The following is a 57,671-nucleotide window of genomic DNA, read 5'->3' on the forward strand; positions in this document are numbered from 1 at the left end:
CCGGCCGGAGGTACGGCCCGGCCGATCTGTGTGGATCTGCAGCACTTCTTCTATGTCGTGGCAGGCGAAGTGGACGTGACCATCGGCTCCGACTCCACAGTGCCGCTCGGAGCGGGGGCGTTTGTCTATGTACCGCCCGGCCTGTCATTTGCGATGACGTGTCGCCCCACCGCGCCAGCGCGCATCATCGCCGTCAAGAAACGCTATGAGGAAGCCGAAGGCATTGCCGCTCCAACGGCGATCGTCGGCCAGCAGCAATCCATGCCGATGACGAACCATACCGGATTGCAGGGCCGCGGGTTCAAGCACCTGCTGCCGCTGGGCGATCTGAGGTTCGACTTCGAGATGAACCTGATGTTTTTCCAGCCCGGCGTCTGCTTCCCGGCGGTGGAAACGCACATCATGGAGCACGGATTGTTCATGCTGGAGGGGCAAGGCCTCTATTATCTTGGCGGCAGCTGGCACGAAATCTGGGTTGATGATTTCATTTGGATGGGATCGTTCTGTCCCCAGCAATTCTATCCCACCGGGCTCAATCACGCGGTCTATCTGCTCTACAAGAACGTCAACCGCGACGTCGTCCTCTGACGCCGCGCCCGCGCCTCAAGCTCCGGCGACAGCGGTCGCGGGCGGCTCGCCGCGCAACTGCGCCATCAGAATCGTCCGCGAGGCGACAAGATGGGCACGCATTGCGGCTTCTGCCGCATCGGCATCGCGGCGTTCGATCGCGACGATGATTGCTTCGTGTTCGCGACGCACGGCCTCGATTCGCTGCGGGGTTCCTAGGGTCACCGTCGTGCTCTGAAACCTGCAGATCTGCAGCAACGGATAAAGCTCGTTGCAGATGATGTCGATGAGCCAGCGGTTGCGACTGCCGCGCACGATCAGCATGTGCAAATCGTCGCCGACGCTGCGGACACGGAACACGCCGCCCACGCCTTCGCGACGAAAGCTGTCCTCATCCGCGGCGAGACAGGCGCGCAGCTGCCGTGTCTCGTGTAGCGTCATGTTCTCGGCGGCCTGCCGGCTCGCCATGCCCTCGAGCGCTTCGCGCGTCGAGAGCAGCTGCTCCAGATCGTCGAGCGACAATTGCACGACGCGGACGCCGGAGAACGGCGTGCGTTCGAGGAGCTGGCGCCCCTCGAGGGTGCGGATCGCCTCTCTGAGCGGACCCCGGCTGACGCCGAACCGGTCGGACAGGGCCTGCTCCGAAAGCTTCTGCCCCTGCGCCAGCTCACCGGTGAGGATCGCCTGTTCAAGGCGGGCGACGATCTGGTCAACGAGGGCGCCGCTGGCTGGCTGTAACGTCATGATTCTGACCCGGAATTGTCTCCTGCAAAGACTACCAGAATTACAGTCCTGGGCCAACGAATTGTTGCCAATATGAGATATTGTTGACAATCATGTTTATTGTATTCAATATGCTGAGGTAGAAACGTCAACTCTGCAGGGGTGTCCAAGTGAGCATCACGGCTATCGCCGATCGGCCAGCCGAGCCGCTGGCGCATGCGCACGCCGCGGCGATTACCGCGCGCATCGATCGGCTGCCGGAGAACAGGCACATATGGCGCCTCGCAGCCCTGATCTCGTTGGCGGGAATGTTCGAAGTCTACGACCTCTATCAGACCGCCTACGTCCCAACCGGTCTGGTGCGATCAGGCATCTTCTCGGAAGGCGCCAAAGGATTGTTCGGCCTGCCGGACCAGGCCGCGTTTGCGTCTTCAACCTTCCTTGGATTGTTCATCGGCGCGATCGCGTTTGCCTCGGTCGCCGATCGCTTCGGCCGCAAGACGATCTTCCTGTGGGCGCTGGTCGGCTACAGCATCGCGACGCTGGTGATGGCGCTGCAATCGACCGCAAACGGCATCCTCGCGTGCCGCCTGCTCGCCGGAATTGGATTGGGCGTCGAGCTGGTCACCATCGATGCCTACCTCGTCGAAATCGTGCCGAAGCATATGCGCGGCAAGGCGGCGGCGATCATGCACGCGATCGCCTATCTTGCGATCCCGCTGGTTGCGTTCGTTTCCTATTTGCTGATTCCGCTCGATCCCCTTGGCGTTGCGGGCTGGCGCTGGGTTGTCCTGATCGGCGCAGGTGGCGCTGCCTTCGTGTGGTGGTTGCGCGTCAATCTGCCGGAGTCACCGCGGTGGCTTGCGCAGCACGGCAACATCGAGGCCGCCGATCGGATCGTCAGCGAAATCGAACGGCAGCTCGAGCAGGACCTTGGCCATGCGCTGCCGGCGCCTGCGCCTGAAATTGTCGGCGTCCCGCGCCGCGCAAGCTTTGCGGAAATCTGGCAGCCGCCTTATCGGCAGCGCACCATCATGCTGATGGCGTTCAATTTCTTTCAGACGATCGGCTTCTTCGGCTTCACCAACTGGCTGCCGACATTGCTCGCCGCGCAAGGCCACTCGATCACCAAGAGCCTGTTCTACTCCGCCGTGATTGCGGTGGCCTTTCCGCTCTGGGCTGTGCTGTGGGGCTTTACCGTCGCCGAACGCTACGAGCGCAAATGGCAGATCGTCGTCGCTTCAGGCGCCACCGCCGTGCTCGGCCTGATCTTTGCCATGCTGACGGTTCCCTCGCTCCTGATCCTGTGCGGTACGCTGATCGTCGGCGCCAACACACTGATGTCGTATGCCTACCATCCCTACCAGGCCGAGCTCTATCCAACCGAGGTGCGAGCCCGCGCGGTCGGCTTCGTCTATTCATTCAGTCGCCTGTCGACGGTGTTCACGAGCTTCATCATCGCGTTTCTTCTCAGGGACTTCGGTGCACAATGGGTGTTCGTGTTCATCTCGCTCAGCATGTTCGTGGTGATGGGCTCGATTGGCATCTACGGTCCGCTGACACGCGGACGTTCGCTTGAAGACATTGCGCGCTAGCGCAACTCCATTTGTCGCAAGAGGTGATCAGGTACATGACCGAGAGTGTAAAGCTGTCCGACCCGGTGAGCGTCATCGTCCCGACGGGAATGCTGGGCGCCGGCGTCAATCGCACGCAAATCCAGTATGGCCTCCGCCGCGGCGCCAGCGCCATCGCGGTGGACTCCGGATCGACCGATAGCGGGCCGGCCTATCTGGCGCGCGGCATATCGAAGATGAACCGCGAATCCATCAAACGCGACCTGCAGATCCTGATGGCGGAAGCGTATACGGCGAAAATTCCATTGCTGGTCGGAAGCTGCGGCACCAGCGGCACCGACAGCGGCGTCGATTGGACCCGAGACATTGCGCTCGAAGTGGCCGCCGAGCTCGGCATCGCCCCGAAGATCGTCTGTCTCTACAGCGAGCAGAAGGCGGACGATCTCGTCAGGAAGAACGGCAAAGGAGAGATCACGCCGTTGCCGCCGCTGGGCCCGGTCAGCGACGCCGACCTGAAATCCTGCGAACATATCGTCGCATTGATGGGGCCCGAGCCGTACATCGCGGCGTTGGAAGCCGGTGCAGACATCGTGCTCGGCGGACGCACGACCGACACGGCGGTGCTCGCCGCGGTTCCCCTGATGTGCGGCGCCGGCATCGCGCAAGCCTGGCACGCCGCCAAGATCGCCGAATGCGGCGGCCAATGTACGGTCAATCCCGGGCTCGGCGGCGTGCTGATGCGGGTCGGCCGCGACGCGTTCGAGATCGAGCCGCTCGATATCGACAACCAGTGCTCGCCGGAGACCGTGTCCGCGCACCTGTTGTACGAAAACAGCGACCCGTTCACGCTGACCGAGCCCGGCGGCGTGCTTGATGCCCGGGATGCAGACTATCGCTGGGTCGATAACCGCATCACCCGCGTCACCGGCTCGCGCTGGACGCCGAAGCCCTACACCATGAAGCTCGAAGGCGCCCGCGGCGGTGATTTCCAGACGATCATGTTGATCGGCATCGAAGATCCGGAGGTGCTCGCCAATCTCGACGAATTCCACGATCTCATGCTGGAGACCCTGACAGGGCGCATCAGAAAGACCTTTGGTGACGAAGCTGTTCGCTTCGATGTGTCGCTGCGCATCTATGGGTGGAACGGCACGTCCGGCCGGCCGGTGCCGCGGGACACGGTCCCGCCGCGCGATGTCGGCGTGATGTTCGTGGTCACGGCGCCGACGCAGGACCTCGCCAACCGGATGGCGAAGGCGTGCAACCCCTATTTCTTCCACACGCCGCTGCGCCCGGGCATTGAGATGCCGAGCTATGCATTCCCGTTTACGCCAGCCGAAATTCCGCGCGGCCAGGTGTATGAGTTCGTTCTCAACCACGTCGTGCAAACGAGCGACGCCTTCGAGCTCGTGCGCAGCGTGAGCATCGACCCGGCGGATGCGAACAAGGGGGCACTCCATGCCTAAGCTCAGCGACATCTGCCGCCACGTCCGCTCCAAGAATGCCGGGCCATTTTGGGTGACGGTCGACCTTTTCTTCGATGGCGAGGAGAATTTCAGGCGCTATCGCAATACGCCGGCGCTGTCACCGCAGACATTTGCGCGCTTGTTCGGCACCAATCCCGACCTGGTCAAACGCATCCCGGTCGACAATCTGCACGTGATCAAGATTTCCTATCCGCGCCCGCATCCGCAAGGCTGGATGCAGGAACGCGACATGCATGCCGGGCAGCAATTCGCGCGCTTGCTGGACCTTGAGATTGATTGACCGCATCACGTGGCGGCAGCGGCCTGGTAGAGGCGATCGCGCAACCAGGCGTGCCCTGCGTCCTCCTGGTTGCGCGGATGCCAGAGCGCGACGATGCGGGCGGGCGGCAGTTCGAGCGGCGGCGGCGCCAGATCGAGCTCGTGGGCGAAGCGCATCAGGAATCGCCGCGGCAGGGTGCAGATGCAATCGCTGTGCGCGAGGATGACGGGGGCAAGCGCATAAGTCTGGATCGAGACCGCGACACGTCTGCTGCGGCCGAGCGCTGATAGCGCGTCGTCGACCAGGCCCGCAAAGCCGCCGCCATCTGCGGAGATCAGCAGATGATCGCATGCGCAAAACGTGTCGAGATCGAGCGCGTCTGTGCCGCGCGGATGGCCCTTGCGCTGCGCGGTCAGGAAGCTGTCCTCGAACAGCGGACGCTGCATCAGCTCGCCGCTGGTCCCGGCGGGTCCCGTGACCAGGATATCGATCTCGCCACGTTCAAGGCGATCGACGATGTCGGGCGTGGGATGAACGAGAGCGAGCCGCGTGCGGGGCGCCATCGCGGTCAATTGAGCGACGAAACCTGGCGCCAGTGTCACCGCCGGGTTCTCGTGAATGGCAACGACGAAGGTGCGCTGATCCCGCGCCGGGTCGAAAGCGGCCGGCCCCTCCACCATGCGGCGCAACCTGCCGAGCACTTCGGCGAGTTCCGTCTGTAGCTCCAGGGCTCGCGTTGTCGGCACGACGCCCCGTCCCGCCGCTGCCGGCACGAACAGCGGATCGTCGAACACCTGCCGCAACCGGTTCAGCCGGGCCGACAGCGCCGGCTGCCCGATGTTCAGCCGCAATGCCGCACGGGTGACGTTGCGCTCGCGCAGCAGTGCCTCCAGCGCAAGCAACAGGCCGAGGTCGATCTCGGCGAGGTCGGCATCGTCGGCCGACCGGCCCGGACCGCGTTCGACATCCGCCATCGCGGCACCTCCGTTCAAGGCAAGAAGATCGCGGCCGCATGAGCCGCACCGAGAGAGGTTAAGGCCTTCACGCGGGCATGAAAAGCAGCCCGCCGCAAGGCCCTGATATCACCGGCATCGATGAGACGTATCGAGCCCACGGCCCTCCCGGACGCGGCGCCCGGCGCGTACCTCACAGCCCACGGCGGCAGGTCCGGGATGTCGGCAATCTCGCCGGATCCGGCGCCGACCGAAGCGGAGGACGCTCAGTGACGAAGGAGACGAAGGCTTATCGCGTCGGCGATGCCACCATCACCCGGATCGACGAACTGTCGCTCGCGGCCTTTCAGTTCGACATGCTCTATCCGGGCGCGGACCCGGAGGCGCTGCAGCGCCAGCGCGCGCGGCTCGAGGCCGGCTCGTTCGATGCCACGACCGGCACGTTCATCCAGAGCATCCACAGCTGGCTGGTCAAGACACCGCGCCACACCATTCTGATCGATACGGCGACCGGCAACGACAAGAACAGGCCCGACATTCCGCCGCTGCACCGGCTCAACGAGCCCTTCCTCGCGCGGCTGCAAGCTGCGGGCGTCACGCCTGAGGAGGTCGACTATGTGCTCCTCACCCATGTCCATGCTGATCACGTCGGCTGGAACACGCGCCTTATCGACGGCCGCTGGCTGCCGACGTTTCCCAACGCGACCTACATCTTCTCTCGCATCGAGCAGGCTTATGGCGAGAGCCTGGCCAATAGTGAGGAACCAGCGACGAATCCGGCCCTGGGCCCTGCCCTGCGCAAGCCCGCCGACCGCGTCTATGACGATAGCGTACGCCCGGTGATCGATGCCGGCCTGGCACGGCTCGTCACTGTCGACGGCGGCGAGGTCCTGGAGGGAATTTCGTTGATCCCGACGCCAGGCCACAGTGTCGACCACGCCTCCATCCGCCTCGTCTCTCGCGGCGAGCAAGCCCTGTTCGCGGGCGACGTGATGCATCACCCGCTCCAGGTCTACGAGCCCTCGCTCAATTCCTGCTTCTGCGAATTTCCCGACGGAGCACTTCGCTCGCGCAAATTCGTGCTGGAGGACGCGGCCGAGAGCGGCGCAACCGTCTTCACCACCCATTTCGCGCAGTCCTCCACTGGGCGCATCACGCGCAGCGGCGAGCGCTTCGCCTGGCAATTCCTCTGACGGAAGGAGAATGACGATGGACCAGACCATTCCTGCACATGGATACAGGCCCGACCTCGTGGTCGAGGATTTCACCGTCCCGAGCGACACGCCGGGGATTTCGCTTCACCTGCGCAACAAGCGCGCCGGTGCGCAAAAGACTTTCTCCGCCGAGCGGACCATTTTGATGGTCCATGGCGCGACCTATTCGTCGGCCAGTCTGTTCGACGTGCCGCTCGGTGGCCGCTCCTTCATGGATCATCTCGCCGCGCAGGGCTTTGATGTGTTCGCACTCGACGTGCGCGGCTATGGCGGATCGACCCGGCCGGCTGAAATGGACGCGCCGGCGCAGGACTCCGCGCCGCTCGTTCGCACCGATGTCGCGGTGCGCGACCTCGCCAGCGCGGTCGACTATATCCTCGCGCACCGCGGCATCCCGCGCCTCAATCTCGTCGCCATGTCCTGGGGCGGCTCGGTGGCGGGGACCTATACCGCCGCCAACAACGACAAGGTCGCGCGGCTGGCGCTGGTCGCGCCGCTGTGGCTGCTGAACACCCCTGCCCCGATTGATTCTGGTGGCGCACTCGGTGGCTACCGCAGGGTCGCCGTGCTCGATTTCAGGGAGCGCTGGCTCACCGCGGCGCCGGAAGCGGCACGCGCGAGCCTGATCCCGGAAGGCTGGTTCGAGCGCTGGGCGGAAGCCTCGCTCGCAACAGATCCGCTGGGGAACGCTGAGCGCCCCCGCGTGATGCGCGCGGTGAATGGTCCGATCCAGGATATCCGCGATTACTGGGGCGCCGGCAAAGCCTACTATGATCCGAACGACATCCGCGTCCCCGTGCTTCTCGTTCATGCCGAATGGGACCGCGATGTGCCCATGGCCACGATGCAGGATCTGTTCAGTTCGCTCAAACGGGCGCCGTACAAGCGATGGGTGGAAATCGGCGAAGGCACCCATATGGTGCTGCTCGAAAAGAACCGCATGCAGGCCTTTGACGCCATCAGCCAGTTCCTGGCCGAACGCGATCCGTACGGAACCCCACCAGGCTGACCGTCGCGCAGGATTTTGCACAGAGCTGGAACCGCCCGGTTGCGAAGACGGAGGCTCCGATGTTCCGCATCCCTCGCATCGGCGCATGGCAGGGAACGTCGGCAGCTACGCGTCGTTGATCCCTCTCGAAACTGGAGGACAGACATGAAGATCGTTCCAAGCATTGGCGTGATTGCCGCGACCATCGCGGTGACTGCGATGGCGACCCCGAGCTTCGCGCAAGGCCCGGGTCCCTGCACAAGCTCAGGCAACAACGCGGTCGGCGCCGAAGGCCCCGCCATGAGTGGTGGTCAGTTGATGGCCGGCGTTGGAAATTGTCGTCACCGCCACGCAAGGTGGCGCGATAGCTACGGCTACTATCAGGCACCGGCCCGCACCTATTATGATCGCGGCTATTATGACCGCGGCTATTACGACGGCGGATATGACGGGCCTGGCGTCACGATCGGCGTCGGTCCCGGTCGATGGTAACAACAGAACTGAGGCCGCCGCGAAGGCGGCCTCTTTCATTGCGGGAGCCTTTCAGGCTGCGCCAGCCTCGCACCAGCCTGGCACCAGAAAATAGCGCGACGGGACGTCGTCTCCATTTCTGGTCAGCTCATGAACCGCCAAGAGCGCCGGGCCGCGGCCAGGCAATCCCCACAAGTCGCGTCGCAGCATCTGGTGACCGCTAAGAGCCTGGAGGCCGCGAAGCAGGGCCAATCGCTGTTCAAGCTCGGCCGGTATGCCGAAGCCCTGGAATGCTTCGACGCATTCGAAAAGTTCAATCCCGATGTTGCACCTCTGTATCAGACGCGCGGGCTTTGCCTGCAGCGGCTGGGCCGGTTTGCGGAGGCGCAGGTCGACTTCGAGCGGTCGATCGCGCTCAACCCTGGCGAAGCCGAGACGCACAAGAATCTCGGCACGCTGCATGCGAGACTGGGCCGGATGGACCAGGCCTTTGCGAGCTTCGATCGCGCGCTCGCGCTTCGTCCTGACTTTTCCGCGGCGCTCAACGAAAAGGCGCGGGCGCTGTGGAGCCTGCAATTGCTGGATGAGGCCTTCGCGACGTTTCACCGATCGCTGGCGGTCGCCCCCGACAATGCGGATACGATCTGGAATCTCGCGCTGCTGCAGATGCTGACGGGAGATTTCGAGCGGGGCTGGCTTGGACGCGAGGCCCGCTGGAAGGCGCCGTCCTTGGGCCTTGCGGAGCGCGGCTTTTCGCAAGCACGCTGGCTTGGCGACCACCCGCTCGAGGGCAGGACCATCCTGCTTCATGCCGACGAGGCCCTGGGCGATTCCATCCAGCTTGCGCGTTACGCGCCCATGGTGGCCGCGCTCGGGGCTCGGGTGATTCTGGAGGTCAAGTCTGCAGTCCGGCCGCTGCTGGCCGGGATCGGCGGCGTCGCAGATTGTATCGACCGGTCGTCGACGCCGTCGCTGGCGTTCGACCTGCACTGCCCGCTCGGTAGCCTGCCGCTGGCGTTCGGGACGCGCCCCGATACGATTCCGTTCGCGGACGGCTATCTTCCTGTACCGCCGGCAGCGCGTGTGGAGTCGTGGGGGAGCCGGCTCGGCCCCCGCACGCAGCTTCGCGTCGGTCTGGTCTGGTCGGGAGACCCCGGTCACAAGAACGATCACAACAGGTCGATCGCACTGCGCGCGCTTGTGCCGCTGCTGGATTGCGACGTCCAGTTCGTCTCCCTGCAGAAGGGCATTCGCGATGCGGATCGCATCTTCCTCGCCGGGCGTCCCGACATTGTCGACCTGACCGAGCAGCTTACCGATTTCAGCGAGACCGCGGCGCTGGTGTCCTGCCTCGACCTGGTGATCTCGGTCGACACCAGCGTCGTTCACCTCGCCGGCGCGCTTGGCGCACCGGTGTGGACCATGCTGCCCTTCAACCCGGATTGGCGTTGGCTGCTCAATCGCGACGATAGCCCGTGGTATCGGTCGATGCGCCTGTTCAGGCAGAAGAAGCGGGACGACTGGGCCGGCGTGGTGGACAGCGTTCGGCGAGAGCTGGAAGGAAAAATTGCTGCGTGGCAGGCCCGGCAGAGCGGAAGCCATCCTCGCGGCTAAAGCGCGATGAGATTGGGTTGAATCGTCATCGCGCTTTAGCTCTTTGTTTGAGCATAATCTTTTCGGGAAACCGCTTCACACTTTTCCGGATCATGCTCTAACCCTCCACCCGGTAAAGCCGCCACCGCGCCGGCACGCCCTTGAGCTGGTGGCTGCCGTGATCCCTGAGGCGGATCTGGGATTGCGCCGCGAGCAGGTCCTTCACCGCGCTCGAGACCAGCACTTCGCCGGCGCGCGCCTTGGCGGCGATGCGGGTGCCGATGTGGAAGGCAAGACCGACCATCTCGCCGCCGCTGATCGTATATTCGCCGGCGTGCAGGCCGACCCTGATCTCGAGGCCGAGCGTGCGCACGGCTTTCTGAATCGCGGCTGCGCAACTGATGCCAGCGGCCGGCGACTTGAAGGTTGCCAGCACGCCGTCGCCGGTCGTCACGACTTCCTTGCCGCGGCACGTCTTCAGCTCCTTGCGGACGGCGGCATAGTAGAGGCCCATCACCTTGGTCCAGCGCGCATCACCGAGCTTTGCGGCCTTTGCCGTGGAGCCGACGATGTCGACGATCAGAATCGTGGCGAGCGCCTGCTTGAGCTCGGCGCTGCCGTTGGCAGAATTTCTCCTGACGCCAATGGCACCACTGAGCGGTTCATAGTCATGGCTGCGCCGCCGTGCGATGGCGGATCTGGTGTAGTCCTGGGCGCGCTGCGCCGTGCGGCAGCGGATCGTTTTCTCCTGCGGCAAATGCGTCCAGTAAACCTTGCGGCTCTTGCCGGCGCCCTGCACTTCGACGGCGCCCCATTTCAGGAGCACCACCGAGCCGACCCGCCGCACGCACCACGCCTTCGACGTGTACCCCGATACGTTCGACTGATGCAGGCCGACGCGAAGAAACTTGGGCATGACGATGCGGCTGATGCTGAACCGATGTGGCGGACCTGAAGCGTAATTCGACGCCCGCGCCTTGGCAACAGCGCGCGCTCGCGCGGCGCGGCCTACGCCCGCGCGGACGGTTCAAACGCGAACAGCTCGATCGGGTCGCTGAAGCCGCGCACAGCATGCTTGCCGACGCGCTCCAGCTCGAATTCGCGATCGACCAGCTCGGCGAAGTCACGCGACAGCAGCACCTTCTTGCCGATCTGCTTGGTGAGCGCCTCCAGGCGCGAGGCCATGTTGACGGCAGGGCCGATCACGGTGAAGTCGAGCCGGCTTTTCGAGCCGATGTTGCCGTACATGACGTCGCCGACATGGACGCCGATGCCGTAATTCAGCGGCGCGCGGCCCGTGCCGTTGTTGCGCGCGTTAAGGGCAGCCATCGCCTGCCGGGCTTCGGTGACGGCGCGCAGGAGATTGGCGCAGGCGTTGGGCTGGCTTAGCGGAAAGATCGCGAGCAGGCCGTCGCCGATGAATTTCAGGATCTCACCGCCATGGCGGGCGATCGGGTCCGACATCGCGTCGAAATAATCGTTGAGCAGATCGATGACGTCATCGCGCGGCCAGTTATCGGAGATTTTTGTGAAATCCCTGAGGTCGCAGATCATGATCGCGGCGCGCACCGTCGTGCCGGTGCCGCGGCGCGTGGCGCCGGCGAGGATCAGCTCGCCGGCATGGGAGCCCACATAGGTCTCCAGCAGCGTCCGCGCCAGGCGGTTCTTGATGCGGATTTCGCTGACCAGCGCCAGCACCGGCAACAGCTTCTTCAGGCCCGCGATGTGCGCATCCTCGAAGCCGCCGCGGCGGTCTGTAGCAAAGGTGACGAGATGGCGCTTGCCAAGCGTGTGATAGAGCGGCCAGGCGACATAGTCCGTCAGGCCCTTCGAGCGCATCTCGTCGTAGAGTGCGTGCTTGCGGCCGAGCGCCGGATCCCGTTCGAGATTTTCGCGCACTTCAGTTGCGCCATTCTGCATCTCGTTGGCGGGACTGCCGATATATTCGGAGCGCTCCCGCACGTCGAAATCGACTCGTGCGATCTCGGCCTCACGCATGCCGTCGGCCCACATGAAACGCGCCCCCAGCCATTGCGGGTGCTGGATCAGCACGTGAAGCGTCGACCGCTTCAGCGGAATGCCCACTTGCTGGACGCGGATGCACATCTCGGCAAAAATGTTGTCGATGAAGCGCTCGTTGTGCGTCCCGGTAGTCAGCCAGTCGACAACGCCGTCGGCTAACGTGGCAGCGGGAATCTTGTCTGACGCGTTCATATCCTGGCCTTCGGCGGCAGTCTTCATGTCAGCAGATATCGTGTTCCGGATGGACCGCGTCAACCTAGCCAGTTGCACGGATTGTACGCATTCGCACGACCGCGGCCTAGCCGGTGAGCCGAATCGATCCCAGCACGGCAAGTCCCGAAACGAATGTCAGCCTGGACGCCTCGGCCAGCTCGACTTTCAGCGTGCAGCCGCCGGGAACGAGAAATTCCTCGCTACTGACCCGAATGCCGCAATCGCCTGATAGCGCGTACACCAGATGCGTGCCGGCGGGCAACGACCGCTCGCCGGGCTCCTTCAGCGCCACCAGCGCGATCTCCGCCGCACCGCGCCGCGCCATCAGATTGACGACCTCGACCGGACCGGCCTCGAGCTCGGTCACGATCTCCATCTCGCCGGTGAAGCGGACGGTCGTGAACGGCTCGCGCTCGTCGAACTCCTGCCCCTCGGCTTTCAGCACCAGCCCGCGCCCGCCGATCACCATCTGCAGCCGGTCGATGCCTGGCATGTGCGAGAACGGCCCGGGCGCGACGATCGGCGTCGAGGCAAAGCGCCACAGCAGGCTGTCCCAGTTCTTCACCTCCGTGCCGGGCCGATGCGCATCCGCGATATCGGTAAAGATGCCGCCGCCGTTCTTCCAGGGCGCACGGGTGTAGTCTTCCGGTTTCAGCAGCGTGGTTTTCATGTCGTGCAGGCGTCCAGCAGGGGATCACCCACGCATCATTAATCGTCATACGCCTCGGCGTCGAGGCGTATGCCCGAGCTCGCAAGTGGCCACGATCTTCGGATTGCCGGCTCGAACCGTGCTATCGTGCCCCGCGACGGTCCAACCTTCAAAGAGGCAAGCATGTCTGCAACTGACAAGGTTTTCGCCGGCTCGGTCCCCAAGCTCTACGACGAATATCTGGTCCCGCTGATCTTCTCCGTCTATGCCGACGACCTGGCCAGACGCGTCGCCGCGCTGTCGCCCTCGGACCTGCTCGAGATCGCCGCGGGCACCGGCGCGGTGACACGGGCCGTGGCGGCTCTGCTGCCTTCGGATGTCCGCTATGTCGCGACCGACCTCAACGAGCCGATGCTCGCAGTCGCCAGGCAGCGTCAGGGTGACGATCCCCGCATGACCTGGCGTCAGGCCGATGCGCTGACGCTGCCCTTCAACGACGCCGCGTTCGACGTGGTCTTCTGCCAGTTCGGCGCCATGTTCTTTCCGGACCGGAGCAAGGGCTACGCCGAGACGAGGCGGGTGTTGAAGCCTGGCGGCACCTATCTGTTCAACGTGTGGGACCGTATCGCAGACAATGTGTTCGCGGATGAGGCGACCGCCACGCTCGGCAAGGTGTTTCCAGACGATCCGCCGCTATTCATGGCGCGGACGCCGCACGGCTATCACGACAAGGCGGTCATCAAGGCCGATCTCGAGCGGGCAGGCTTCAGGGACATATCGATCGAAACGCTGACGGCGACGAGCCGCGCGCCATCGGCCGAATATGTCGCGATCGCGTATTGCCAGGGAACGCCGCTGCGCGGCGAGATCGAGGCCAGGGATGCGAGCAGGCTCGAGGCCGCGACCGACGCGGTCGCCGAAGCGATCCGGAAACGCCACGGCTCGGGACCGGTCGAAGCAAAGATTCAGGCGCTGGTGATCACGGCCCGGCCGTGATGCCGGAGCAGCTATGCTCCAGCCTTGCCCTTACCAAAAACTCCGCTGCATCGGCATCGGCTGTGCCGGCTGATAATACTGGTACTGGCCGGCGCGGCGGCGCGGATTGGCCGGCTGCGCGTAGGGATCGCGCTGCCCAAAGAAGAAGAAGCCGTTGCCGCCCCAGCCGTCGTCACTGGCCATTTCCACCGGCGGCGCGGTCGGCTTGCGGGTGATGAAGCCGCCTTGCGGATGGTTGCTCAGGACCGCGACGAACTCGGTGCGGTAGTTGGTTTCGGCGCTCAAGGGCTCATCCGAGATGATGATCGAGGAACGCGGCAACGCGGTCGGCGCGATGCGATCCCACACGTCCTGCGGGATCGTGATGCGGTCGAGCGCGTCCTTGGCGTCGTCGCCCTCGTCGATGCTGACGACGCTCCAGCGCAGGCCCGCGCCGCTCCTCGCCATTGCCGTGAAGATGTGCGTGCCGATCGGCTGGTCGGGATTGCGAATGGTGACGGGAACCTCGATGCTGGTATCGAACACCTCACCGCCGCCATCCGGCGCGGGCTTGTGGGTGTTGCGCCGAACATAGAGCTTCTGCGTGGCGCGGCTGATATAGACCGAGACCGGCTCCATTGCGAGCTTGGCATCGGTCGCAGCCTTCACAGCCTCGACCTTCTTGGCCGCGGCGACCTTGGCCGCCTCCTTGGTCGCGGCAACCGCGTCGCGCTTGGGCTGAGCGGCGGCCTTGGCGGCGTCGAGCTGGGTTGCGGCATCAGCGGCCTTGGCCGCCGCCTTCTGCTTCAGCTCGTCGGCCTTTGCCTTGGCCTGGTCGTTCTTGGCATTGGCAACCAGCTTGTCGGCATAGGCGTTCTCGGCGTCGGCGCGCGCCTTCTGCTGCTCGAGCTTGCGCAGCGTGGCCGGCAGCGATTGCGCCTCCTTCGCCGCAGCAGAAGCGGCCTTCTTGGCTTCATCGGCCGCCCTGACGGCCTCCTCCTCCTCCAGGAGGAGTTTGTCCGCACGCGCCGGGGCCGCCGCGATGGCCTCCTTGCTCGGCACGAACAGCGAAGGATGCGAGAAATCGACCGGGGCGGCGTCATTCGGCGAGATGATCACCCGCATGCCGATATTGGTCTTGTCGAACAGGCGTTCGGCGAAATCGAAGGGCATGCGCACGCAGCCGTGCGACGCCGCGTAGCCGGGCAGCGGTCCGCCATGCAGCGCGATGCCGTTCCAGGTGATGCGCTGCATGTTCGGCATCCAGGCATCGTCATACATGGTCGAGTGGTGATCCCTGTCCTTCTCGATGACGGCGAAGACGCCGGCCGGCGTCTCGCGTCCCGTCGTGCCGGTCGAGACCGGCGCACGCAGGATCCAGCCCTCGGAATCGTAGAACGTCACCTGCTGGCTCTTGATCGACACGATCGCCATGATCGGCTCGCCCGCTTCGCGCGGCGCCACCGCCTCAACGGTCTGGCGCGGCTGCTTGGCGGCCAGCGCCTGGCCCGGGGCGACCAGCGCCAGCGCTAGGGCGAACATCACAACTCCGGGAGCCCCCCAACGTCGCGCCGCTCGATTGGATTGCGCCGTCGTCATCAGGTCTTTCATGCCATTCCCCGGTTGCCTGTCCGCACTTGCATCGATGATCCGTCAGATTGCGATCTTCGGATTAAGATTTCGCAGCCACCATCTGTTCCGTTTCCGGCATTATTCGGTCCATTCCAGCGACGAAACTCTCTTATACGAGGGTCCGTGCGGGCGGAAGGGCGGTCCGCGGCCGAGGCTGGCCCGGAGCTGGCGATGGCGGTGACCGCCCCGACGCAATGTCCGCCCTGGGAAGCAGTCTGACCGGATGTGACCAGAATCACAGAAGATCGCGGACTGGCGACTGTGACGGCACCTACAGCGGCAAGCGATCAAGCGAAACCTCATCATGGTGCGCCGCGTTACGGCGCGCCGACGGCCTTGTTCGCGACGAGTGTCTCGATCTCGGCGTCGCTCATGCCGGCCTCGCGCAACACTTCACGCGAATGCTCGCCAAGCCGTGGCGCCATGCGATGGATGCCGGCCGGGCTCTCGGAAAATTTTGTCGCAGGACGCGCCTGGCGGATGCGACCTTCCGTCGGGTGATCGATATCGGCAAACAAGCCGACCGCTTTAAGATGCGGCTGCTCGCCGAGCTCGGTCAGCTTGGCGAAAGCGGTGTGCGGCACGTCGAGCCGCAGCAATAGCTCCTCCCACTCCGCGGTGGTGCGGGTCGGCCCGATCTCGCTCATGCGGTCGTAGACCTTGTCGATGTTCTGCGAGCGCAGCACGGGATCGCGCACGCCGAGCTCCTCGATCAGCTCGGGGCGGCCGACGGCTTCGAAGAAGGCGCACCAATTCTCCCCCGAATAGGGCAGCATCGTCAGCCAGCCGTCCTTGGTCTCCACCGGACGGCGGTTCTTCATGCGCTTGTAGCCGGTCGGGCCGATCGGCGGATCGAAGGCATGCCCGCCCAGCATCTCGATGCTGTTGAAGCCCGCGATCGTCTCCAGCATCGGCACCTCGACCATCTGGCCCTGCCCGGTGCGCTCGCGCCGAAACAGCGCTGCCGAGACCGCACCGACCATCGCCATCGCGCAGATCTTGTCGCCGATCAGGCTCGGGACGAATTGCGGCTCATCGTCCGATCCGATCGACGATGCGAGGCCCGAGGCCGCCTGGATGATTTCATCGAAGGCCGGGCGCGCCGCCCACGGGCCGTCCTGGCCGAAGCCGGTCGCGGCCGCATAGATCAGCCTCGGATTGAGCTTTACGCAGTCGGCGTAACCGAAGCCAAGCCGGGCCATTGCGGCCGGGCGCACATTGGTGACGAGCGCGTCGACCGTCGGGACCAGCTTCGCCAGCACCGCCTTGCCATCAGGATGCTTCAGATCGAGCGCGAGGCTGCGCTTGTTGCGGTTGACCGCCATGAACTGGCCGCTCATGCCGCGATTCCGGAACAGGCCGGCGTAGCGCCAGGTGTCGCCGGTGAGCGGCTCGATCTTGATGACGTCGGCGCCCCAATCGCCGAGCATTTGCGCGGCATAGGGACCGAACAGCACGCTGGTCAGATCGAGGACGCGGATGCCGCTGAGAGGGCCTGATGGTGCCATCGTCGCTTCACCGTGGCTGGAGGAGGTGAGACGATACATGGATTGTCAGGCGTGAGATGTGGCGCGGAATTCAGATGCGTATGCGCAAGCCGCAGCCGTCCCGCCTGACCGGTTCGTCAGCTTCGGCGGCCTAGACGCCCAGCGCCTTGCGATTGAACGTCCGCAGGATGCGCAGCGACAGCGTCCGCACATTCGCGACATTGAGAAGCCACGTGACGGCGACGTAGGCGAGGCCGCCCGCAACGCTCACGATAATCAGCGCCGCGATACCGGTGCCGTGGACCTGAGACCGCGCAAGGAGGATCGCAGCTGCCATTGCCGCGGCGGAAGCGGCGACGCCGGCGAGGCTGACGACGTCGAACGGCACGGGATGGGCGCGGTGCATCAGCACGACGGCGACGACGAAGCCGATCACCTCGGTTGCGAGGGTCGCCAGCGCAGCGCCGTAGATGCCGTAACCCGCAACCATTGTGAACATCAGCGCCACGCTCACCACCAGCGTGAGAAACGACTGTGCCGCCAGCATGAAAGGGCGTTCGGCGAGTTGGAAGCTGAGCTGGACATAGAATTGATTGGCAATGCCGAAGAAGCGGGCGAGCACGAGCGTCGGCAGCAGCGCGGCCACGCCGCCACGAAAATCGACACCGACCAGCGTGCCCGTGACCTGATCGGCGGCAAGCGCAAGCCAGACCGCGACGGGGGCGACGACGACCAGCAACAGCTCGAAGCTTTCGGTCAGCCGCTCCCGCGTCGTGCCCCTCTCCGACAGCGAACGGAACACCATCGGCACGGTGGCCGCGGCAACGCTGGTGGCGATCATGACCATGAACTGGCGCGGCAGGTCGGCGGCGACACCGAAAATGCCGGCGGAATCCTTGCCGAGCAGATAGGCGACGATGAGCCGGTCGCTGGCCGAGTAGACCGCGACGGAAAGTCCGGCCAGCGTCAACGGCAGGCCGTAGCGCGCCAGCTGCATGAACTGGCTGCGCGAAAAGCTTGCGACCCTGGCGCGATCGCTGACGAGATTGAGGATGACGCCGGTCAGCGAGCCGAGGCCAAAGGCGGCGAGCAGGCCCATGCCGCCCCAGCCAAGCCAGATCCCGAGCAGGCCGAATCCGACGCTCGCCACACTGCGTACCATCGAGATCGCCGCGAACCGAAAGGGCCGAAACTTGGCGCGTTCGAACTCCTGGCCGACGTCAAACCCGTTCGACATGATCGCGACGAACATGCTGGCGAGCACCAGCTCGACACTGACATCGCTACGGAACAGGAATACCAGGGGGATCGCCGCGCACATGGCAAGGACGGTCAGCGCAAAGCCAGCCATCGCCGTGCCGCGAAAATCCACTTCCGCCGACATCGCCTGATAGCGCGACACCGACAGCTTGATCCAGGCGAAGAAGATCGCGCCCAGAATGCCGGCCATGCTCATGCCGACGACATAGACGCCATACTCCGCCGGCGTCAGCAGCCGCGTGTAGGCGGTGACCGCGAAAAAACCCATCGCAGCAGACAGGATGTAGCTGACGAGGTAGATGGAGAAATGGCGGTTCAGCATGCGTGCACGGGACCGGCGGCCTTGAAATCGAGCAGCCGTTATTCAGTTGGACCTTGGCTTGTGAACGAAGACTTGGTGAACAAAGGCTGGTGATCGGACTGCGCCGCAGCATCTCCCAAGATAGTCATTTAAGTCTGCAAATCGGCCGCCGAATGGGACGGAGCCACCGCTTTCGCGCGTTAGCGTTAAATTTGCCCTGTGCTTGAACGGGCCGCCGCGATCACCGAAAGGAAACCATGATTTTAAAGACGTCGCCCGACGTTTGGTTAATGTGTGGACGTGGCTAAGATGGACGTTGTCGAACGCATAGGGGCTAACCCGAACGCCCTACCCCATGCCGGGACGGACGCGTCCCTGGTCCCGGCATCTCCCGGGGACGGGGGCGGGCGAATGACGCTCAATTTGTTCTTCGAGGAGCGTGACGACCGCTGGTTTCCGGGCGACCGCCATGTCCGGCCGCTGGTGCGGCGGATGCTGCTCGGAAAATCCTGGATCAGCGGCCAGCGGCGCGTATTCCTCAATCTCTGCGCCGGGCTCGACCTGGTTGGAATTCCTTATCGCGTCAACGACTACAGCTACATCCGCAAGCATCCGGAGGAGCTCGCCTGCATTCTCGGGCGCCCGTTCGTGCTCGACTGGTTCGCGTGGAAGAACCCGCTGCTGCTCGGCGTCGTCATGTACAACCATCCGGTTGACGTGCCCAAGCGTCTCAAGCTTGTTCACGAGAACACGATCCTGGTGCCCTGCGACTGGTATGCGCAGATGTGCCGGCCCTACTGGCCTGACGTCAAGGTGTGGCCGGTCGGCATCGAAACCGATTTGTGGACGCCAACGCCGGCCGCGCAAAAAAGCCTCGACGTGCTGCTCTACGACAAGGTTCGCTGGGAACATGACCGCTACGACAGCGAGCTGATCGAACCGATAAGATCGCATCTCGAAGCGAGCGGTCGCACGGTCGAGGTGATCCGCTACGGCCATTACACGGAAGACGACTACAAGGCCGCGCTGGCGCGCTGCCGCAGCATGGTCTTCCTCTGCGAACACGAGAGCCAGGGCATCGCCTGCCAGCAGGCGCTGTCCAGCGGCGTGCCCGTATTCGCCTGGGATCGCGGCGGCCCGTGGCAGGATCCGGAATATTTTCCGGACAAAGTGAGATACGAAGGCGGCGTGTCCTCCGTGCCCTATTTCGACGCACGCTGCGGCAGCACATTTATCGATGCCGATGGCTTCATCTCCGGCTGGAGCGGCTTCTGGTCGCGGGTGAGCGCGGGCGGCTTCGCGCCTCGCGACTATGTCATGGACAACCTCACGCTCGAAAAGGGCGCGCTGCACTATTACGACATCGCCGAAGCGGTGATGCAGCGCCACGCGCGCTGAGCCAAACATTCGCGACAATTAACCCAACAACAGGAAACCGCGGCGTTGCAAGGCGCCGCTTGGTACGATGGCGCGTTGGTTCCGAAGGACTGCAGCCACGTGATCAAGCTCGACAGACGCGAATTTCTCCTCGGCGGCGCCGCAACGCTCGCGGCGGGCGCATCGGCGTCCGCGGCGCTGCCGGCCTCGAAACTTGCCCGGCGCCATCAGGGCTATGGCGCGGCGGCCACGCTCTGGGATTTGCAGTCAGATCCACGGCTCGGCGAGGCCATCAGCACCTATTGCACGCAGGTGGTGCCGGTGCTCGAGCTGAAATGGCCGGTGCTGCGACCGGACGCGCACACCTTCGCCTTCGAACGCGCCGATGCAATCCTGGATTTCGCGCAGCAGAACGATTTGACCATGCGCGGCCATACCCTCGCCTGGTATCACGACATTCCTGACTGGACCAAGCGGATCAAGGATTCGAAGGGCGTCGAGCGCGCCTATGTCGATCACATCTCGACCGTCGTGTCCTATTACAAGGACAAGTTGACCTCGTGGGACGTCGTCAACGAGCCGATCCCCGACAATCCCAGGGACGTCAAGGACCGGCGCGACACCTTCTGGACGCAGCATCTCGGCGACCGCTGGATTCCGTTGGCGTTCCGCACCGCAGCCGCCGCCGATCCCTACGTCAAGCTCGCGATCAACGAATACGATATCGAGTCGGCGAAGGATTCGTTCATCGCCAAGCGCGCGGCCTACCGCAACCTCATCATGGAGCTGCTGGATCAAGGCGTTCCGCTGCACGCGGTCGGGCTGCAATCGCATCTGCATGCCGAGCTCGAGATTGACACCCACGGGCTTGCCGAATTCGTCACCGAGATCCGCTCATGGGGCCTCGAGGTCTTCGTCACCGAGCTCGACGTCGACGATCAGAAGCTGACCGGAAGTCCTTTGGAGCGCGACGCCATCGTCGCCAAGCGCGTCGACGATCTCCTGACGGCGATCGCGAGCAGCGGCCCCGTGCGCTCGGTCCTGACCTGGGGCATTTCCGATCGCTACAGCTGGATCAACGGCTACGTCAAACGCCCGGACAAGCAGCCGAACCGGCCATTGCCGCTCGACGGCGAGTTCAAGCCCAAGCCGTTCATGGATGTCATCAGCAAGTTCACGAACGACGTGTGAGGACTGGCCGGGTCTCACCTCTCCCCGACGGGGAGAGGTCGGATTGCGGAGCAATCCGGGTGAGGGGCCGCAGTAAGCACTGGGACCGTAACCCCTCACCCGGATCGCATCTACGATGCGATCCGACCTCTCCCTTCGGGAGAGGTGAACACTCACGCCCGATCTAAGCCAGTGTTAGCCATCCGACGGCAGTCCCTGCTCGATCCCGCGAAAGCGCAGCGGCGCCAGGGCGGATGCGCGTTGCCACCAGTCGGCGACGCGGTCGTCGAGCGCGGTCACCCCGCGACCGTGGCCTGGAAAGATCCGGATCTGCTGTACCGCTTCGGCGACGAACCCCTTGCCCCGGCGCGTGATCATGAGGGCGGCGCCTTCACGGTCGCGCTGCGTCAGCGGCACCAGCAGCCGGCCGCGCGGGCGAAGCGATGCAAGCCAGAGCGGATGCGGATGCGAGAAGCCGGCATGCACGATGATGACGTCGGCCGGCTCGCCGATATCGCGACAGCCGTCGCCGTAGATGACCTCGACATTGTGATAGGCGCGCAGGTAATTCGCAGCGCGCGCCGCGAGCCGCGCGTCGCATTCGATTGCACACACCCTGCCCTTCGTCCCCACGATCTCCGACAGGATCGCCGAGAAATAGCCGAGCCCGCAACCGATCTGGATCACGCGATCCTTCGCTCGGATGTCGAGCACATCGATGAAATGGGCCCACAGGCTCGGCAGCCCGGTGTCGAGCTTGCGGCGCGCGTCGATGGCGACGAGCACGTCATCGTAGAGATGAACGGGATCGGCGCTGGGCGTCAGCCGGTAGTTGCGCGCCGCCCCGCTCTTGATGCGCCAGGGGCCCTTCGCCAGAAAATTTTCACGCGGCACCGCCGCGAGCGCCGCAAGCAGGCGCGACGAAGCAATCCGCTCGCGCTTCGCGATCAGCTCGACGAAGCGCGCCCGCGCGGCGGACAGATCGCTCATTTCACCGGATTAGCCTGCGGACGAGCCGGTGTATCGCCGCCGAGCTCATGCACCAGCTGCATGGCCAGCTTCAGGTCGGGCGTCAGGAAGCCCTCGTTGAATTTGCCGACGATCGGCACGAGCAGAAGGCTTGCGTGCTCGCGCTTGCCCGATGCGTGCGACAGCCGCGCGAGGCTCACGGCGGTTCTGAGCTCCCAGGACAACGCGCCCTGCTTGCGCGCCGTCTCCAGCGACAGCTCGAACAGATCTTCCGCCTCCTGCACCGAGGCCGGATTGCCATCCGACAAGGTGATCTCCCCCTGCAGGCGGTACACCTCGGCGAGGTAGGAGTGATCGCCGGTGCGCCTTGCGGTCGCAAGCGCACCGTCCAGCGCGCGCAAGGCGGCATCGCGCATGCCGACCTTGGCATAGGCCTCCGCGAGCAGGCAACGGAACCAGCAGCCGGCGAGCCAGGAATCCATCGCCTCATACTCGTCGAGGCCGAAGCGCATCTGGCTGATGCCTTCGTCGAGGTCGCCGAGCTGGGCCAGCGCCCAGCCGCGCAGAATCGCGGCCTGCTGCTTCCAGTGCAGGAAATTGTGCTCGGTGGCGATGATCATGGCGCGGTTGGCGTGATCGCGCGTCCCTTCGATATCGCGCAGATGCTGGCAGAGATAGGCGCCGAACACGAGCGCGAAGGCGAGCGAAAACGGATGGCGGATCTTCTCCGCGAGCGCAATCGCCTGCTCGCTGTGCTGGCGCGCCGCGTCCGGCTGGCCCAGGAACCAGAGCAGGTAGCCGAGATAGGACAGCGAGACGACGCCGGGATCGGTGCCGTGGCGCTCCATCAGGTCGGAATGCAGATCGGGACTGTAGAGATCGATGCAGCGATGCAGATGATGTTGCGCGGCGGCGAAGCGCCCGCGATAGAGCATGGTCATCGCGATCGAGCGGTGCGCCTCGATCAGGTAGCCGGTCTGCTGCGCCGCGTCCTCGTTCAACCGCTCGCGCTTGGCGAATTTCAGCAGCTCGACGCTGAGATCATGCGCGCGGGTCAGGTCGGCGCGGATGAAATGGCACACCCATAGCCCACGCGTGGCCGCAAAGGCCTTTTCGTCGTCGCCGAGTTGCTGGCCAAGCTCGAGGGCGCGGATGTAATTCTCCTCGACCTCTTGCACGGCGTAGCCCTTGGCGGCGATCAGCGCGTTGCCGAGCGCGATCCGCAGCTCGAGCTCCACCTCGTCGGCGCCCTGCATGCGTGCATTGGCCTGCACGACGCTCAAGCCCCGGCGAAGATGGCCGATGGCCTCGAGATTGGCGCCGCTCTTTGCCGCCTGCTTGCCGGCCTTGAGCCAGAAGCTCGCCGCGCCCTCGCTCTGTCCGGACTCGGTCAGATGGTGGGCCAGCAGCTCCGGCTCGCGATCGGTCTTCTCCGGATACATCTCGGCAAGGACCTGGGCGATGCTGGCATGCAGCTTGCGCCGCTCACTATGCAACAGGCTGGCATGCGCCGCATTCTGGATCATCACGTGCTTGAAGGAGTAAACCGCGTCTGGCGGATGTCCCCGGCGCATGATCAGGCCGGCCTCCTCCAGATGGGTCAGCGCCGCCTCGATCTGCTCCGCCGGCGTGTTGGCGACCGCGTGCAGGGTCTCGTAGGAGAATTCGCGGCCGATGGTGGCGCCGATCTGTGCAATCCGCTTGAACGGCCCCATCCGGTCGAGACGGGCCATCAGCGAGTCCGTCAAGGTCGCCGGGATCGCGAGCTGCCGCCACGGACCCGACAGCACGTAGCGCCCGTGCCGCTCGGTCAGGAGGTTGGATTCGAGAACCGCCTTGGTCAACTCCTCAAGGAACAGCGGCACGCCGTCGGTCTTGACGATAATCTCCTCGACGACCTCCTTGGGAAGCTCTCTGCCCGCAACGCGCTCGACCAGCGTGGTGCGCAGCAGCCGGCTCAGCCGGTTCAGCACCAGCGTTGTGATGTGCGAATGCGCGTTCCAGCTCGGCTGGAATTCGGAGCGCGCCGTGATGATGGCCAGGATCGGCCGGTTCTGCACCTGGTCGACCAGCAAATCGACCACCTCGCGGGACGTCGGATCGATCCAGTGCAGATCCTCAAAGGCCATCACCAGCGGCATCTCGCGCGCGAGCCCCAGGAAGTGATTGACCAGCGCCGCGACGGTCGCGTCCTTGTGTTGCTGCGGCGACAGGTCCAGCGGCGGATAGCGCCCACCAGTCGGGATCGACAGCAGCGCGGCGAACAGCGGTGCCACCTGCTCGATATCGCCGTGGGCTGCGGCGATCGCATTCTCCAGGCTCGCCAGCGACACCGCGGAGGCATCCTCGCGATCGAGACCGAGCGAGAATTTGAGCTGCTCGACGAAGGGATAGAACGCAGTGGAGGTGTAATAAGGCGAGCACTGGAACGCGACATGTCCGTGCCGGTCACCTGCGATCCGCTCAAATATCTCCTGGATGATGCGCGACTTGCCGATCCCGGGCTCGCCGAACTTGACGACGACCTGGCCGTCGCCGTCCTTGACCTGCTGCCAGCGCGCCATCAGCAGCGCGATTTCCTCTTCGCGGTTGACCAGCGGGGTCAGCCGCGTGCCCATGGCGGCGGCGAAGCGGGTCTCCACGCGCGTGGCGCGCACGACGTGCCAGGCCTGGGTTTTTTCCGAGATGCCTTTCAACGTCTGGGCGCCGAGATCGCGGAAATCGAACTTCCCCTTCAGCAGCGACTGCGTCGAGGCGGAGATCACCACGCCGTTGGGAGGCGCCAGCGCCTGCAGACGCGCGGCGAGATTGACAGTCTCGCCGACGGCGGAGTCGCGCTCTTCGGTGCCGTGGCCGACGAGGTCACCGACCACGACGAGGCCGGTCGCGATCCCGATGCGGACGGCGGGCGCGTGGCTGAGCGCGCCGCGCGGCTCGATCGCGCGCGCGGTCGACAGCACCCGCACGATCTCGAGCCCGGCGCGCACCGCGCGCTCGGCGTCGTCCTCATGCGCGGTCGGATAGCCGAAATAGACCAGAATGCCGTCGCCGACGAAGCGGGCGGCAAAGCCTTCATAATGCTTGACGACGCGAACGCAGGTTTCGCGAAAGCTGGCGATCATGTCGCGCACGTCTTCCGGATCGAACTGGGCCGAGAGCACCGTGGAATCCACCATGTCACAGAACATGGTGGTGAGCTGGCGACGCTCGGCGCCAACCTCGGTGCGGGTCTGCGGATGCGCCGGGGCAGCCGGCGCCTCCACCGTCTCCGCCTTGAACAGCGCGGCCATTGCCCGCTGCAACCGTTTGCGATCGCCAAGCGGTAACCCGAGCTCGGCAAGATCCGCCTCGGTCAGGTCGCCCATGACGTCGAGATCGAGGCGGTGCTGCGCGAACAGATCGGTATAGTGACCGAGACCAATGCCTTCGAGCCAACGCTTCAACCCGACTTCAGTCCCCGGCTCATTCTCCAGCATGGTGATCCCGCCGTACACTCCCTGCGCCAAAGGGCTTAAGGTCCCTCAACCACAGATTTTGGGGCCAAAACTTCACCTCAGACTGGACGCGTTCCCAAACTCCAGGGAAGAATAGCCCAATCGGATCAAAAGGGAATGGCATTGTCGGAGATTGCATCCGAGGCGGGAGATAGGCCTGCCGGCGCGGGCGTCGAAACCGAGAACCTTGCCGATATCGGCAGCCTTCTCGCTTTTCACGCGCGCGCGATGCCGGCGGCGCCCGCCCTGCTCGCGCCCGGCCGGCCTCCTCTGACCTACGGCGCGCTCGGCACCTGGATTGCGCATTGCGTCCGCACGCTGCGCGGGCTCGGCATTACACCGGCCGCCCGAATCGCCGTCGCACTGCCGCGCGGGGCCGACAGTGCATTGGCGCTGATCGCGGTGGCATCGACCTGCGCCTGCGTCCCCGTCAATCCCGACTTCACCGCGGACGAGCTGCAACGTTATTTCAGCGAATTGAAGCTCACGGCACTCGTCACACGGGCGGACATGAACTCGCCGAGCCGCGACGTCGCCAGAGCACTTGATATCGCGGTGATCGATTTCGTGCCGGGACCGGAGACGGATCTCGGCGGCTGCAAGTTCGTGGGCCCGACGATCGGGCCAGCCTGTGCCGACGGCACCGCTCGCGCGGAGGACGACGCCTTCATCCTGCTGACATCGGGCACGGCCGCGCGCCCGAAGATGGTGCCGCTGACGCACCGCAATGTGTGTCTCTCCGCGCAGAATGCCGGCCGGGTGCTTTCGCTCGCTCCGCATGATCGCCTGCTCAACGTCCTGCCGCTGTTTCATGCCCACGGCCTGATCTCCGGCCTCCTGACCGCACTCGCGGCGGGCTCCAGCGTGATCGTAACAGGCGGTTTCGACGCACCGTCCTTTTTCGGCTGGATGCGGGACCTGCAACCGACCTGGTACACGGCCGTGCCGACCATTCATCGCGCATTGCTCACCGCCGCGGAAGCGAGCCCCGAGCGCGTCCGGTCGTCGCCGCTGCGGGTGATCCGCTCGGCCTCGTCCTCGCTTGCACCCGCCATCCTGAGCGGGCTGGAGGCGATGTTCGGCGTCCCCGTGCTGGAAACCTACGGCATGACGGAAGCCGCCTCGCAGATTGCCGCCAATCCGTTCGAGCTGCGCAAGATCGGCTCGGTCGGCCGCGCCGCCGGCCCCGAGATCGCGATCATGGACGAGGCCGGCCGCCTGCTTGCGCCCGGCCAGCATGGCGAGATCATGCTGCGCGGGCCCAACATGAGCCGCGGCTATTGTAATGACGAAGCGGCGACGCAGGCCGCGTTCCGCGATGGCTGGTTCAGGACCGGTGACCTCGGCTATCTCGACGCCGACGGCTATCTCTTCATCGTCGGCCGCATCAAGGACGTCATCAACCGCGGCGGCCAGAAGATCTCGCCGCTGGAGGTGGAGGAGGTGCTGCTGGCCCACCCGGCGGTGCTGGAAGCCGGCGTGTTCGCCATTCCCCATGCCACGCTCGGCGAGAACGTCGCCGCCGTCGTGGTGCTCAGGGACGATGCCGAGACGACATCAGACCAGTTGCGCCAATTCGCACGCAAGCGTCTCGCCGCCTACAAGGTGCCGAACCTGATCCGCAATGTGGCCGCGCTGCCGAAGGGCGCCAGCGGCAAGGTCAAGCGCAACGCGCTGGCCGAGCTGATTTCAGCCCCCCTTGACGATGACGAAACGCACCTGCCGCGCAACGAGCTGGAGACCCAGCTCGCCGGAATCTGGGCCAGTCTGCTCGAGCTTCCGCAGGTCGGCATAGACCAGGACGTCTTTGCGCTCGGCGCAGATTCGCTCGCGGTCACGCAGATGCGCTCCCGCCTGCGCGAACGCTTCAACGTCGACTTCTCCTTCGAGGACATCTTCGATTGCGCCACGGTCGGTGCTCTTGCCGCCCGGATCGAGACTACGGCGCACCGCGATGCGACGTTGCCAGCTTGGCGCCAGGAGGCTGCCGAAACAGACGCGCCGCTGTCGTTCCAGCAGCAGCGGATGTACGTGCTCTCAAGGCTCGACCCGACGCGCTACAATTATAACGTGGTCGAGGTCGCGCTGCTGAAGGGCGAGGTCGATATTGCCGCGCTTCAGGTAAGCCTCAACGCGATCTGCACACGTCATGAAGCGCTGCGTTCGATCTTCGTCGAACGCGAGGGCGAGCCTGTGCAGCGCGTGCTTCAGGCATCGCCACAGCTCGAGCGGATCAAGCTCGAGCCTTGCCCTGCTGAGAGGCAGGTTGCGGTCGTCAGGCGCGAGGCGCTCAAGCTTGCGCAGTACGAATTTGATCTTGCCGGCGAGCCGCCGCTGAAGGTCACGCTGCTCTCTTTCAACAAATCCAGCCATGCGCTGGTGGTTAATGTCCATCACCTCGTCACCGATGGTTGGTCGCAACGGCTGTTCTGGGAGGCGCTCGCCGCCGGATATTCTGCCGCGCGCAAGGGAAGTGTGACGGCGTTCGCCTCGCCCAGCTTTCAGTATCGCGACTTCGCGCGCTGGCAGCAGAGCTGGGCGCAGACCCCGGCCGCGAGGGAGCAGCTCGACTATTGGCGGACCCAGCTCGACGGCGTTACCACGCTGCCACTGCGGACCGATCGGCCGCGGCCGGAGCTCTGGAGCGGCCACGGCGCCCGTCATTATTTCGAATTCTCAAAGGCCCTTTCCGCCGACATCCGCTCGCTGAGCCAGGACCAGGGCGTGACGCCTTACATGGCGCTGCTCGCGGTGTTTCAGTGTCTGCTGTTCCGCCACACCGGGCACGAGGATGTCGCGACGGGTTCGCTGATCGCGAACCGCAACCAGATCGAGAGCGAGCGCCTGATCGGGCTGTTTGCCAACACGCTGATCCTGCGCAACGATTTCAGCGGCGACCCGACCTTCGGCGAGCTGCTGCGCCGGGTGCGTCAGGCCACCCTCGATGCTTACCGCAACCAGGACCTTCCGATCGAGGAAGTCCTGCGTGCCTTGCAGATCGCGCGCAGGAGCGACGGCAATCCGCTGTTCCGGATCATGTTCATCCTGCAGAACGCATCGATCGAGAGCGCGCGCTTTCCCGGCCTGTCGACGCGGCGGCTGGAAATCGATCCGCAAGTCGCACGCTTCGACATCACGCTCGAGCTGGTCGAGGCCGAGGGCCGCTTCACCGGCTTCTTCGAATACGCCACCGATCTGTTCGATGCGGCGACGATCGAGGCCATGGCGGATCGCTTCAAGAGCTTGCTCAAGGCGGTCATCACCAATCCCGAGCAGCGCATCTCGCGCCTGCCGCTGCTGACGGCCGCGCAGCGCCGGCGATTGCTAACGAAGGGCCGGCCCGCCAATTTCGCAGCGCGCGGAAATGTCTGCGAACGGTTCGAGCGGCAGGCGAAAAAGGCGCCGAATGCCGTCGCGATTTCAGATGGACATCAGTCCCGGAGCTATCGCGAACTAGCGCATCGCAGCCAGGCGATCGCGCGCTGGCTTGCCAGCGAAGGTGCCGGTGCGGAGACCGTGGTCGCGCTATTGGCGGATCGCGGACCGGACCTGCTCGCAGCGATGATCGCGGTGCAGCGTGCGGGCGCAGCGTTCCTGAACCTCGATCCCGAGCAGCCGCCGGCGAGGCTCGCAACCATCCTCGGCTCGAGCTGCGCAAACGTGCTGCTGACGGGACGCGCGCAGTCCGCCATGGTCGACGCGCTACTCGAACCGCTGGTCGCACGCATCCGGGTCGCCGTAGTCGAAGATATAATCGCAGGAGGATCGAGCGAGCCGGGCCGCCCTGCGCGGCGGGCGGATTCGAGCCTAGCCTATCTCATCTATACGTCCGGCTCCTCCGGCGCACCGAAGGGCGTCATGATCGAACAGCGCGGGCTGTCGAACCATCTCGCCTCGCTCATCGATGAACTCGGCCTTACGGCCACGGACGTGATCGCGCAGACCGCGCCGCAGAGCTTTGTCATCTCGGTCTGGCAGTTCCTCGTCGGTCCCATGGTTGGCGCGCGGGTCCATGTCTGCGGCAATTCGATCGTGCAGGATCCGATGCTGCTGGCGCGGGAGATCGAGCGCGAAGGCATAACGGTGCTGGAGATCGTGCCCTCGCTGCTTCGCGTGATCCTCGAACGGATGGACGAGGCGCCGATGCTGCGCGCTTTTGCGAAGTTGCGACTATTGATCTCGACCGGCGAGCCGCTGCCGGTCGAGCTCTGCCGCGCCTGGTTCGCCCGCTGCCCGAAGGTGTCGCTGATCAATGCCTATGGTGCCTCGGAATGCTCAGACGACGTCTCGCTGCACCGGTTGACTCATGCACCCGATGCTGTGATCACCAATGTTCCGGTCGGCACGCCCCTGCCCAACACCCAGCTTTACGTGCTCGATCCGGATCTGGAGCCGCAGCCGATCGGCGTGGTCGGCGAGCTCTGCATCGGCGGCGCCGGCGTCGGCCGTGGCTATGTCAACGATCCCGCGCAGAGCCGGCTGCGCTTCATCCCCGATCCGTTCGCGCGAGGGAAAGGCGGCCGGCTCTATCGCACCGGCGACCTTGCCAGGCGCCGCGCCGACGGGACGATCGAATGCCTCGGCCGCGCCGACCTTCAGGTCAAGGTCCGTGGTTATCGCATCGAGCTCAAGGAGATCGAGACTGCGCTGGCCGACCACGCAAGCGTGCGGGCCGGCATCGTCGAGCCGCGGCGCGATGCCAATGGCGATGTCAGGCTGATTGCCCACGTCGTTGCCAAAGCCGGCAACAAGATCAGCGCCAGCGAGCTGCGCGATTTTCTCAAAAGCCGGCTGCCTGTTCATGCAATCCCGTCGGCGTTCCTGTTCCTGGATCAGGTCCCGCTCAACGCCCACGGCAAGCTCGATCGCTCCGCCGTGCTGGCGCCTCCGCAACAGGAGAGCGCCGCGACTGAGATGACCGTGCCGGCCCGGCGCTTCACGGAAAAGGTCCTGTCCGACATCTGGATCGATCTGCTGAAGGTCGAGAGCCTTGGTGTCACCGACAATTTCTTCGACCTCGGCGGCCATTCGCTGCTGGCCGGGCAAGCGATGGCGCGCATCGCCCGAGCGCTTGGCGTATCGCTGCCGATCAAGACCATCTTCGAGGCACCGACGATCGCGGAGCTCGCCCGGCGGGTCGACGAGGCCGTGGCCACGGCACCGCAAAAGCCTGCGGCCGGCGTTCCACGCCTGGCCGAAAGCGCTCCTCCCACGCTGTCGATCGCGCAGGACCAGATGATGCGGATCGAGCGGAACCTGCCCGATCTGCCGCTGTTCAACCTGCCCTTCGCGTTCCACCTCGAAGGCCCGGTCGATCCGCTCACCCTGGCGCAAGCCATTGACGACATCGTGCGTCGGCACGAATCCTTGCGGACGGCATTCGGTTGGAATGGCGAGCAACCGGTCAGCCAGGTCATCGCGCCAGCCACGCTCGGTCCGGTCCTGACCGTCGAAACCATCGGTGACGGGCGGCCCCACGACAATCAGCGGCGCAAGGCGCTCGAGTTCAGGAAGATCGAGCTCCTGATCGCGCAGGAGACCTATACCCCCGTTAACACCGCGCGGGCACCGCTGCTGCGGGCGCGCCTGCTGCGCCTTCATGCCGAGGATCACGTCCTGCTGCTGACGCTGCACCATGCCATCGCGGATGGCTGGTCGATCGGCGTGCTGTTCGAGGAATTGTCGGGCCGCTATGCCGCGCTCGCGGGCCATCCGTCGCCGCCCCTGCCGGGGACGCCGCTGGCGTTTTCCGGCGTCGCGCGCTGGCAGCGCTGGTGGTGCGGAACTGCGGCGGCCCGCGGGCAGGCCGCCGACTGGGCCGACAATCTGCGCGGTGCAGCCCCCGTGTTTGACGGCGAAGCGCGCGCGGGCGCGTCGACCGGCCATCATCCGCTCAGCCTAGAGCGTGATCTCGTCGCCGGTCTCACCGTCTATGCGCGCCAGCACAACAGCACGCTGTTCATGTGTCTGCTCACCGGCTTGAAGGCCCTGCTGCTGGCGCGGACCGGGCGCACCGACATTTCGGTCGCCACCGCGATGGCCAACCGCGCCCAGCCGGACACCGACCGCATCATAGGCCCGTTCGAAAACACCGTGATCGTCCGCAGCCGAATCACGCCGGATCTGTCGTTCGCCCAGGCCTTGGCCCGGGTGCGCCAGGGCGTGCTCGACGCGCATGCGCGGCAGGAGCTGCCGTTCAACATCCTGGCCGACCATCTGGAGCAGGAAGGCATCGACCCGGCTTCGCTGCTTCAGGTCTATTTCACGCTGCAAAACCCGCTGCGCCAGCCGCTCGACCTGCCTGATGTCACGGTGCGATCGATCGGCAACGTCGCGCGGGAAGGCCAGCCGGTGCTGCCGGTCGACCAGACCTGGCTATCGCTGATGCTGAAGGAGCGCCCGACCGGGATTACAGGTTCGTGCAATTATAAAGACGATCTGCTCGACGGCGCCACGGTCGGCGCATGGATGGAGGATCTCGTCGCGCTGCTTGAGGCTGCCATCCTCCGGCCAAACACGCCGCTGGAGCGCTTGCTCGCCCGCAGGGCGGCATGACCAGCCGCACAGGACAGGCGGACACGAGTTCACCCGTCAAAGCTGTGAAGACACAAGTTGCATCTTGATTATTCGGCTCCAGCGCGCAAGATTATTCTCGCCTTTTGATTTGGACGATATTTTTAACCGGGGGAGTGTTATTATGGGTTTCATCAAATTTACCAAAGGCACCTCGCTCAGCGACAAGGACCGCAAGGCCCTGCTAAAGCTGCTGACGGGCGAGAAGAAAAAACTTCAGTCCGCCCTGAAGGACGTCGATGCCAGCCTTGCGACGCTGGGTGGCGCGAAGAAGGCCAAGAAGAAGAAGTAAGATTCGGCGGCCGGGACGCCGCGCGGATCTTCGGGTATCATTTTCGATTTGAGCCGCTCGCCTGTCCGGTTGGGGTCTCGCACAGGCCTGCTCCGGCAAACCGGCCAGCGATTGACAAGAATTTGCCTGGGTGGACCGCTAGAGATGGTCCGCCGAGTTGCTTCATGTTCGGTTGATCCTTCAGTCAGGGCCGGATTTGGCCTCCGCCTGACGCTATGGGCCCAATTGATGGCAGACGACGGAATTGAACTGTTTATCGGATTGATCGAGAGCATCGATACGCCCGGCGCAGTGGATGTGTGCCGAGGGTTGCTCTCGGTCGACGAGCAGATACGCGCCGACCGCTTCAAGTTTGAACGGCATCGGCGGCAATATGTCTTCGCGCATGCGATGCTGCGCCTCGCGTTGTCGCATGCGGCCCCTGAGGTCGAACCGACCGACTGGTCGTTTTCGACCGGCCGCTACGGGCGACCCTTTGTCGCGGCGCCCACGACCGCGACGCCGCTGCATTTCAGCCTGTCCCATGCCGATGGCTGCGTCGCCTGCGTCGTCTCGAAGCATGAGACCGTCGGCGTCGATGTCGAGACCGTGTCGCGGCGCGTCGCACCGCTGTCGACCGCGCTTCGCTTCTTTGCGCCGGAAGAGGTGGAGACGCTGCGCACGCTGCCGGAGCCCGCCGCGATCGAGCGCTTCTTCGACTATTGGACGCTGAAGGAAGCCTATCTGAAGGCCAGAGGTTTTGGGCTCAATCTGCCGCTGGATGCGTTCGCGATGCAGGTGTCGCGGGAGGCGATCAAGATCAGCTTCAAGCCCGATATTGCCGACGACCCTGCGGGCTGGTGCTTCTCGCTGTGCTCGCCATCGCCCTCGCATCGCCTTGCGATCGCCGACGGCTCGCGCGCGGCCGGCGGCCTGCGCATAACCCGCAACGCCTGGCCGCTCCAGGACGCGGCGGAATGATGCCGGCGCGGCTGCGCGTCTTTCCGGCGATCTCGCGCAACCGCGATCCCGAAAAATACGTCGGCGAGCTGATGCGGGTGGCTGATTTCGCCGACCGCAACGGCTTCGAAGGTATTCTGCTGTTCGAGGGCAACGACGTGTTCGTCGAGCCCTGGGCGATGGCCCAGCACATCCTCGCCGCGACGACGCGATCCTCGCCGCTCATCGCGGTCAATCCGGTTTACATGCATCCGTTCACGGCGGCGAAGTTCGTCTCGTCCTTTGCGCAGCTCTACGGCCGCAAGGTCTATCTCAACATGATCACGGGGACCGCGATCAGCGATCTGCAGGGGCTGGGCGACGAGCAGTCCCACGCCGACCGCTATGTCCGGCTCGGCGAGTTCGTCACCTTGATGCGCAGGCTGCTCTCGAGCCCCCGCCCGGTGAATGTCGACGGCCGATTCTATTGCGCCAGCAATCTGCAACTGCGGCCGCGCCTGCCCGCCGAGCTGATGCCGGAATTTCTGATCGCGGGGCAATCCGACGCAGCCAGGCGCGTCGCCGAGGAGACTGGCTGCATCAAGATGCAGATGTTGCCGCCCGACCTCGATCGAGGCCTCGGCGCATCAGGCATGAACTTTGGCATCTTCGCGCGCGAGAGCCGCGACGAGGCGCGGCAGGCGGCCAAGGCCCGTTTCCGCGACAATCCTGACGATCGCGAGCTGCTCGCGCTCACGGTCGAAAATTCAGATTCGGTCTGGAAGCGGGGATTGTACGAGGGGCAAAGCGGGGAGCTCGCCGACAATGGCTATTGGCTGCTGCCCTTCCTCACCTTCCAGGCCGACTGTCCCTATCTCGTCGGCAGCTATGCCGAGATCGGCGCCCAGTTGAAGGAGTTTGCGGCGAAGGGGCTGACCACTGTCATGCTCGACATGGTCGCTGACGAGGCCGAGATGCAGCATGTTTGCAAGGCGCTGAAGGCGAGCGGGATGTTTTGACTACTGATCAACACTGCATCCGCATCGTCATTGCGAGCGAAGCGAAGCAATCCGGGACCTTTCCCTAGAGGCAGTCTGGATTGCTTCGCTTCGCTCGCAATGACGGAGAACGACGGTCCATCCAGCGAAAATCACCGCACCTCTTCGAATCCCGCAAGCACCGAGGTCAGGTTGGCGCCAAGGATATCCGAGAGATAGCCGCCCTCCTGCACGAACACGGTCGGCAGGCCCAGCTTCGCGATGGCCTGGCCGATGCGGCGGAAGCCGGGCGTGGTGATGGCAAGCCCCTTCAGCGGATCGTGCTCGGAGGCATCGAGGCCGAGCGCGATCACGAGCGCGCCCGGCGCAAAGGATTCGATCGCCTTGCGCGCGCTCTCCATCGCCTTGAGGTAGCCATCGTCGCCGGTGCCGATCGGCAGGGGAATGTTGAGATTGGCGCCGAGGCCGGCGCCCTCGCCGCGCTCATGCGCATAGCCCCACACATAGGGATAGTAGGCGACCGGATCGGCGTGGATCGAGACCGTGTAGACATCCGGCCGCGCGTAGAAGATGCCCTGCGTGCCGTTACCATGGTGGACGTCGACGTCGAGGATCACGACGCGCTCGTGCTTCAGCCGCAGATGCGCGGCCGCGATCGCGCTGTTGTTGAGGAAGCAGAAGCCGCCGGCCATATCGCGATAGGCGTGATGGCCGGGCGGACGGCAGAGCGCGTAAACGGCGTCTTCGCCGTCCATCACCATCTGCGCCGCGGTGACAGCGACATCCGTCGCCGCGCAGGCCGCGGCCCATGTGCCCGGCCCAATTGGAGCTGCGGTGTCGGCGGTGTGCCAGCCGAGCTTGCCGACGATATGGGTCGGATAGGTGGCGGCGTGGCGCACGGGATGGACGTTGCCGATCATCTCCGGACCGGAATCGCCGAGCGCCGTCCAGGCGTCCCAGGCTTCGCTCAGGAACGACAGATATTCCGGGCTATGAATGCGCGCCCGCGGGCCCTGGCCGAATTCGGTCGGCTCGACCAGCTGATGCTTGCCGTCCTTCAAGCCCTTGAGCAGGCGATCGGCGCGCTCGGGCTGCTCGGTGGTGCGCTTGACGACGCCGCGAACCAGGAAGAATTGCGGATCGTGGCTGCGGTGCAGTTCGGTATGGACGGCTTTCACTCAACACTCCGTGCTCTTCAGCGGCTTTTTGAATCGACGCGCTTTCCTGACGCGAACCGGTATCCACTTCGCTCGAAAACGCTTTGATAGTGCCACAGGGTTTTTTGATCGCTGCGGCGGCCAGATGCAAGCAAGAAGAATGCCGGCCTGTGCCGCACCGCTCTGCGCCAGCAGCAGATCGCCCGCGAAGGTCAGCAGCGCCCGCGCTGAAGACAATATTCCCTGCCCTGCTGATCGGTGCGGAAGGATTCGATGAAGCCGCCCTGGCGCTGGGTGACGAAGACCGTCTTGCCGTCGCTGCCGCCGAAGGCGAGATTGGTCGGCTCCTTCGCTTTCAGCGTGATCTCGCGCTCGACCACACCACTCGGCTTCATCAGCGCGATCGTGCCCTTGAGAATGCGCGCGACGTAAAGGCGGCCGGCGACGTCGGTGCGCAGACCGTCGATGGTGTCGGGCTGGAATGTCTTGACCAGCTTCGCATCGGCGAGCTCGCTGCCCCGGATACTGTAGGACCAGACCTGGCCGTTGCTGGACTCACCGACATAGAGCGTCTTGCCGTCGGGGCTGAGATCGATGCCGTTGGTGGTGCCCATCGAACGCGGCGCCGACATGATCTGTCCCTGCACCACGCCATCGGCGGCTTTGGCAATGCGCCAGATGTGACCTTCGCGGCCCTTCCAGTTCGGATCGCTCGCATAGATCGTGCCGTCGTGTGCGATGGTGATGTCGTTGGGCTGGTTCATCTCGTCGGAGTGAAACCAGACGGCCGGCTCGGTGCCGCCCTTCGGGATCGCAAAGATGTTGTGCTTCTTGTAGTCGGCGATGAACATCGTGCCATTGCGATCGAAGCGGATCGCGTTGCCGACGCTTCCCTCGGGAAGCTCCGTGAAAGCTTCGGACGCCGCAGCGCCCGCGGGCAATCGGCCAATGGTGCCGGGCTTGCCGAAATTGACGACGAAGAGATCGCCATCGAGATCGGCGGCGGGACCCTCGATACCGTGCGTATATTCACCTGAAGGCGTGACCTGCACGCTTTCGAACAGCTTGGTCTCGGCCGCGAAGAGCGGCGTCGCGACGACAAGCAGAATGCTACTGCACAGGCACCAGAAAGTCCTGCCGGATGTAATAGCCATCGTCGTCGCTGCACTCACCATTCAGATAGGGATCGGCCGGCCGGAAGAATCGGCTGAAGCCGGGTTTGTCTACAGCGTTCCTTTGTGTCACGACGACGACCTTGGCAGCCGGTATTTCGCCGCATTCCTTGTTCGCCTTGCTGAAGAACTTGCGCTGCGGCAGGCCGAGCTTGATGCGCATCGGCGTTCCCGGAACCATCTTGGCAACGAGCAGATCCGCTGTCGTCAGCAGGGCCGCGTAACCCGGCTCGGTCTTCGGCAGACTCTCGCCGCCGGGCGGCATCAGCTTCTCCGCGCCGATGCCGCGCAGGCGCGTGCGCAATCTGCCGGAGGCGGGATCGCCCGGATAGATCCAGCCGTCCTGCGACAGCATGAACCTCAGCACGGTCGCATCCTTGTCCGCGTCCGACTGCCCTGCCTTGAGGCCGAAATCGGAGTGGCAGCCGACGCAGTGCTTTTCAACGAGGTTCTTGCGCAGCGTGGTGAGCCGTAGCTTGTTCTGCGGATCCTTGGCGACGAAGGTGGCGAGCTGGTCGATCAACGCCTGGCTTCTGACGTCGCAGGGTAGTGGCGGCGGCGGATCGCCGGCGGCGCGATCGATGCGGATGATGGTCTGGTTCTTGTCCTCGACCAGCCAGATCGCACCGTCCTCCGCGACCGTCATGCCAACTGGCGCGCCTTGCGGCCGCGCGCCATTGACGCGGTGCCAGCCGGCGATCAGTTCGTCGAACGGCGCAGCGGCGACATCGCCGGCGTCGGTCTGAAAATTGTGGGTCGGATCGGCCGCGCAGCTGACGTGGTAGCGCACCGGCGGCGGAGCAGGCTTTGGAAAGCCGCGATCGTCGACGTCGTAGATCAGCACGCGGCTGCCGGTCGGGCGGTAGCCGTGCAGCCCGACCAGCAACTTCCCTTCCAATTCGGGAAACCTGACGCCGTGATAGTACAGCATTGCGAGCGGCGCACCATGTGGCGGCAGCAGCGAGAAGGGCTGCTTGTAGAGCGCGCTCGCCGTACAGAGCGATTTGTAGATGCCGGATTGCAGCACGAGCTTGAACTCGGGACTCGGCGTCGACAAATCGTAACAATAGGGCCAGCCATAATGCCTGCCCTGCTCGATCGCGTTGATCTCCTCGTTCGGCTTGAAGATATCGGGCAGGTCCCGACCATTCTCTCCTTGCAGGAAGGCGTAGCCGGCATCGGGGAAGTTCGGGTGCAGCGCCAGCGCCAGCGAGTTGCGCAAGCCGCGCGCGTAGATCGTGTGAGCAGGATCGGGATCGCCAGGCTTCAAGGCCGGGAAGACGCCGCCTGACGGTGGCGTGAACAGCCAGAGTGCCGCCATGGCGGAAGCGCCTTCAGCCGGTGCGCAAGGCTTCGTGATCGGCGCCGGCGCAATGCAATCATCGCTGTGGGCACCGACATTGACGAACAGCCGCCCGTTCTTGTCGAAGACGAACTGCTTGAGCGGATGCGCGGCCTCCTCGAGCTTCGTCCCGTCAGGCAGCGTGATGCGGCGGCCCGGCATGTGGCGGATGATGGTCTCGACCGTGCTGCGCGGATTATCGGCGAGCGGATCGAAGCGGAAGATCGTCTCGGCGGTCGAGGCGTAGAGCTTCTTGTCCGGCCCGATCACGAGGCCGAACGGATATTCGACCCCGGTCAGCAACTCCTTGAAGCGATGGCCGCTGGCGGCGTGAGGATCGAGCAGCAGCAGCCGGCCGTCGGTGTGGCCCCAGCCGCCCATGTCGGCCACCACGAACAGCTCACGGCCGGGCACCTGGATGATCGACCGCGGAAATTTCAGACGGTCTTCCTCGCTGCCGACGAGGCCAGCGCAGAAGCCAGCCTTCATGTCGATCTGGACTCTTGGGAAGGCGAGATCGCCGCTGCCGCAGGTCTCTGGTCCGACCGCATAGCCGCTTTTCCGCAGCTGATCGGACGCCGCTGGCAAGGCAAGGCCGAGCAAGACCGCGGTGACGGCGGCAGCTGCGCACAAGCCTCGGCGTCCATTCTGCAAAGTGAGATGATTCACAGCGGCCTCCCCCGATTTTCGGCTGAGGGTTGTTCCATGTCGTGCAGGGGCCGTCCAGCCATCACCCGCCTGTGATTAAACCTGTAACGATCTTCGTGGCGACCAACCTCCGTAAATTCCCTTACCGGGTTCAACCCGAATATTTTGGGAATGCTTGGGGTGGTATCGCTTTGCCGTCCCAATCGCTCTCTACAGGAGGCGCTTATGGTCCAGGTCTACTTTCACTGCTCCAACACCGAGGGCACGCTGATCGACCGCTACGGCGCTGCCGTCGCCAATCTGACCGAAGCGCGCGATCGTGCTGCCCAGATCATGCGATCCATGATCGAGACGCCAGGCGCCGAGGACTGGCGCGATTGGGTGATCCATATCAGCGACGACGACGGCGAAGAGATTTTCGATCTCCCCTTCACCGCCATGCTCGGCAAGCCGCATTGAGGTGATGCCATGCTGTTCGCTTCCCTGACCCTGCTCCGCCAGCCCCTCACCTTCGTCGCCACCAAATGGCAGACCCTGATCCGGGTCGCCGGCAATCCCTACCGCCCCGAGCTGCATTACATGCGTGGGCCTGGCCCGAAATGGCGCGCCAAATATCAGGCCAGCCGGGTCAACCGCGGGCTCTAAGCACGGGTTAGCCACTTTCCCCAACTCATGCCTCGACGTTGTCATGGCCGGGCTTGTCCCGGCCATCAGCGTTTTGACGCGGGCGGCCCCGGCGCCATCCCGCGCCGGTTTCGCATCTGCCATGTCGCGCCTCGCAGCTGATGTTTTCGTCGATGGTGATGTGCCATTCTCGGCGAGCTTCGCCAATCGGAAGACGACATCATGCCTCATCAGTTCAGCCTCAACCAAACCTTCCGCAAACCCGCCGTGAGATCCAAGGTCGGCATTGTGGCTTCGCAGTCGCGGCGGGCGGCTGAGGTGGGAGCGCAGGTGCTGGCGGCGGGCGGCGACTGCGTCGACGCGATCGTGGCGACGACCTTCGCATTGAACGTACTGGAGCCCTGGAATAGCGGCATCGGCGGCGGCGGCGCGATGGTGCTCTACCGCGCCAAGGAAAATCGCTATGAGGTGATCGACTACGGCATGTGCGCGCCGCAAAGCCTGCGCGCCTCGGATTATCCCATCGTTGGGGACCGCCTCGCGACCGACCTGTTTCCGTGGCCGCGGGTGAAGGACGATCGCAACGTTCACGGTCCCGCCGCGATCGCCGTGCCGGGTGTCGTCGCCGGCATGGAGGAGGCGCACCGACGCTACGCCAGGATGCCGTGGAAGGACCTGGTTGTTCCGGCAGCCGCACTGGCCGGTGAAGGCCTGCCGGTCGACTGGTGGACGACACTGACGATCGCGAGTGCAGCGGCAGATCTGCGGCGCTATCCGGCAAGCGCGGCCGCCTTTCTGAAAGACGGCCTGCCCCCGAGCCCGCCCTGGAGCATCGAGGCTGAGACCCGGCTGCCACAGGACAATTTGAAAGCGACGCTGTTGCACCTCGCCGAGGCCGGGCCACGAGACTTCTATCAGGGCGACCTCGCCAAGAGCATCGCGTCCGACATCAAGGCCGATGGCGGCTCGCTGTCAACAGAGGATCTCGCTGCATTCCGCGCCCAGCTGCGCGAGCCGCTGGCGATCCCCTATCGCGGCGGCAAGGTGCTGGCGACGCCGGAACTCACGGCCGGCCCGACCATGGCGCATGCGCTGCGCCTGTTGCAGGAGAATCTGAAGCCGGCGGGCACGCCCGACGCCGCTGCCTACAGCGAGTATGCAGTGGCTCTGCAGGCGGCCTATCGCGAGCGCCTCAAGGACATGGGCGATGTCGACGGCAGGCGCGCGCTCGGCGCCGAGTATCTCGCGCCGGCCTGCACCACGCATTTCTCCGTGGTCGACCGCGACGGCAACATCGCCGCGGTGACGCAGACACTGCTGTCCTCGTTCGGCTCGAAATATGTGACGCCGCAGAGCGGCATTCCCATGAACAACGGCATCATGTGGTTCGATCCGACGCCCGGCACCACCAATTCGCTCGCTCCCGGCAAGCGCTGCCTCACCAATTACACGCCTGTCATCGCCGAGACCGCGGATGGCAAACACCTCGCGGTCGGTGCCTCCGGCGGCCGCCGCATCCTGCCTTCCGTCCTGCAGCTCGTGTCCTTTGTGGTGGATTTTGGCATGGACTCCTCGATGCCGCCATCCACCAGCCCCGCATCGATTGCAGCGAAGGCGCGATCGTGCTCGGCGACATCAGGCTGCCGGCGGATGTGCGCAAAGCGCTCGCCGCGCGCTTCGATTACAGGGAGGCGCCGGTGCAGACCCTGCCGATGAAGTTCGCCTTCCCGAGCGTGGTGATGCGCGATGGCGACCTCAATTCCGGCGCGGTCGAGATCTTCCAGCCCTGGGCCGATGCGGTCGCCGAATCCTGAGCGTCACGACTCCTCCACATTTGCCAGGAACTTAGCTTGGCGGTGTCCGTTCCTTGAATGGACAAATGCGTTCGTTCAAGAGGAGGGACTATCGTTGTGAAGAAGCTCGCAATTGCCCTGTCGCTGATTCTGGCGGCAGGCTTGACCCAAGCTGCCTATGCCAAAGGTGGCCACGGTCATGGACACGGCTCGTTCGCCATGGCCCATGGACACTACGGCACACCGCCGGGATGGTCACACGGGCGCAAGGTCGGCTGGCGCGGGCACGGTTGCCCGGCCGGCCTCTGGAAACAGGGCCGCTGCTGACACGATCTGCAATTCTTGCGAGGCGCCGCCCGTAACGAGGCGGCGCCTTTTTTCAAATGCCCAGCCGGTCTCGCACCCGACCGGCAATCACAGCCGTGGTCAAGCCGACCGGCCAGAACGCGTGCATCGGGATCGGCTTGATGCCTGATATTGGCATGTCGATCTCGGCCTTGGCGCCGCCGATCAAGCGGCGCGCAAGCTGCGCGCCCATGGCGGTCGAGAGCGCGACGCCGCGACCGTTGCAACCCAGCGAGATCAAGATGCCTTCCGCCGGCTCATGCACATGCGGATAATGATCCCCGGTGATGGCGAGCCGGCTGTTCCAGCCATGGCTCCAGGCCACCCCCTTGAGCTGCGGCCATAGCCGCTCGGCGTAGCGCATGAGATAGGCGACATCAGTTGGCGACTTGATCCAGCGCATCGGGCCGCGACCACCCATCAGCAGGCGGTTCTGCTGGTCGATGCGGTAATAGACGGTGATGTGGCCGCTCTCGTAGAGCACGGGCCGTGTCGGCATGATCGCGCGGGCGACCTCGTCGGGCAGCGGCGCAGTAGCCGCGATCGAGGAAAACACCGGCACGATGGTGCGGCGGAGCGCGGGCCAGAGATCGTCGGTGAAGCCGTTGGTTGCGAGCAGCACCTTCTCCGCATGCACGACTGCGCGCGGAGTCTCGATGCGCCAGCGCGCGCCGTCGCGACGGAGCGATAGCGCCGGCGTCTCGCCGTGAACCTTCGCGCCCGCTGAAATTGCAGCGCGCGCAAGACCACGGGCGTAGCTGAGCGGATGCAGGTCGCCGCCTCGCGTATCGAGCATCGCGCCGATGTAGCGATCCGTACCGGTCATCTCGCGCAACTGCTCGCGGTTCAGATATGACACCGGCATGCCGCGGCGGATGCATTGCTGCGCGGTCTGTTCGATCGCAGCGGCGCTGGCCTCGTTATAGGCCGCGCGCAGCGTGCCGTTCTGCCGCGCCTCGCAAGGGATTTGGTAGCGGCGGATCAGATCGTGGGTGAAGTTCGGCGAGCCGTAGGAGAACGCGATCATGCGGCGGCCGAGCCCGGTGCCGAAATCGGCCTCGATCTGATCGGGGTCGTGCTTCAGGCCGGGATTGGTGTGGCCGCCATTGTTGCCGGACGCGCCCCAGCCCGGCTCCTGTGCCTCCAGCACCAGCGCCTCGACGCCCTGCTCGGCCAGATGCAGCGCCGTCGACAGACCGGTGTAGCCGCCGCCGACGATCGCAACGGAAACGCTCCTGTCGGTATCGAGCGCCGGCGTCGCAACCGGCGCGACGGCCGTGTCAGCATAGAGCGATGGCGGCAGAGGCAGGCGTGTCATTGTAAAAGTCCGGTCAGAGCGGATGCAGCACGCGGCGCAAAAAGTCCTGCGTGCGCGGATGCTGGGGCTGGTTGAGCAGCGTTTTCGCCGGCCCCTGCTCGACGATGATGCCGCCGTCGATGAACAGCACACGATCGGCAACGTCGCGGGCAAAGCCCATTTCGTGGGTGACCACGACCATGGTCATGCCGTCATCAGCGAGCTTGCGCATGACACCGAGGACATCGCCGACCAATTCAGGATCGAGCGCCGAGGTCGGCTCGTCGAACAGGATCGCCTTTGGCTGCATCGCGAGCGCACGAGCGATCGCCACACGCTGCTGCTGGCCGCCGGAGAGTTGCGGCGGATGCGCGTCGGCTTTCTCGGCGAGGCCCACTTGCGCCAGCAGCGCGCGACCGCGCTCGGTCACCGCTGTGCGGGGCTCCTTCTTTACGAACAGCGGCCCTTCGATGACATTCTCGAGCACGGTCCGATGCGGGAACAGGTTGAAGCGCTGGAACACCATCGAGACCTGGGTGCGGATGTTGACGATCGACGGCGCGTCGCGGTCGACTTTCAGGCCTTCGACGTTGATCTCGCCGCGATCGTAGCTTTCCAGCCCGTTGATACAGCGCAGGATGGTGGACTTGCCCGAACCTGACGGGCCGACGATGCAAACCACCTCGCCCTTCTCGACCTTCGCCGTGATGCCCTTGAGCACCTCGACCTTGCCAAAACTCTTGTGGACGTCGTTCAGCTCGATCATTTCTTGCCCGCCCGCTTCTCGAAGTGACGGACCAGCAGGATCAGCGGGATGCTCATGGTGAGATACATCAATGCGACCAGCGTGAACACGCTGGTGTTCTTGAAGGTCGAGGACGCGATCAGCTTGCCTTGCAGGGCAAGCTCGGCGACCGTGATGGTCGAGGCCTGCGAGGAATCCTTGAGCATCATGATCATGACGTTGCCGTAGGGCGGCAGCACGATGCGCACGGCCTGCGGCAGCACCACGCGGCGCATGGTCAGCCACCAGCCCATGCCGATCGACTGCGCGGCCTCGATCTGGCCCTTATCGATCGCCTCGATTCCGGCGCGGAAGTTTTCGGCCTGGTAGGCCGAGTACGCAATGCCGAGGCCGAGGATGGCGGCCTGCAAGGCCGACAGCGTGACGCCGAGATCGGGCATCACGAAGTAGAGGTAGAACAGCAACACGATGATCGGGATGCCGCGGATCACGTTGATCAGGCTGGCGCTGAGCATCGACAGCGCTCTTATGCCGGAGACCCGCATCATCGCCCAGATCAGGCCGAGCACCGTCGAGAGCAGCAGCGAGCCGATCGTGACGATAACCGTCAGCGCGACGCCGTTCATCAGGATCGGGAAGAACTCGGCGGCGTCGTGCCAGAAGCCTTTCATCGTGCAGCCCTATGAGCGCTCTATCAGCCCTGCGCCTTCTGGCCCCATTTTTCGAGGATCTTGTCGATGGTGCCGTTGGCCTTGAGCTTCGCCAGCGACGCGTTGATCTTGCCGAGCAACTCGGTGTCGCCCTTGCGGACGCCGATGCCGACCGAGCCGACCGTGACGGGCTTGTAGCCGTCGACGAGACGCACCTCGGGGAACCCACCCTGCTTCAGATTGTAGGCCAGGATCGGATAGTCGGCGTAGCCGGCCTTGAGGCGGCCGGTGTTCACATCGCGCAGGATGTCGGGGATGGTGTCGTAGGCCTTCACCTCGGCGAACAGGCCGGACTTCTTCAACGCATCGACGAAGGCGGTGCCGACCTGGGCGCCGACAGTCTCGCCCTTCAGATCATCCTGCGTGGCATAGGATTTGGTGTCGCTCTTCGGCACGACCAGGCCTTCGCCATAGGTGTAGATCGGGTCGGAGAAATCGACGACCTCCTTGCGCGGCGCCGTGATGAACATCGCGGCCGCGATGATGTCGATCTTGCTCGAGGTCAGCGACGGGATCAGCGCCGAGAACTGCATCGGCTCGATCTGCACGTTGAAGCCGGCGTCCTTGCCCACTTCGGTGACGAGATCGACCATGATGCCCTGAATGGAATTGGTCTTGGTGTCGAGGAAGGTGAAGGGAATGCCCGTCGGCGTCGAACCGACCTTCAGCACCTGCTGCGCCGAGACCGGCGTCACCGCTGCCATCGCGAGCGCCGCGACCGCGGCCAGACCAAAACGCTTCATCGCATCCCCCTTGGGTCCCGACCGATGGCGGCGCTCGCGAATGTCGTGGATCAGACGTTGCGGGCCAAGCCGTTTCGGCCTATTTTCACCAATATGAAAATTTGGTCACACTTTCGCGGACGATGCAAGCGGTTTTCATGCAAATGAAAAAAGCGGTTTGACGTGAGCGGTGGCAAAAGAATGCGCAAACCGGCCGCGGCAAAGCCGGCGAAGAGGGTCAGGAAGGCGACCGCGAAGCGGGCGGAGCCCGCAATGGACGTCGCGGTCGGCCGTCGCATCCGCGATCTCCGCCGCGCCAGGCAATTTTCGCTCGAAACGGTCGCGGCGCGCACCGAGCTGTCGATCGGCTTCCTGAGCCAGATCGAGCGCGGCCTGTCGTCGCCCTCGCTGCGCGTGCTGGCGACGCTCGCCGACGTGCTCGGCGTCGGCATCGCCGCCTTGTTCGGCGCCAGCCCGAGCGCCGACGGCGCTTCGGACCAGGTCGTCACGCGCGGGCTGCAACGGCCCGAGCTGAAGCTCTGGCGCACCGGCGTATCCAAGCAATTGCTGAGCCCTGCGACTGCCGACAACAAGCTCAATCTATTCCTGGTGCATCTTGAGCCCGGCGGCTCGACAGGCGACGAGCTCTACACCCATGACGGCGAGGAAGCGGGCCTCGTGCTGGAGGGCGAGATGATGCTCACGGTGGACAGCCAGACGTGGTCGCTGAAGACGGGCGACAGCTTTCGCTTTGCGAGCCGCAGGCCGCACCGGTTTTCCAATCCGGCACAGGATGCGAAGAGCATGGTGCTGTGGGTGAATTGCGTGACGGGGTAATTTGCCGTCATTCCGGGGCGCCTCGAAGAGGCGAACCCGGAATCTCGAGATTCCGGGCTCGATGCTTCGCATCGCCCCGGAATGACGGAGCAATCACCCGAACCTATGCTGATACCGATCCACCGTCAGCGCGCTCACATCCACGTCCGGCTTCTTGCCCGAGAGCATGTCCGCGAGCACGCGGCCGGAGCCGCAGGACATGGTCCAGCCAAGCGTGCCATGGCCGGTGTTGAGGTGGAGGTTGGCATACTTGGTCTGGCCGATGACCGGCGGGCCGTCCGGCGTCATTGGACGCAGGCCGCTCCAGAACGTCGCCTTGGAGAGATCGCCGCCGCGCGGGAACAGATCGCTCAGGGAGTGATCGAGCGTGGCGCGACGGGCGCCGTAGAGCTTGGTCGAGAAACCCGAGATCTCTGCGGTGCCGCCGACGCGGATGCGGTTGCCAAGGCGCGTGATCGCGACCTTGTAGCTCTCGTCCATCACGGTCGATTCCGGCGCGCCGGAAGCGTCCTTGATCGGCACCGTGATCGAGTAGCCCTTCACCGGATAGACCGGCAGCGAAATCCCGAGCGGCGCTGCCATGCGCGACGAATAGCTGCCGAGCGCGAGCACGTAAGCGTCGGCTTGCAGCATACCGGCGCTGGTCGCGACACCGCTGACGCGCGCGCCATCGGTGACGATGCGGTCGATGCCGGTGTTGAACAGGAAGCGCACGCCGAGCGCCTCGGCCTGCTTGGCCAGGGCCTGCGTGAACATGTGGCAGTCGCCGGTTTCGTCCTGCGGCAGACGAAGGCCGCCGACGAATTTCTCCTTCACACCCGCAAGCGCCGGCTCGACCGCGATGCAGCCTTCGCGGCTCAGCGTCTCGTAAGGCACGCCGTATTGCTTGAGCACGGCGACGTCCTCGCCGGTGCCATCGAGCTGGGCCTGGTAACGGAACAGCTGCAGCGTTCCCTTTGAACGCTCGTCATATTGAATGCCGATGTCGCGCCGCAGGTCGCGCAGGCAATCGCGGCTGTATTCCGCGATCGGGATCATCCGGCTCTTGTTGACCGCGTAGCGTGCGCTGGTGCAGTTGCGCAGCATCTTGAGCAGCCAGACCCACATGACCGGATCGAGCTTCGGCCGGATCACCAGCGGGCCGTGCTTCATCAGAAGCCACTTGACCGCCTTCACCGGCACGCCGGGACCGGCCCATGGCGAGGAATAGCCGGGCGACACTTCGCCGGCATTGGCAAACGAGGTCTCAAGCGCGGGCTCAGGCTGACGGTCGACGACCGTCACCTCGTGGCCGGCACGGGCGAGGTAGTAGGCAGAGGTGACACCGATGACACCGCTGCCGAGGATCAGAACTTTCACGCTTGGTCAAACTCCCGCGGCATCACGCTCGCCGCTGTAAGAGCAATTATCAGGCCACCTTCTTGATGGCATCGCCGAGGATCGAGACGATCTGGTCGATGTGGCTCTTCTCGACGATGAGCGGAGGCGACATCGCGAAGCTGTCGCCGCTCATGCGCAGGTAAAGGCCGGTGTTGAAGCAGTCGACCATGACGTCGTAGCCGCGTGCGCCGACGACGCCGTCACGCGGTGCCAGCTCGACCGCGCCCATCAGGCCGCAATTTCTGATATCGACGACGTTCGGCAGACCCTTGAGCTGATGCAGCGCATCGCGCCAGTATTCGGCCATCGACGCTCCGCGCGTCAGCAGGCCTTCGTCCTTGTAGATGTCGAGCGTGGCGATGCCGGCCGCGCAGGCGGTCGGGTGCGCCGAATAAGTGTAACCGTGGAACAGCTCCATCTGGTTCTCGGGGCCGACCATCAGCCCGTCATGCACCTTGCGGCTGGCGAACACCGCGCCGCAGGGAATGGTGCCGTTGGTGATGCCCTTGGCCGTCGTCATCAGGTCCGGCGTGACGCCGAAGAAATTGGCGGCGAACGGCGTGCCCAGGCGGCCGAAGCCGGTGATGACCTCGTCGAAGATCAGGAGGATGCCATGCTTGTCGCAGATCTGACGCAGGCGCTGCAGATAGCCCTTCGGCGGCGGCAGCACCGCAGTCGAGCCCGGCACCGGCTCGACGATGACGGCGGCGATGGTCTCGGCGCCATGCAGGCCGACGAGGCGCTCGAGATCATCGGCGAGCTCGGCGCCGTGCTCGGGCTGATCCTTGGCGAAGGCGTTGCGGGACAGATCATGGGTGTGGCGGATATGGTCGACGCCCGGCAGATGCGTGGCGAAGGCGCGCCGGTTGGCGACCATGCCGCCGACCGACATGCCACCGAAGCCGACGCCATGATAGCCGCGCTCGCGGCCGATCAAGCGGGTGCGGCTCGACTGGCCGGTGGCACGATGATAGGCGAGCGCGATCTTCAGCGCGGTGTCGACCGATTCAGAGCCGGAGTTGGTGAAGAAGATGCGGTCGAGGCCATCAGGCGCGATCTCGGCAAGGCGCTCGGCGAAGTCGAACGCCAGCGGATGGCCCATCTGAAACGTCGGCGCGAAGTCCAGCGTCATCAGCTGCCGCTCGACCGCAGCAGCGATCTGCTTGCGGCCGTGGCCGGCATTGACGCACCAAAGGCCGGCGGAGCCGTCGATCACCTTGCGGCCGTCGACGGTGGTGTAGTGCATGCCCTCGGCCGAGGAGAACAGCCGCGGCGCCTTCTTGAACTGACGGTTGGCCGTGAACGGCATCCAGAACGAGTCGGTCTTGATAGTGTTCGGAATCTGATGAAGGGTCACGGGCCACGCTCCTTTGCTGACGGCATAGCAGAGCCACGGCTTCGATAGCGCAACAAGTCCTTTTCTGGTGATCTGCAAGCCATTGATTTCCCTGGGGCAGCCGGTCCATATTTGCGCGATCCGCAACACCTGAAACAGGGCCAGAGGCATGAGCGTCGACATCGGTGGACGGCTGCGATTCATCCGGGCGCGCCACAAGCTGTCGCAGCGCGCGCTGGCAAAGCGCGCGGGCGTCACCAATTCGACCATCTCGCTGATCGAATCCAACCAGATGAACCCGTCGGTCGGGGCGCTCAAGCGCATCCTCGACGGCATCCCGATGGGGCTCGCCGAGTTCTTCGCGCTGGAGCCGGAGTCCAGGCGCAAGATCTTCTACCGCGCCGACGAGCTCACCGAGGTCGGCAAGAAGCCGATCTCGTACCGGCAGGTCGGCGACAATCTGTTCGGCCGCAGCCTGCAAATCCTGAAGGAGTGCTACGAGCCCGGCAGCGACACCGGACGCGTGCACCTCGTCCATGACGGCGAGGAAGGCGGCATCGTGATCTCAGGCAAGCTCGAAGTCACCGTCGAGGACGAGCGGCGCATCCTCAATCCCGGCGATGCCTACTATTTCGAAAGCCGCCGTCCGCATCGCTTCCGCTGCGTCGGCGGCAAGCCGTGCGAGGTGATTTCGGCCTGCACGCCGCCGACGTTCTGAAGGGCGATCGCGACATCCGCAATCATACGGAGCACCGGCATCTTACGGTACTTGAGCCAGCTCAATTTCTGCGGGCCGGCCTCCTATATATTACGAGATGTAGCCGAGCAGCCTCGCGCAAAGGTGTTGAGGTTATGGCCCCGGACTCCTAGGCACTCCGGGGCCGCTTCGTAACGGAGCGCACGATGAAGACCACCCTCGCCAATGCAGAAGCAGCGCTCGACGACGTTCAGCGCGATACAAGAAAGCTCCATTCACGCGAGCTGCGCGCGGCCATCGAGAAATACATCGAAGAGCAGCGAGAGCAGATCAAGGCACTCCGCCGGATGATGAACTGATCCGGCCAGCGGGGCGGACGCGACGTCATGCGGTCCTGAACCGGACGGACGCAAGCGGCGACCAAGGAGAGATCCGAACCTGCTTCGACCAAGGGCTGCCCAAGAGCTGCCCAAGAGCCGACCATGTCCAGGCCTGTCCGCCTCGCGCTGCTTGCAGCCGCGTTGCTCAGCCCCGCCCCCGCCGACGCGATGGACGATTTCATGCGTGCCAGCAGGAGCGGACCGCTGGCGATGACGTTCTGCACGAAAAACTCCGACGGCAGCAAGATCGAGGGCGGCGCAAGCAAGTTTTGCAAGGCTCACGGCTACGACAAGCTCGTCGCCGCGGTCGACGCATCGTTTGCGGCGGCGGTCGGGAAGGCGCCGGCCAATGTCCGGCCCCTGCTCAAACGCGATCAGGTCTGGTTCAACGAGATGATCGAGGAAGCTGCCACCACCGTGCAGGAGGTGGACGCGGCCGAAATCCGCAGGAATTTCGCCGCGACACTGCGCCAGCGCGTCCCGGTCCTGAACGGGATCGCGGCCGGCTTCGGGCGCGCTGGGCTGAACGGCAAATGGACCAACACGTTTGGCGCTGTCAGCATTACAGTGGGCGACAACGGGGCCTACCGCGTAACAGCCGAGTTGAGCAGCAATTACGGCAGCGACAAGCATTGGCAATGCAAGCTAGGAGCGACCGTCAAGCCGAGCGGCAACGGTTGGCTGTCCGGCGCGGTCGACCGCGCCAGGCCGGCGCAATCAACCGATGCGGGCGCGCCACAGAACAAGCCGACCGAGCCGCTCTCAATCAAGCTGCGCCGCCAGGGCGACACGCTCCGCCTCGTTCTCGTTGCGACGGACGAGCAATGGGACGGCTTCGACGATTCGGGCTGCGAGAGCCTTGGACAGATCACGGGCACTTATTTTGCCAGCGGCAAATCCGACGCGACTGACAAGGCCGACACCACATTCGTCAAGCCGACTTTCGATTGCACGCATCCGGATACCGCGACCGACGAGGAGATCTGCGCCGATCCGGAGCTCGCCGAAAACGATCAGCGCTTGAACCGCGCCTGGAAGGCGCTTTTGCCTCGGCTCGACGAGACAACGCGACACGCTTTGACGGAGGACCAACGCCACTGGGTGCGCTCGCAGGCCGATCAATTCCCGGAATTCCTGCACCCCGGCTGGGAGAAGCGGACCTCGGAGATGCACTACACGGTCAATGCGCGCGATCATCTCAGCGGCCTGCAACGCGAGCGGATCGCGCTGCTCGAAGGTTTTGACGAAAAGCGCGATGGCCTTGCAGGCACCTGGCTCGCCTACAATGCCATTATCAAGATCACCATCGACAAGGACGGCGGGCTCGAAGCCAATGGCTGGAAATGGGAGCAGGGCGACTGGAAAGCTGGCTGCGACTATGAGATGAGCGGCAGCGCCAAGAATGCTGTGTTCACGTCGAAAGAGCAGGGCAAGAATCCGGACACACTCGAACGCGACCACGCGATGCTGATTGTCAACCGGCTCGACGACGACTTCGCCAGGAAGCGCTACACTGACAACGGCATCGCCGGGAATGCCGACGAAGCCAAGTGCAAGCGAAGGCTCGATATCTCCTCGACCGCACGGCTATTCCCGGCGCAGCCCTCACCCGATATCGACCGCCTCCCCGGAATCCGCTGAAGCGGCGGCGGAAAGAAGCTCCCGCCGCGCGCGCTCAGCGCTGCGTCAGCAGTTCCTCGATCCTGATCGGGAAACGGCGCACCCGCACACCGGTCGCATGCCAGACGGCATTGGCGACGGCGCCGGCGCTGCCGGTGATGCCGATCTCGCCGACACCCTTGATGCCGAGCGCATTCACATGCGGATCGTGCTCCTCGACCGTGATCACATCGAGCGGCGGCACGTCGGCATTCACGGGAATGTGGTACTCGCCGAGATTGGCATTCATGATGCGGCCTGTGCGGCGGTCGGTGATGGCCTCCTCGTGCAGCGCGAAGGACATGCCCCAGATCATGCCGCCGAACAGCTGGCTCTTCACCAGATGCGGATTGACGATACGCCCCGCCGCGAAGGCGCCGACCATGCGGGTGACACGGATCTGGCCGAGCTCGGGATCGACCTTCACCTCGGCGAACACCGCGCCATGGGCGTGCATGGCATATTCCTCCATCGCCGCCGGATTCGGCGCGCCAGTGCCGCGCGCCTCGACCTCGGCGATACCGGCGCGCGCGAGGATGTCGATGTAGCTCTCGCTGCGGCTCTCGTCGTCACGCCGGATCAGGCGGCCATCGCGCGCAATCACGCCGGTATTGCCGGCACCGTACAGCGGCGAACGCTCGTCATTGGTGGCAAGGTCGGCAAGCTTGGCGATGACGCCCGCGCCGGCGCTGTGGATCGCAGCCCCCGCCGTCGCCGTATGCGCCGAGCCGCCGGCAATGCCGGCATCGGGCAGGTCGGACGTGCCGGCCTTGAACGTGACGCGGTCGATATCGAGGCCGACGGCATCGGCCGCGATCTGGGCCAGCGCCGTCCAGGCGCCCTGCCCCATGTCATGCGCGCCGATCTCCATCGCGCCAGTGCCGTCACGACGGATCGCCGCACGCGCTTCAGCCTGGAACATCAGCGCGGGGAACGTCGCGGTGCCCATTCCCCAGCCGACCAGCAGTCCGGCATCGTCACGCATCTGTCGCGGCTGCAGCGTGCGCCTCGCCCAGCCGAAGCGCACCGCGCCCTGATCGTAGCAGGCACGCAGCGCTTTCGAGGAAAACGGCTTTCCAGTGATCGGCTCGACCTCCGCATAGTTCTTCAGGCGGAAGGCGAGCGGGTCCATGCCGCAGGCCCAGGCCATCTCGTCGATCGCGCTTTCCAAAGCAATCGAACCGGTCGCCTCGCCCGGCGCGCGCATGAACAGCGGCGTGCCGGTGTTGACGCGCACGGCGTCATGCGAGGTACGGATCGCCGGGCTCGCATAGAGCGTATGCGAGGCATCGGCAGCCGGCTCGTAGAAATCGTCGAACGTGCTCGACACGGTCCGCGCGTGATGATCGAGCGCAGTCAGGCGCCCTTCGGCGTCGGCGCCGATGCGCAAGCGCTGGCGCGTCGGCGCACGATGGCCAACCGGGCCATACATCTGCTCACGGCGCAGCACCAGCTTGACCGGTCTTTCGACCAACTTGGCCGCCATGATGCCGAGCACCGGGGGGCCAGCCATCAAGCCCTTCGAGCCGAATCCACCACCGAGGAAGGGGCTGCGAATGTGGATCTTGTCGGGCGCAAGGCCGAACAGCTCGGCGACGCGGCCAAGCGACAGCATGAGCCCCTGAGTTGGCATGTCGATCTGAAGATGGTCGCCGTTCCAGTGAGCCACAATCGCATGCGGCTCCATGGCGTTGTGATATTGCGCCGGCGTCTCGTAAGTCGCATCGATCTGCTTGTCGGCGGCAGCAAGGCCTGCCGCAACGTCGCCGCGATGAATCTCCGAGGGGTTGCCGACACCGACGACCGGTGGCACGTAGCTTTGACCCGCATCAAGCCCGACCAGCGCGGGCAGCGTCTCATAGCGAGGCGCCAGCAGCACCGCACCTTCGGTCGCCGCCTCGAGCGTCTCGGCGATCACGACGGCGATGGGCTGGTTGGCGTAGCGAACCTCGTTGCTCTGCAGCACCTCCATCCGGAACACGAACGGATTGGTCTTGATTTCAGGATCGATCGCAAGCTCAGGCTTGTGATCCGGCGTCATGACGTCGACCACGCCGGGATGACGCTTGGCAGCGGCGACATCGAGCGAAATCACGCGGCCGTGCGCGATGCTGGACACGGCCATCACCGCAAACAGCATGCCGGGCGGATGATTGTCGGCGGCATAGGTCGCCTGTCCCTTGACCTTGAGCACGCCATCGCGGCGGGTCAGCGGCTGGCCGATGCTGGAGCCGTGGCGGAGATGGGCAGGAGCGCTGGTGAGATTGAGTTCAGGCATGAATGGCTCCAGAGGTCGAAGCAAAGGGGGAGGCCGGCAGCGCGGGGATGCGCGCGGGCGTCCCGGCTGCGGCAAGGGTCAGCGCGCGCACGACGATGCGGCGCGTCAGCTCGATCTTGTAGGCGTTGTCGCCGGACGGCTTTGCGTCGGTGAGCGCGCGCCAGGCGGCCTCCTGGAAGGCATCTGCGCTGGGCGCGACGCCTTTGAGGACATCTTCCGCAGCCCGGGCACGCCACGGCTTTGCGGCGACGCCGCCGAGCGCAAGCCGTGCCTCCGCAATTTTGCCGTTCTCGATCCGCAGCGCCGCGGCGGCCGAGACGATGGCGAACGCGTAGGACGTCCGCTCGCGGACCTTGAGATAGCGCGCATGCGCGGCAAACCCGCGCGCCGCAGGCGGCAGACGCACTGCGACGATGAGGTCGCCGGGCTCGAGCGCGGATTCACGTTCGGGCGTATTGCCGGGCAAGCGATGCAATTGGTCGAGCGCGATCTCGCGATGACCGTTCTTGCCTTCGATCTCGACGATGGCGTCGAGCGCGAGCAGCGGCACGCAGAAATCAGAGGGGTGCGTCGCGATACAGCGGTCGCTCCAGCCAAGCACGGCATGGGACCGGTTCTCGCCGTCGCGGGCGTCGCAGCCCGAGCCGGCCGCGCGCTTGTTGCAGCGGCTGGCGGTGTCATAGAAATACGCGCAGCGGGTTCTCTGCAGGAGGTTGCCGCCCACAGTCGCAGCGTTGCGCAATTGCGCCGACGCTCCGGAGAGCAGCGCTTCCGCGACGGCCGGATAGGCCTTCACGAACTCCCCATCATGCGCAAGATCGGCATTGCTGACGAGCGCACCGATCCGCAACGATCCATCCGCGAGGCGCTCGATTCCATCGAGCCCATCGAGATGGGTGACGTCGACCAGCCGATCTGGGCGGGTGACATTGCCCTTCATCAAATCGAGCAGATTGGTGCCGGCGGCAAGATAGACTGCGCCCGGCTGGGCGGCGGCGGCGACGGCTTCAGTGACCGTGGCAGGCCTGACGTAATCAAACTGTTTCATGCGGAGCGCCTCTGGTTGGTTTCGTCGGCACCGGCCTGCGCCTCGAGCACGGCATCGACGATGCCGGCATAGGCACCGCAACGGCAGAGATTGCCGCTCATGCACTCACGAATGCGTTCGGGGTCATTGCCGGCCTGCGCCTCCTGCATCATGCCGATCGCACTCATGATCTGACCGGGCGTGCAGAAGCCGCACTGGAATCCGTCATGGGCGATGAAAGCGGCCTGGACGGGGTGAAGCCGGTCGCCGCGAGCGAGACCTTCGATGGTGAGGATATCGGCGCCGTCATGGCTGATGGCGAGCGCGAGGCAGGAATTGATGCGCTTGCCGTCGACGAGGATGGTGCAAGCGCCGCACTGGCCGCGGTCGCAGCCCTTCTTGGTTCCGGTGAGATGGAGGCGCTCACGCAGGAGATCGAGCAGCGTGACGCGGGGATCGTCGAGGACGAAATCGCGCCGTGCACCGTTCACGGTGAGGCTGATGGAGTGGTTCATACAGGGCTCCGATCAGATATGGACATGAGTCATCGCGCAGCGCGTCACCGCCGTGACCGCTGTCGATATCGCACCAGCGCGGACATGTTCCGAGCCGACACCCCGCGAAGATACGGAGGCACCCTCCGTTTAACAAGGGCCCCCTCAGAAAATATTGGAATTCGTCAAAAAGGCCGTGCACTGACAACGCCATGCAGCAGGCTCGGGGTTCAACCTAACCAATTCGTGATCTACATTGCCTGATATGGACGACCATACCGACCAGACCCGAAAGCCCCGCGCCGATGCCGTGCGCAACCGCGAGCGTGTGCTCGAGGCGGCCAAGGTCGTGTTCAGCGCAGGCGGGCCCGAAGCAAGCCTCGAGGCCGTGGCCAAGCGCGCGGGCGTCGGCATCGGCACGCTCTACCGGCATTTCCCGACGCGTGAGGATCTGTTCGAGGCGGTGTACCGGCGCGAGGTCGAGCAGCTCAGCGAGCTTGCCGAACAGCTGAAGAACGCCAAGGATCCGGTCGACGCGCTCAGACGCTGGCTGCGCTCAGGTGTCGAATTCGTTGCCACCAAGAAAGGCATGGTGGCAGCCCTGGCACTCGCCGTGCAGAGCGGATCCGAACTGCATGCCTTCTCCTTTGAGCGCCTGACCAAGGCGATCGCCTCGCTGCTTGATCGCGCAGCCGCGGCCGGCGCGATGCGCGCCGACATCAGTCCCGAGGATTTGCTGCGCGCGTTCTTCGGCATGTGCTACATGCACGACCAGCCCGGCTGGCAATCCTCGGTGCTGCGGATGCTCGATGTGTTTGTCGACGGTCTTCGCATGCAGCCCGCCGCAAAGGCCAAAGCGCGCACAGTCAAGCCGGCGAAGGCGGCGGTGAAACGGAGACGATAGTTCGCCCGTATTTGCCAATGGTCATGCTAGGATCAGCATCGCCGGCATATCAACGCGGAGCCTGTCATGCGCATCGCAGCCTTGGTCGTCGCCCTCGCTATTGTCTTCAGCCCCTTTGCCGCGCGCGCTGACGATGTCTCGGCGGCGCAAGGCGTGATCCGCGCCCAGGAGCAGGCCTTCGTCCATGACGACGCGGCGGCTGCCTATTCCTATGCCGCGCCGGCGATCAAGCAGATCTTCCCTGCACCCGACATCTTCATGTCGATGGTGCAGAACGGCTACGCGCCGGTCTACCGCCATAAGAGTTTTGAGTTCGGCGACGTCAAGACCGAGGGCAGCTCGGTTGCCCAGCGCGTTCACATCATCGATGCCAATGGCGAAGCCTGGGAAGCGCTCTACACGCTCGAGCAGCAGGCTGACGGCAGCTACAAGATCACCGGCTGCTCACTGCTGAAGGCCGGACAGGCGGTTTAAGTCGCGAGGGTTGGTCCTGTCCTGACCGAATTCATCCGCGAGCGGATCAGCAGCGTCAAGACGATGCCGACATTGAGGGCATTCCACGCCACGCCGTTGGCGAACGCCGCGGCGTAGGAGCCGGTGGCATCGAAGATGATGCCGGACACCCAGCCGCCGAAGGACATGCCGAACACGGAGGCGAAGATCACGATGCCGACGCGAGTTGCGGCTTCGCTCGCCGGCATCGCCTCGCGCACGATGATGGCATAGCTCGGCACGATGCCGCCCTGAAACAGGCCAAACATCGCGGAGATCAGATAGAGCGAGGTGAGGCTGTCGAAGAACAGATAGAACACCAGCGCAAAGCCTTGCGCCAGCGATCCGAGCAACAGCGTACGGATGCCGCCGATCTTGTCGGCGAGGTAGCCCGAGCCAATGCGGCTGACGATGCCGCAGGCCATCATCAGGGAGAGCATCTCGGCGCCCCGCGCCACGCCGTAACCGAGATCGCCGCAATAGGCGACGATATGCACCTGCGGCATCGCCATGGCGACGCAGCAGGAGATACTGGCGATCGAGAGCAGCGCCGTCAGCGTGTTGGTTGAGAGTTTCAGATCGACACGCGGCGGCGGCGCATTGGCGTGATTGCGGACTCTGTCGTCGCCGATCCGCGCGCGCAAGACCAGCACCAGCGTCGTCATCAAGCTCGCGCAGATCAAGGCAATGACGACATGCGTGTAGCGCCAGCCGATCGTCTCCATGCCCGCGTTGACCAGCGGTGGCCATATCGTGCCGGCGACGTAATTGCCGCTCGCGACGATGGTCACGGCGAGGCCGCGATAGCGCTCGAACCAGTGCGAGGCCTCGGCCATCAGCGGCGCGAAAGTCGCCGACGTGCCGAGCCCGATCAGGAAATACGCCGCAACGAACTGCCAGAGCTGGGTCGAGAGTCCCGCGAGCGTATTTGCGACGCCGAGAAAGGCGATGCTGATCGCCATCGCCGGCACGATGCCGAACCGGTCCGTGATCTTGCCGGCGATGACGCCGCCGAGCCCGAAGCCGAACATCATCACCGTGAAAGCCAGCGACACTGCGCCGCGCGTTGCGGCGAATTCGGCCTGCACGACGGGAATCACGACGACCACGGCCCACATGCCGACGCTGCCGATCGAGCCGATCAGCAGCGCAACGACGAGCCGTATCCAGGCCTGACGGGAATCAGGGCTGAATGAGTCTGGTCTTTGTTCGGGATGATTTGGCGCGTGCACGGGCCGGACCATGGCCCGCGGATCGCCACACGGTCAAGCAACGTGGCGATATATTGGGCATGCGCGGTGCGCTGCGGTAAGAAGGAGCTTGGCGAAATCGCCTTTTGCCATTAGTTTGCAATCAGCGTGTGCAACATTGCCGCGCGAGGAGCCTATCGACGGATGTTGCTGCGGTTGACGCGATCGGTGCGGATGAAGGTGGGGCGGATCATCGCTCTCGCCTATTTGTTCTGCGTGCTCG

At 64.7% G+C, this 57,671-nt stretch carries 49 protein-coding genes and 1 pseudogene (2 of these 50 cut by a window edge); 26 read left to right on the forward strand and 24 right to left on the reverse strand.

The features are described 5' to 3' along the window. Nucleotides 1-588, forward strand: the 3' portion of a protein-coding gene (gene allE / locus XH98_RS22390) for a (S)-ureidoglycine aminohydrolase (protein ID WP_271598555.1). The gene continues 210 nt to the left of window position 1, outside the view; only the last 588 of its 798 coding nucleotides appear in the window; the start codon falls outside the window, past its left edge; the stop codon is at nucleotides 586-588. A 15-nt stretch (nucleotides 589-603) separates the two neighbouring features. Here the strand turns inward: allE and XH98_RS22395 are convergent, their stop codons facing one another. After that, nucleotides 604-1,311, reverse strand: a complete 708-nt coding sequence (locus XH98_RS22395) for a GntR family transcriptional regulator (RefSeq protein ID WP_271619972.1) — start codon at nucleotides 1,309-1,311, stop codon at nucleotides 604-606. A 149-nt stretch (nucleotides 1,312-1,460) separates the two neighbouring features. On the opposite strand from XH98_RS22395, the gene XH98_RS22400 reads away from it, so the two are divergent. Genes XH98_RS22400 through XH98_RS22410 form a run of 3 tightly spaced genes read left to right on the forward strand, consistent with a single transcriptional unit; the run spans nucleotide 1,461 to nucleotide 4,631 of the window. Continuing rightward, nucleotides 1,461-2,885, forward strand: a complete 1,425-nt coding sequence (locus XH98_RS22400; RefSeq protein ID WP_271619973.1) for an MFS transporter — start codon at nucleotides 1,461-1,463, stop codon at nucleotides 2,883-2,885. A 35-nt stretch (nucleotides 2,886-2,920) separates the two neighbouring features. Then, a complete protein-coding gene (locus tag XH98_RS22405; RefSeq protein WP_271619974.1) occupies nucleotides 2,921-4,330 on the forward strand; it encodes an acyclic terpene utilization AtuA family protein in 1,410 nt (469 codons plus the stop codon). Beyond that, a complete protein-coding gene (locus tag XH98_RS22410) occupies nucleotides 4,323-4,631 on the forward strand; it encodes a DUF4387 domain-containing protein (RefSeq protein ID WP_271598560.1) in 309 nt (102 codons plus the stop codon). Before XH98_RS22405 ends, XH98_RS22410 begins: the two co-directional genes overlap by 8 nt. Nucleotides 4,632-4,636: 5 nt before the next feature. On the opposite strand, the gene XH98_RS22415 is transcribed toward XH98_RS22410, so the two are convergent. Next, a complete protein-coding gene (locus XH98_RS22415; protein WP_271619975.1) occupies nucleotides 4,637-5,584 on the reverse strand; it encodes a LysR family transcriptional regulator in 948 nt (315 codons plus the stop codon). A gap of 248 nt (nucleotides 5,585-5,832) precedes the next feature. On the opposite strand from XH98_RS22415, the gene XH98_RS22420 reads away from it, so the two are divergent. The 4 genes from XH98_RS22420 to XH98_RS22435 all read left to right on the forward strand — a co-directional run bounded on the left by XH98_RS22420 (nucleotide 5,833) and on the right by XH98_RS22435 (nucleotide 9,850). Then, a complete protein-coding gene (locus tag XH98_RS22420; protein WP_271619976.1) occupies nucleotides 5,833-6,756 on the forward strand; it encodes an MBL fold metallo-hydrolase in 924 nt (307 codons plus the stop codon). A 16-nt stretch (nucleotides 6,757-6,772) separates the two neighbouring features. Further along, a complete protein-coding gene (locus XH98_RS22425; protein ID WP_271619977.1) occupies nucleotides 6,773-7,786 on the forward strand; it encodes an alpha/beta hydrolase in 1,014 nt (337 codons plus the stop codon). A gap of 144 nt (nucleotides 7,787-7,930) precedes the next feature. Then, entirely contained in the window at nucleotides 7,931-8,257 is a 327-nt protein-coding gene (locus tag XH98_RS22430) for a hypothetical protein (protein ID WP_271598564.1), read from the forward strand. A gap of 192 nt (nucleotides 8,258-8,449) precedes the next feature. Next, complete coding sequence (locus XH98_RS22435) at nucleotides 8,450-9,850, forward strand: tetratricopeptide repeat-containing glycosyltransferase family protein (RefSeq protein WP_271619978.1); 1,401 nt, start codon at nucleotides 8,450-8,452, stop codon at nucleotides 9,848-9,850. 97 nt (nucleotides 9,851-9,947) lie between these two features. On the opposite strand, the gene XH98_RS22440 is transcribed toward XH98_RS22435, so the two are convergent. The 3 genes from XH98_RS22440 to XH98_RS22450 form a co-directional block, all read right to left on the reverse strand. Further along, on the reverse strand, nucleotides 9,948-10,745 hold the full coding sequence (locus tag XH98_RS22440) for an adenylate/guanylate cyclase domain-containing protein (protein ID WP_271598566.1): 798 nt from the start codon (nucleotides 10,743-10,745) through the stop codon (nucleotides 9,948-9,950). Between the two features lie 92 nt (nucleotides 10,746-10,837). Next, complete coding sequence (locus XH98_RS22445) at nucleotides 10,838-12,070, reverse strand: adenylate/guanylate cyclase domain-containing protein (protein WP_442868624.1); 1,233 nt, start codon at nucleotides 12,068-12,070, stop codon at nucleotides 10,838-10,840. A gap of 79 nt (nucleotides 12,071-12,149) precedes the next feature. After that, a complete protein-coding gene (locus tag XH98_RS22450; protein ID WP_271619979.1) occupies nucleotides 12,150-12,734 on the reverse strand; it encodes a HutD/Ves family protein in 585 nt (194 codons plus the stop codon). 162 nt (nucleotides 12,735-12,896) lie between these two features. Between XH98_RS22450 and XH98_RS22455 the strand changes: the two genes are divergently transcribed. After that, nucleotides 12,897-13,709: a class I SAM-dependent methyltransferase gene (locus XH98_RS22455; RefSeq protein ID WP_271619980.1), complete on the forward strand. Its 813-nt coding sequence runs from the start codon at nucleotides 12,897-12,899 to the stop codon at nucleotides 13,707-13,709. 30 nt (nucleotides 13,710-13,739) lie between these two features. On the opposite strand, the gene XH98_RS22460 is transcribed toward XH98_RS22455, so the two are convergent. The 3 genes from XH98_RS22460 to XH98_RS22470 form a co-directional block, all read right to left on the reverse strand. Continuing rightward, entirely contained in the window at nucleotides 13,740-15,299 is a 1,560-nt protein-coding gene (locus XH98_RS22460) for a L,D-transpeptidase (RefSeq protein WP_271619981.1), read from the reverse strand. A 338-nt stretch (nucleotides 15,300-15,637) separates the two neighbouring features. Continuing rightward, complete coding sequence (locus XH98_RS22465; protein WP_271619982.1) at nucleotides 15,638-16,867, reverse strand: CaiB/BaiF CoA transferase family protein; 1,230 nt, start codon at nucleotides 16,865-16,867, stop codon at nucleotides 15,638-15,640. 91 nt (nucleotides 16,868-16,958) lie between these two features. Next, nucleotides 16,959-18,389, reverse strand: a complete 1,431-nt coding sequence (locus tag XH98_RS22470; RefSeq protein WP_271619983.1) for a lipopolysaccharide biosynthesis protein — start codon at nucleotides 18,387-18,389, stop codon at nucleotides 16,959-16,961. A 288-nt stretch (nucleotides 18,390-18,677) separates the two neighbouring features. On the opposite strand from XH98_RS22470, the gene XH98_RS22475 reads away from it, so the two are divergent. Further along, nucleotides 18,678-19,766 (forward strand): glycosyltransferase family 1 protein, encoded by a 1,089-nt coding sequence (locus XH98_RS22475; RefSeq protein ID WP_271619984.1) that lies wholly within the window; start codon nucleotides 18,678-18,680, stop codon nucleotides 19,764-19,766. Nucleotides 19,767-19,865: 99 nt separating this feature from the next. After that, nucleotides 19,866-20,936, forward strand: coding sequence for an endo-1,4-beta-xylanase (locus tag XH98_RS22480; protein WP_271620016.1), 1,071 nt, complete (start codon nucleotides 19,866-19,868; stop codon nucleotides 20,934-20,936). A 174-nt stretch (nucleotides 20,937-21,110) separates the two neighbouring features. Here XH98_RS22480 and XH98_RS22485 read toward each other — a convergent pair whose 3' ends face one another. Together XH98_RS22485 and XH98_RS22490 are read right to left on the reverse strand one after the other, a co-directional pair. Beyond that, nucleotides 21,111-21,905, reverse strand: a complete 795-nt coding sequence (locus XH98_RS22485) for a protein-L-isoaspartate O-methyltransferase family protein (RefSeq protein WP_271598573.1) — start codon at nucleotides 21,903-21,905, stop codon at nucleotides 21,111-21,113. Beyond that, a complete protein-coding gene (locus tag XH98_RS22490; RefSeq protein WP_271620017.1) occupies nucleotides 21,902-25,360 on the reverse strand; it encodes an ATP-binding protein in 3,459 nt (1,152 codons plus the stop codon). The genes XH98_RS22485 and XH98_RS22490 overlap by 4 nt, the downstream gene beginning before the upstream one ends. A 135-nt stretch (nucleotides 25,361-25,495) precedes the next feature. Here XH98_RS22490 and XH98_RS22495 point away from each other — a divergent pair, with 135 nt between their 5' ends. From XH98_RS22495 to XH98_RS22510, 4 genes are all read left to right on the forward strand, one after another. Then, complete coding sequence (locus XH98_RS22495) at nucleotides 25,496-31,933, forward strand: non-ribosomal peptide synthetase (RefSeq protein WP_271619985.1); 6,438 nt, start codon at nucleotides 25,496-25,498, stop codon at nucleotides 31,931-31,933. Nucleotides 31,934-32,075: 142 nt separating this feature from the next. Then, on the forward strand, nucleotides 32,076-32,243 hold the full coding sequence (locus XH98_RS22500) for a hypothetical protein (protein WP_220001700.1): 168 nt from the start codon (nucleotides 32,076-32,078) through the stop codon (nucleotides 32,241-32,243). Nucleotides 32,244-32,471: 228 nt separating this feature from the next. Next, nucleotides 32,472-33,203 (forward strand): 4'-phosphopantetheinyl transferase family protein, encoded by a 732-nt coding sequence (locus tag XH98_RS22505; protein WP_271598575.1) that lies wholly within the window; start codon nucleotides 32,472-32,474, stop codon nucleotides 33,201-33,203. Then, nucleotides 33,200-34,180, forward strand: coding sequence for an LLM class flavin-dependent oxidoreductase (locus tag XH98_RS22510; protein ID WP_271619986.1), 981 nt, complete (start codon nucleotides 33,200-33,202; stop codon nucleotides 34,178-34,180). The genes XH98_RS22505 and XH98_RS22510 overlap by 4 nt, the downstream gene beginning before the upstream one ends. 131 nt (nucleotides 34,181-34,311) lie before the next feature. On the opposite strand, the gene XH98_RS22515 is transcribed toward XH98_RS22510, so the two are convergent. The 3 genes from XH98_RS22515 to XH98_RS22525 form a co-directional block, all read right to left on the reverse strand. Then, nucleotides 34,312-35,337, reverse strand: a complete 1,026-nt coding sequence (locus XH98_RS22515; protein ID WP_271619987.1) for a histone deacetylase family protein — start codon at nucleotides 35,335-35,337, stop codon at nucleotides 34,312-34,314. A 191-nt stretch (nucleotides 35,338-35,528) separates the two neighbouring features. Continuing rightward, nucleotides 35,529-36,470, reverse strand: coding sequence for an SMP-30/gluconolactonase/LRE family protein (locus XH98_RS22520; RefSeq protein ID WP_271598578.1), 942 nt, complete (start codon nucleotides 36,468-36,470; stop codon nucleotides 35,529-35,531). Next, nucleotides 36,427-38,463 carry a PQQ-dependent sugar dehydrogenase gene (locus XH98_RS22525; RefSeq protein WP_271619988.1) on the reverse strand — a complete coding sequence of 679 codons (2,037 nt, stop codon included), beginning with the start codon at nucleotides 38,461-38,463 and terminating at the stop codon, nucleotides 36,427-36,429. Before XH98_RS22525 ends, XH98_RS22520 begins: the two co-directional genes overlap by 44 nt. 240 nt (nucleotides 38,464-38,703) lie before the next feature. Here XH98_RS22525 and XH98_RS22530 point away from each other — a divergent pair, with 240 nt between their 5' ends. From XH98_RS22530 to XH98_RS22545, 4 genes and pseudogenes are all read left to right on the forward strand, one after another. Continuing rightward, nucleotides 38,704-38,937, forward strand: a complete 234-nt coding sequence (locus XH98_RS22530) for a DUF6894 family protein (protein ID WP_057747891.1) — start codon at nucleotides 38,704-38,706, stop codon at nucleotides 38,935-38,937. 9 nt (nucleotides 38,938-38,946) lie between these two features. Beyond that, on the forward strand, nucleotides 38,947-39,123 hold the full coding sequence (locus tag XH98_RS22535; RefSeq protein ID WP_271598580.1) for a hypothetical protein: 177 nt from the start codon (nucleotides 38,947-38,949) through the stop codon (nucleotides 39,121-39,123). Between the two features lie 201 nt (nucleotides 39,124-39,324). Then, nucleotides 39,325-40,916 (forward strand): annotated as a pseudogene (locus tag XH98_RS22540) (gamma-glutamyltransferase family protein). Nucleotides 40,917-41,012: 96 nt separating this feature from the next. Next, complete coding sequence (locus tag XH98_RS22545; protein WP_271619989.1) at nucleotides 41,013-41,222, forward strand: hypothetical protein; 210 nt, start codon at nucleotides 41,013-41,015, stop codon at nucleotides 41,220-41,222. A gap of 52 nt (nucleotides 41,223-41,274) precedes the next feature. Here XH98_RS22545 and XH98_RS22550 read toward each other — a convergent pair whose 3' ends face one another. From XH98_RS22550 to XH98_RS22570, 5 genes are read right to left on the reverse strand one after another with little or no spacing between them, the layout of a single operon-like run. Next, complete coding sequence (locus XH98_RS22550; protein ID WP_271619990.1) at nucleotides 41,275-42,558, reverse strand: NAD(P)/FAD-dependent oxidoreductase; 1,284 nt, start codon at nucleotides 42,556-42,558, stop codon at nucleotides 41,275-41,277. A 13-nt stretch (nucleotides 42,559-42,571) separates the two neighbouring features. Then, nucleotides 42,572-43,303: an amino acid ABC transporter ATP-binding protein gene (locus XH98_RS22555; RefSeq protein WP_271619991.1), complete on the reverse strand. Its 732-nt coding sequence runs from the start codon at nucleotides 43,301-43,303 to the stop codon at nucleotides 42,572-42,574. Then, nucleotides 43,300-43,953, reverse strand: a complete 654-nt coding sequence (locus XH98_RS22560) for an amino acid ABC transporter permease (RefSeq protein WP_057747902.1) — start codon at nucleotides 43,951-43,953, stop codon at nucleotides 43,300-43,302. The genes XH98_RS22555 and XH98_RS22560 overlap by 4 nt, the downstream gene beginning before the upstream one ends. A gap of 23 nt (nucleotides 43,954-43,976) precedes the next feature. Continuing rightward, the gene (locus tag XH98_RS22565; protein ID WP_220001710.1) at nucleotides 43,977-44,735 is read right to left on the reverse strand and encodes an ABC transporter substrate-binding protein; all 759 of its coding nucleotides are present in this window, start codon (nucleotides 44,733-44,735) and stop codon (nucleotides 43,977-43,979) included. A gap of 50 nt (nucleotides 44,736-44,785) precedes the next feature. Then, the gene (locus XH98_RS22570) at nucleotides 44,786-45,013 is read right to left on the reverse strand and encodes a hypothetical protein (RefSeq protein WP_271620018.1); all 228 of its coding nucleotides are present in this window, start codon (nucleotides 45,011-45,013) and stop codon (nucleotides 44,786-44,788) included. On the opposite strand from XH98_RS22570, the gene XH98_RS22575 reads away from it, so the two are divergent. Next, nucleotides 44,916-45,551 (forward strand): helix-turn-helix domain-containing protein, encoded by a 636-nt coding sequence (locus XH98_RS22575; protein ID WP_271619992.1) that lies wholly within the window; start codon nucleotides 44,916-44,918, stop codon nucleotides 45,549-45,551. The two genes, XH98_RS22570 and XH98_RS22575, sit on opposite strands and share 98 nt — an antisense overlap. Nucleotides 45,552-45,644: 93 nt before the next feature. Here XH98_RS22575 and XH98_RS22580 read toward each other — a convergent pair whose 3' ends face one another. Further along, entirely contained in the window at nucleotides 45,645-46,910 is a 1,266-nt protein-coding gene (locus XH98_RS22580) for a D-amino acid dehydrogenase (RefSeq protein ID WP_271619993.1), read from the reverse strand. A gap of 49 nt (nucleotides 46,911-46,959) precedes the next feature. Beyond that, a complete protein-coding gene (locus tag XH98_RS22585; protein ID WP_271619994.1) occupies nucleotides 46,960-48,288 on the reverse strand; it encodes an aspartate aminotransferase family protein in 1,329 nt (442 codons plus the stop codon). A 148-nt stretch (nucleotides 48,289-48,436) separates the two neighbouring features. Between XH98_RS22585 and XH98_RS22590 the strand changes: the two genes are divergently transcribed. The 3 genes from XH98_RS22590 (at nucleotide 48,437) to XH98_RS22600 (ending at nucleotide 50,985) form a co-directional block, all read left to right on the forward strand. Further along, nucleotides 48,437-48,985, forward strand: coding sequence for a cupin domain-containing protein (locus tag XH98_RS22590; RefSeq protein WP_271598589.1), 549 nt, complete (start codon nucleotides 48,437-48,439; stop codon nucleotides 48,983-48,985). Between the two features lie 185 nt (nucleotides 48,986-49,170). Then, on the forward strand, nucleotides 49,171-49,323 hold the full coding sequence (locus XH98_RS22595) for a hypothetical protein (protein WP_167353982.1): 153 nt from the start codon (nucleotides 49,171-49,173) through the stop codon (nucleotides 49,321-49,323). A gap of 123 nt (nucleotides 49,324-49,446) precedes the next feature. After that, entirely contained in the window at nucleotides 49,447-50,985 is a 1,539-nt protein-coding gene (locus XH98_RS22600) for a lysozyme inhibitor LprI family protein (RefSeq protein ID WP_271619995.1), read from the forward strand. A gap of 34 nt (nucleotides 50,986-51,019) precedes the next feature. Here XH98_RS22600 and XH98_RS22605 read toward each other — a convergent pair whose 3' ends face one another. From XH98_RS22605 to XH98_RS22615, 3 genes are read right to left on the reverse strand one after another with little or no spacing between them, the layout of a single operon-like run. Beyond that, nucleotides 51,020-53,281, reverse strand: coding sequence for a xanthine dehydrogenase family protein molybdopterin-binding subunit (locus tag XH98_RS22605; RefSeq protein ID WP_271619996.1), 2,262 nt, complete (start codon nucleotides 53,279-53,281; stop codon nucleotides 51,020-51,022). Then, nucleotides 53,274-54,329, reverse strand: a complete 1,056-nt coding sequence (locus XH98_RS22610) for an FAD binding domain-containing protein (RefSeq protein WP_271619997.1) — start codon at nucleotides 54,327-54,329, stop codon at nucleotides 53,274-53,276. Before XH98_RS22610 ends, XH98_RS22605 begins: the two co-directional genes overlap by 8 nt. Continuing rightward, a complete protein-coding gene (locus tag XH98_RS22615; RefSeq protein ID WP_057747928.1) occupies nucleotides 54,326-54,823 on the reverse strand; it encodes a (2Fe-2S)-binding protein in 498 nt (165 codons plus the stop codon). Before XH98_RS22615 ends, XH98_RS22610 begins: the two co-directional genes overlap by 4 nt. A gap of 244 nt (nucleotides 54,824-55,067) precedes the next feature. Here XH98_RS22615 and XH98_RS22620 point away from each other — a divergent pair, with 244 nt between their 5' ends. Both XH98_RS22620 and XH98_RS22625 read left to right on the forward strand, forming a co-directional pair. Further along, the gene (locus XH98_RS22620; protein ID WP_271598593.1) at nucleotides 55,068-55,706 is read left to right on the forward strand and encodes a TetR/AcrR family transcriptional regulator; all 639 of its coding nucleotides are present in this window, start codon (nucleotides 55,068-55,070) and stop codon (nucleotides 55,704-55,706) included. A gap of 66 nt (nucleotides 55,707-55,772) precedes the next feature. Further along, a complete protein-coding gene (locus tag XH98_RS22625; protein WP_271598594.1) occupies nucleotides 55,773-56,180 on the forward strand; it encodes a DUF4864 domain-containing protein in 408 nt (135 codons plus the stop codon). On the opposite strand, the gene XH98_RS22630 is transcribed toward XH98_RS22625, so the two are convergent. Further along, entirely contained in the window at nucleotides 56,177-57,442 is a 1,266-nt protein-coding gene (locus XH98_RS22630) for an MFS transporter (protein ID WP_271598595.1), read from the reverse strand. The two genes, XH98_RS22625 and XH98_RS22630, sit on opposite strands and share 4 nt — an antisense overlap. 150 nt (nucleotides 57,443-57,592) lie before the next feature. Here XH98_RS22630 and XH98_RS22635 point away from each other — a divergent pair, with 150 nt between their 5' ends. Then, nucleotides 57,593-57,671: the 5' portion of a hypothetical protein gene (locus tag XH98_RS22635; RefSeq protein WP_271619998.1), read on the forward strand. The gene runs 356 nt beyond the window's last position; the window shows 79 of its 435 coding nt (coding positions 1-79); its start codon is at nucleotides 57,593-57,595; its stop codon lies beyond the right edge, outside the window.

Origin of the sequence: Bradyrhizobium sp. CCBAU 51745 (assembly GCF_028128715.1) — a bacterium.
GTDB classification, from domain to species: Bacteria; Pseudomonadota; Alphaproteobacteria; order Rhizobiales; family Xanthobacteraceae; genus Bradyrhizobium; species Bradyrhizobium manausense.

Bases quoted from the DNA above. Each gene is read 5' to 3' on its own strand.
- XH98_RS22395 (WP_271619972.1), bottom strand. From the start codon at position 1,311: ATGACGTTACAGCCAGCCAGCGGCGCCCTCGTTGACCAGATCGTCGCC.
- XH98_RS22405 (WP_271619974.1), top strand. From the start codon at position 2,921: ATGACCGAGAGTGTAAAGCTGTCCGACCCGGTGAGCGTCATCGTCCCG.
- XH98_RS22410 (WP_271598560.1), top strand. From the start codon at position 4,323: ATGCCTAAGCTCAGCGACATCTGCCGCCACGTCCGCTCCAAGAATGCC.
- XH98_RS22415 (WP_271619975.1), bottom strand. From the start codon at position 5,584: ATGGCGGATGTCGAACGCGGTCCGGGCCGGTCGGCCGACGATGCCGAC.
- XH98_RS22425 (WP_271619977.1), top strand. From the start codon at position 6,773: ATGGACCAGACCATTCCTGCACATGGATACAGGCCCGACCTCGTGGTC.
- XH98_RS22430 (WP_271598564.1), top strand. From the start codon at position 7,931: ATGAAGATCGTTCCAAGCATTGGCGTGATTGCCGCGACCATCGCGGTG.
- XH98_RS22440 (WP_271598566.1), bottom strand. From the start codon at position 10,745: ATGCCCAAGTTTCTTCGCGTCGGCCTGCATCAGTCGAACGTATCGGGG.
- XH98_RS22445 (WP_442868624.1), bottom strand. From the start codon at position 12,070: ATGAAGACTGCCGCCGAAGGCCAGGATATGAACGCGTCAGACAAGATT.
- XH98_RS22450 (WP_271619979.1), bottom strand. From the start codon at position 12,734: ATGAAAACCACGCTGCTGAAACCGGAAGACTACACCCGTGCGCCCTGG.
- XH98_RS22455 (WP_271619980.1), top strand. From the start codon at position 12,897: ATGTCTGCAACTGACAAGGTTTTCGCCGGCTCGGTCCCCAAGCTCTAC.
- XH98_RS22460 (WP_271619981.1), bottom strand. From the start codon at position 15,299: ATGAAAGACCTGATGACGACGGCGCAATCCAATCGAGCGGCGCGACGT.
- XH98_RS22465 (WP_271619982.1), bottom strand. From the start codon at position 16,867: ATGTATCGTCTCACCTCCTCCAGCCACGGTGAAGCGACGATGGCACCA.
- XH98_RS22470 (WP_271619983.1), bottom strand. From the start codon at position 18,389: ATGCTGAACCGCCATTTCTCCATCTACCTCGTCAGCTACATCCTGTCT.
- XH98_RS22475 (WP_271619984.1), top strand. From the start codon at position 18,678: ATGGACGTTGTCGAACGCATAGGGGCTAACCCGAACGCCCTACCCCAT.
- XH98_RS22485 (WP_271598573.1), bottom strand. From the start codon at position 21,905: ATGAGCGATCTGTCCGCCGCGCGGGCGCGCTTCGTCGAGCTGATCGCG.
- XH98_RS22490 (WP_271620017.1), bottom strand. From the start codon at position 25,360: ATGCTGGAGAATGAGCCGGGGACTGAAGTCGGGTTGAAGCGTTGGCTC.
- XH98_RS22495 (WP_271619985.1), top strand. From the start codon at position 25,496: ATGGCATTGTCGGAGATTGCATCCGAGGCGGGAGATAGGCCTGCCGGC.
- XH98_RS22500 (WP_220001700.1), top strand. From the start codon at position 32,076: ATGGGTTTCATCAAATTTACCAAAGGCACCTCGCTCAGCGACAAGGAC.
- XH98_RS22505 (WP_271598575.1), top strand. From the start codon at position 32,472: ATGGCAGACGACGGAATTGAACTGTTTATCGGATTGATCGAGAGCATC.
- XH98_RS22510 (WP_271619986.1), top strand. From the start codon at position 33,200: ATGATGCCGGCGCGGCTGCGCGTCTTTCCGGCGATCTCGCGCAACCGC.
- XH98_RS22520 (WP_271598578.1), bottom strand. From the start codon at position 36,470: ATGGCTATTACATCCGGCAGGACTTTCTGGTGCCTGTGCAGTAGCATT.
- XH98_RS22530 (WP_057747891.1), top strand. From the start codon at position 38,704: ATGGTCCAGGTCTACTTTCACTGCTCCAACACCGAGGGCACGCTGATC.
- XH98_RS22535 (WP_271598580.1), top strand. From the start codon at position 38,947: ATGCTGTTCGCTTCCCTGACCCTGCTCCGCCAGCCCCTCACCTTCGTC.
- XH98_RS22550 (WP_271619990.1), bottom strand. From the start codon at position 42,558: ATGACACGCCTGCCTCTGCCGCCATCGCTCTATGCTGACACGGCCGTC.
- XH98_RS22555 (WP_271619991.1), bottom strand. From the start codon at position 43,303: ATGATCGAGCTGAACGACGTCCACAAGAGTTTTGGCAAGGTCGAGGTG.
- XH98_RS22560 (WP_057747902.1), bottom strand. From the start codon at position 43,953: ATGAAAGGCTTCTGGCACGACGCCGCCGAGTTCTTCCCGATCCTGATG.
- XH98_RS22565 (WP_220001710.1), bottom strand. From the start codon at position 44,735: ATGAAGCGTTTTGGTCTGGCCGCGGTCGCGGCGCTCGCGATGGCAGCG.
- XH98_RS22575 (WP_271619992.1), top strand. From the start codon at position 44,916: ATGCGCAAACCGGCCGCGGCAAAGCCGGCGAAGAGGGTCAGGAAGGCG.
- XH98_RS22570 (WP_271620018.1), bottom strand. From the start codon at position 45,013: ATGCGACGGCCGACCGCGACGTCCATTGCGGGCTCCGCCCGCTTCGCG.
- XH98_RS22590 (WP_271598589.1), top strand. From the start codon at position 48,437: ATGAGCGTCGACATCGGTGGACGGCTGCGATTCATCCGGGCGCGCCAC.
- XH98_RS22595 (WP_167353982.1), top strand. From the start codon at position 49,171: ATGAAGACCACCCTCGCCAATGCAGAAGCAGCGCTCGACGACGTTCAG.
- XH98_RS22600 (WP_271619995.1), top strand. From the start codon at position 49,447: ATGTCCAGGCCTGTCCGCCTCGCGCTGCTTGCAGCCGCGTTGCTCAGC.
- XH98_RS22605 (WP_271619996.1), bottom strand. From the start codon at position 53,281: ATGCCTGAACTCAATCTCACCAGCGCTCCTGCCCATCTCCGCCACGGC.
- XH98_RS22610 (WP_271619997.1), bottom strand. From the start codon at position 54,329: ATGAAACAGTTTGATTACGTCAGGCCTGCCACGGTCACTGAAGCCGTC.
- XH98_RS22615 (WP_057747928.1), bottom strand. From the start codon at position 54,823: ATGAACCACTCCATCAGCCTCACCGTGAACGGTGCACGGCGCGATTTC.
- XH98_RS22620 (WP_271598593.1), top strand. From the start codon at position 55,068: ATGGACGACCATACCGACCAGACCCGAAAGCCCCGCGCCGATGCCGTG.
- XH98_RS22625 (WP_271598594.1), top strand. From the start codon at position 55,773: ATGCGCATCGCAGCCTTGGTCGTCGCCCTCGCTATTGTCTTCAGCCCC.
- XH98_RS22630 (WP_271598595.1), bottom strand. From the start codon at position 57,442: ATGGTCCGGCCCGTGCACGCGCCAAATCATCCCGAACAAAGACCAGAC.